Annotated in this window: 47 protein-coding genes, 3 tRNA genes and 1 riboswitch (2 of these 51 only partly in view); of the genes, 28 read left to right on the forward strand and 22 right to left on the reverse strand. The window is 61.7% G+C overall.

Features of this window, described 5'->3' with window-relative positions:
• The 5 genes from K8U54_RS06195 to K8U54_RS06215 form a co-directional block, all read left to right on the forward strand.
• Window positions 1-324, forward strand: partial view of a polyamine ABC transporter substrate-binding protein gene (locus K8U54_RS06195; protein ID WP_249909323.1) — the final stretch only. It extends 714 nt beyond the left edge of the window; the window shows 324 of its 1,038 coding nt (coding positions 715-1,038); its start codon lies off the left edge, out of view; the stop codon is at window positions 322-324.
• Window positions 325-408: 84 nt separating this feature from the next.
• The gene (locus K8U54_RS06200) at window positions 409-1,515 is read left to right on the forward strand and encodes an ABC transporter ATP-binding protein (protein WP_249909324.1); all 1,107 of its coding nucleotides are present in this window, start codon (window positions 409-411) and stop codon (window positions 1,513-1,515) included.
• Entirely contained in the window at window positions 1,515-2,402 is an 888-nt protein-coding gene (locus K8U54_RS06205) for an ABC transporter permease (RefSeq protein WP_249909325.1), read from the forward strand. The genes K8U54_RS06200 and K8U54_RS06205 overlap by 1 nt, the downstream gene beginning before the upstream one ends.
• Window positions 2,399-3,259: an ABC transporter permease gene (locus K8U54_RS06210; protein WP_249909326.1), complete on the forward strand. Its 861-nt coding sequence runs from the start codon at window positions 2,399-2,401 to the stop codon at window positions 3,257-3,259. Before K8U54_RS06205 ends, K8U54_RS06210 begins: the two co-directional genes overlap by 4 nt.
• Window positions 3,252-4,337 carry a P1 family peptidase gene (locus tag K8U54_RS06215; protein WP_249909327.1) on the forward strand — a complete coding sequence of 362 codons (1,086 nt, stop codon included), beginning with the start codon at window positions 3,252-3,254 and terminating at the stop codon, window positions 4,335-4,337. Before K8U54_RS06210 ends, K8U54_RS06215 begins: the two co-directional genes overlap by 8 nt.
• Window positions 4,338-4,399: 62 nt before the next feature.
• On the opposite strand, the gene K8U54_RS06220 is transcribed toward K8U54_RS06215, so the two are convergent.
• Window positions 4,400-5,305 (reverse strand): LysR family transcriptional regulator, encoded by a 906-nt coding sequence (locus K8U54_RS06220; protein WP_249909328.1) that lies wholly within the window; start codon window positions 5,303-5,305, stop codon window positions 4,400-4,402.
• A 289-nt stretch (window positions 5,306-5,594) separates the two neighbouring features.
• On the opposite strand from K8U54_RS06220, the gene K8U54_RS06225 reads away from it, so the two are divergent.
• The gene (locus K8U54_RS06225) at window positions 5,595-6,647 is read left to right on the forward strand and encodes an ABC transporter substrate-binding protein (protein ID WP_249909329.1); all 1,053 of its coding nucleotides are present in this window, start codon (window positions 5,595-5,597) and stop codon (window positions 6,645-6,647) included.
• Between the two features lie 59 nt (window positions 6,648-6,706).
• Here K8U54_RS06225 and K8U54_RS06230 read toward each other — a convergent pair whose 3' ends face one another.
• The 4 genes from K8U54_RS06230 to K8U54_RS06245 form a co-directional block, all read right to left on the reverse strand.
• Window positions 6,707-7,555 (reverse strand): ureidoglycolate lyase, encoded by an 849-nt coding sequence (locus K8U54_RS06230; RefSeq protein WP_249909330.1) that lies wholly within the window; start codon window positions 7,553-7,555, stop codon window positions 6,707-6,709.
• A 28-nt stretch (window positions 7,556-7,583) separates the two neighbouring features.
• The gene (locus tag K8U54_RS06235) at window positions 7,584-8,327 is read right to left on the reverse strand and encodes an SDR family oxidoreductase (RefSeq protein WP_249909331.1); all 744 of its coding nucleotides are present in this window, start codon (window positions 8,325-8,327) and stop codon (window positions 7,584-7,586) included.
• Entirely contained in the window at window positions 8,324-9,718 is a 1,395-nt protein-coding gene (locus K8U54_RS06240) for an MFS transporter (RefSeq protein ID WP_249909332.1), read from the reverse strand. The genes K8U54_RS06235 and K8U54_RS06240 overlap by 4 nt, the downstream gene beginning before the upstream one ends.
• A 279-nt stretch (window positions 9,719-9,997) precedes the next feature.
• The gene (locus tag K8U54_RS06245) at window positions 9,998-10,939 is read right to left on the reverse strand and encodes a LysR family transcriptional regulator (protein WP_249909333.1); all 942 of its coding nucleotides are present in this window, start codon (window positions 10,937-10,939) and stop codon (window positions 9,998-10,000) included.
• Window positions 10,940-11,054: 115 nt separating this feature from the next.
• Between K8U54_RS06245 and K8U54_RS06250 the strand changes: the two genes are divergently transcribed.
• Both K8U54_RS06250 and K8U54_RS06255 read left to right on the forward strand, forming a co-directional pair.
• Window positions 11,055-12,233, forward strand: a complete 1,179-nt coding sequence (locus tag K8U54_RS06250; protein ID WP_249909334.1) for a fumarylacetoacetate hydrolase family protein — start codon at window positions 11,055-11,057, stop codon at window positions 12,231-12,233.
• A gap of 53 nt (window positions 12,234-12,286) precedes the next feature.
• Window positions 12,287-14,071 (forward strand): IlvD/Edd family dehydratase, encoded by a 1,785-nt coding sequence (locus tag K8U54_RS06255; protein ID WP_249909335.1) that lies wholly within the window; start codon window positions 12,287-12,289, stop codon window positions 14,069-14,071.
• A gap of 869 nt (window positions 14,072-14,940) precedes the next feature.
• On the opposite strand, the gene K8U54_RS06260 is transcribed toward K8U54_RS06255, so the two are convergent.
• Together K8U54_RS06260 and K8U54_RS06265 are read right to left on the reverse strand one after the other, a co-directional pair.
• Complete coding sequence (locus K8U54_RS06260; protein WP_249909336.1) at window positions 14,941-16,353, reverse strand: amino acid permease; 1,413 nt, start codon at window positions 16,351-16,353, stop codon at window positions 14,941-14,943.
• 736 nt (window positions 16,354-17,089) lie between these two features.
• The gene (locus K8U54_RS06265; protein WP_249909337.1) at window positions 17,090-19,039 is read right to left on the reverse strand and encodes a DNA topoisomerase III; all 1,950 of its coding nucleotides are present in this window, start codon (window positions 19,037-19,039) and stop codon (window positions 17,090-17,092) included.
• Window positions 19,040-19,178: 139 nt separating this feature from the next.
• Between K8U54_RS06265 and K8U54_RS06270 the strand changes: the two genes are divergently transcribed.
• The 4 genes from K8U54_RS06270 to K8U54_RS06285 all read left to right on the forward strand — a co-directional run bounded on the left by K8U54_RS06270 (window position 19,179) and on the right by K8U54_RS06285 (window position 24,529).
• Window positions 19,179-19,421: an exodeoxyribonuclease VII small subunit gene (locus K8U54_RS06270; RefSeq protein WP_013792851.1), complete on the forward strand. Its 243-nt coding sequence runs from the start codon at window positions 19,179-19,181 to the stop codon at window positions 19,419-19,421.
• Window positions 19,418-20,305, forward strand: coding sequence for a (2E,6E)-farnesyl diphosphate synthase (gene ispA, locus K8U54_RS06275; RefSeq protein WP_249909338.1), 888 nt, complete (start codon window positions 19,418-19,420; stop codon window positions 20,303-20,305). The genes K8U54_RS06270 and ispA overlap by 4 nt, the downstream gene beginning before the upstream one ends.
• A gap of 117 nt (window positions 20,306-20,422) precedes the next feature.
• Complete coding sequence (gene dxs, locus K8U54_RS06280) at window positions 20,423-22,324, forward strand: 1-deoxy-D-xylulose-5-phosphate synthase (RefSeq protein ID WP_249909339.1); 1,902 nt, start codon at window positions 20,423-20,425, stop codon at window positions 22,322-22,324.
• A gap of 42 nt (window positions 22,325-22,366) precedes the next feature.
• A riboswitch (cobalamin riboswitch) is annotated at window positions 22,367-22,584 on the forward strand.
• A gap of 91 nt (window positions 22,585-22,675) precedes the next feature.
• Window positions 22,676-24,529, forward strand: a complete 1,854-nt coding sequence (locus K8U54_RS06285) for a TonB-dependent receptor domain-containing protein (protein WP_249909340.1) — start codon at window positions 22,676-22,678, stop codon at window positions 24,527-24,529.
• A 322-nt stretch (window positions 24,530-24,851) separates the two neighbouring features.
• Here the strand turns inward: K8U54_RS06285 and K8U54_RS06290 are convergent, their stop codons facing one another.
• The 5 genes from K8U54_RS06290 to K8U54_RS06310 form a co-directional block, all read right to left on the reverse strand.
• Window positions 24,852-25,862 (reverse strand): AI-2E family transporter, encoded by a 1,011-nt coding sequence (locus K8U54_RS06290; RefSeq protein ID WP_249909341.1) that lies wholly within the window; start codon window positions 25,860-25,862, stop codon window positions 24,852-24,854.
• Between the two features lie 95 nt (window positions 25,863-25,957).
• Window positions 25,958-26,755 carry a helical backbone metal receptor gene (locus K8U54_RS06295; RefSeq protein ID WP_249909342.1) on the reverse strand — a complete coding sequence of 266 codons (798 nt, stop codon included), beginning with the start codon at window positions 26,753-26,755 and terminating at the stop codon, window positions 25,958-25,960.
• A complete protein-coding gene (locus tag K8U54_RS06300; RefSeq protein WP_249909343.1) occupies window positions 26,755-27,168 on the reverse strand; it encodes an MFS transporter in 414 nt (137 codons plus the stop codon). The genes K8U54_RS06295 and K8U54_RS06300 overlap by 1 nt, the downstream gene beginning before the upstream one ends.
• On the reverse strand, window positions 27,165-27,782 hold the full coding sequence (ribA, locus tag K8U54_RS06305; RefSeq protein ID WP_249909344.1) for a GTP cyclohydrolase II: 618 nt from the start codon (window positions 27,780-27,782) through the stop codon (window positions 27,165-27,167). The genes K8U54_RS06300 and ribA overlap by 4 nt, the downstream gene beginning before the upstream one ends.
• Before the next feature lie 110 nt (window positions 27,783-27,892).
• Entirely contained in the window at window positions 27,893-28,306 is a 414-nt protein-coding gene (locus tag K8U54_RS06310; RefSeq protein ID WP_249909345.1) for a DUF192 domain-containing protein, read from the reverse strand.
• Between the two features lie 183 nt (window positions 28,307-28,489).
• On the opposite strand from K8U54_RS06310, the gene K8U54_RS06315 reads away from it, so the two are divergent.
• Window positions 28,490-30,073, forward strand: coding sequence for a peptide chain release factor 3 (locus K8U54_RS06315; protein ID WP_013792859.1), 1,584 nt, complete (start codon window positions 28,490-28,492; stop codon window positions 30,071-30,073).
• 107 nt (window positions 30,074-30,180) lie between these two features.
• On the opposite strand, the gene K8U54_RS06320 is transcribed toward K8U54_RS06315, so the two are convergent.
• The 4 genes from K8U54_RS06320 to K8U54_RS06335 all read right to left on the reverse strand — a co-directional run bounded on the left by K8U54_RS06320 (window position 30,181) and on the right by K8U54_RS06335 (window position 34,461).
• Window positions 30,181-30,450, reverse strand: coding sequence for a hypothetical protein (locus tag K8U54_RS06320; protein ID WP_249909346.1), 270 nt, complete (start codon window positions 30,448-30,450; stop codon window positions 30,181-30,183).
• A gap of 543 nt (window positions 30,451-30,993) precedes the next feature.
• Window positions 30,994-31,413: a type VII toxin-antitoxin system HepT family RNase toxin gene (gene hepT / locus K8U54_RS06325; RefSeq protein ID WP_249909347.1), complete on the reverse strand. Its 420-nt coding sequence runs from the start codon at window positions 31,411-31,413 to the stop codon at window positions 30,994-30,996.
• Window positions 31,403-31,798 carry a type VII toxin-antitoxin system MntA family adenylyltransferase antitoxin gene (gene mntA, locus K8U54_RS06330; RefSeq protein ID WP_249909348.1) on the reverse strand — a complete coding sequence of 132 codons (396 nt, stop codon included), beginning with the start codon at window positions 31,796-31,798 and terminating at the stop codon, window positions 31,403-31,405. The genes hepT and mntA overlap by 11 nt, the downstream gene beginning before the upstream one ends.
• 257 nt (window positions 31,799-32,055) lie before the next feature.
• Complete coding sequence (locus K8U54_RS06335) at window positions 32,056-34,461, reverse strand: membrane-bound PQQ-dependent dehydrogenase, glucose/quinate/shikimate family (RefSeq protein WP_249909349.1); 2,406 nt, start codon at window positions 34,459-34,461, stop codon at window positions 32,056-32,058.
• A 634-nt stretch (window positions 34,462-35,095) separates the two neighbouring features.
• Between K8U54_RS06335 and K8U54_RS06340 the strand changes: the two genes are divergently transcribed.
• The 4 genes from K8U54_RS06340 (at window position 35,096) to K8U54_RS06355 (ending at window position 39,520) form a co-directional block, all read left to right on the forward strand.
• The gene (locus K8U54_RS06340; RefSeq protein ID WP_249909350.1) at window positions 35,096-36,535 is read left to right on the forward strand and encodes a UbiA family prenyltransferase; all 1,440 of its coding nucleotides are present in this window, start codon (window positions 35,096-35,098) and stop codon (window positions 36,533-36,535) included.
• Window positions 36,532-37,842, forward strand: coding sequence for an FAD-binding oxidoreductase (locus K8U54_RS06345; protein ID WP_249909351.1), 1,311 nt, complete (start codon window positions 36,532-36,534; stop codon window positions 37,840-37,842). Before K8U54_RS06340 ends, K8U54_RS06345 begins: the two co-directional genes overlap by 4 nt.
• Window positions 37,839-38,579 (forward strand): SDR family oxidoreductase, encoded by a 741-nt coding sequence (locus K8U54_RS06350; protein WP_249909352.1) that lies wholly within the window; start codon window positions 37,839-37,841, stop codon window positions 38,577-38,579. Before K8U54_RS06345 ends, K8U54_RS06350 begins: the two co-directional genes overlap by 4 nt.
• A 62-nt stretch (window positions 38,580-38,641) precedes the next feature.
• A complete protein-coding gene (locus K8U54_RS06355) occupies window positions 38,642-39,520 on the forward strand; it encodes a lysylphosphatidylglycerol synthase transmembrane domain-containing protein (protein ID WP_249909353.1) in 879 nt (292 codons plus the stop codon).
• A gap of 2 nt (window positions 39,521-39,522) precedes the next feature.
• Here the strand turns inward: K8U54_RS06355 and K8U54_RS06360 are convergent, their stop codons facing one another.
• From K8U54_RS06360 to K8U54_RS06370, 3 genes are all read right to left on the reverse strand, one after another.
• Window positions 39,523-41,451, reverse strand: a complete 1,929-nt coding sequence (locus tag K8U54_RS06360; protein ID WP_249909354.1) for an ArnT family glycosyltransferase — start codon at window positions 41,449-41,451, stop codon at window positions 39,523-39,525.
• Window positions 41,452-41,504: 53 nt separating this feature from the next.
• A complete protein-coding gene (locus K8U54_RS06365) occupies window positions 41,505-43,391 on the reverse strand; it encodes a hypothetical protein (protein ID WP_249909355.1) in 1,887 nt (628 codons plus the stop codon).
• Between the two features lie 67 nt (window positions 43,392-43,458).
• Entirely contained in the window at window positions 43,459-43,938 is a 480-nt protein-coding gene (locus tag K8U54_RS06370) for a pilin (RefSeq protein ID WP_249909356.1), read from the reverse strand.
• A gap of 257 nt (window positions 43,939-44,195) precedes the next feature.
• On the opposite strand from K8U54_RS06370, the gene pilB reads away from it, so the two are divergent.
• From pilB to K8U54_RS06405, 7 genes are all read left to right on the forward strand, one after another.
• A complete protein-coding gene (gene pilB, locus K8U54_RS06375; RefSeq protein ID WP_249909357.1) occupies window positions 44,196-45,896 on the forward strand; it encodes a type IV-A pilus assembly ATPase PilB in 1,701 nt (566 codons plus the stop codon).
• 2 nt (window positions 45,897-45,898) lie between these two features.
• Complete coding sequence (locus tag K8U54_RS06380) at window positions 45,899-47,119, forward strand: type II secretion system F family protein (RefSeq protein WP_249909358.1); 1,221 nt, start codon at window positions 45,899-45,901, stop codon at window positions 47,117-47,119.
• A gap of 3 nt (window positions 47,120-47,122) precedes the next feature.
• Window positions 47,123-47,995 carry a prepilin peptidase gene (locus K8U54_RS06385; RefSeq protein ID WP_249909359.1) on the forward strand — a complete coding sequence of 291 codons (873 nt, stop codon included), beginning with the start codon at window positions 47,123-47,125 and terminating at the stop codon, window positions 47,993-47,995.
• Between the two features lie 108 nt (window positions 47,996-48,103).
• Complete coding sequence (gene coaE, locus K8U54_RS06390; RefSeq protein WP_074881499.1) at window positions 48,104-48,712, forward strand: dephospho-CoA kinase; 609 nt, start codon at window positions 48,104-48,106, stop codon at window positions 48,710-48,712.
• The gene (gene yacG / locus K8U54_RS06395; protein ID WP_070884463.1) at window positions 48,709-48,909 is read left to right on the forward strand and encodes a DNA gyrase inhibitor YacG; all 201 of its coding nucleotides are present in this window, start codon (window positions 48,709-48,711) and stop codon (window positions 48,907-48,909) included. The genes coaE and yacG overlap by 4 nt, the downstream gene beginning before the upstream one ends.
• A gap of 39 nt (window positions 48,910-48,948) precedes the next feature.
• Window positions 48,949-49,476 carry an MOSC domain-containing protein gene (locus K8U54_RS06400; RefSeq protein ID WP_249909360.1) on the forward strand — a complete coding sequence of 176 codons (528 nt, stop codon included), beginning with the start codon at window positions 48,949-48,951 and terminating at the stop codon, window positions 49,474-49,476.
• 242 nt (window positions 49,477-49,718) lie between these two features.
• On the forward strand, window positions 49,719-51,017 hold the full coding sequence (locus K8U54_RS06405; protein ID WP_074881501.1) for an NAD(P)/FAD-dependent oxidoreductase: 1,299 nt from the start codon (window positions 49,719-49,721) through the stop codon (window positions 51,015-51,017).
• A 346-nt stretch (window positions 51,018-51,363) separates the two neighbouring features.
• Here K8U54_RS06405 and K8U54_RS06410 read toward each other — a convergent pair.
• The 3 genes from K8U54_RS06410 to K8U54_RS06420 all read right to left on the reverse strand — a co-directional run bounded on the left by K8U54_RS06410 (window position 51,364) and on the right by K8U54_RS06420 (window position 51,606).
• A tRNA-Lys gene (locus K8U54_RS06410) sits at window positions 51,364-51,439 on the reverse strand.
• A gap of 5 nt (window positions 51,440-51,444) precedes the next feature.
• Window positions 51,445-51,521: transfer RNA gene (locus K8U54_RS06415), tRNA-Pro, on the reverse strand.
• A gap of 9 nt (window positions 51,522-51,530) precedes the next feature.
• Window positions 51,531-51,606 (reverse strand) — tRNA-Asn (locus K8U54_RS06420).
• 190 nt (window positions 51,607-51,796) lie between these two features.
• On the opposite strand from K8U54_RS06420, the gene K8U54_RS06425 reads away from it, so the two are divergent.
• The 4 genes from K8U54_RS06425 to K8U54_RS06440 form a co-directional block, all read left to right on the forward strand.
• The gene (locus tag K8U54_RS06425; RefSeq protein ID WP_249909361.1) at window positions 51,797-54,073 is read left to right on the forward strand and encodes a DUF1631 domain-containing protein; all 2,277 of its coding nucleotides are present in this window, start codon (window positions 51,797-51,799) and stop codon (window positions 54,071-54,073) included.
• Window positions 54,074-54,082: 9 nt separating this feature from the next.
• Entirely contained in the window at window positions 54,083-54,445 is a 363-nt protein-coding gene (locus tag K8U54_RS06430; RefSeq protein ID WP_249909362.1) for a PilZ domain-containing protein, read from the forward strand.
• 117 nt (window positions 54,446-54,562) lie between these two features.
• Window positions 54,563-55,414 (forward strand): formate dehydrogenase accessory sulfurtransferase FdhD, encoded by an 852-nt coding sequence (gene fdhD, locus K8U54_RS06435; protein WP_249909363.1) that lies wholly within the window; start codon window positions 54,563-54,565, stop codon window positions 55,412-55,414.
• Window positions 55,411-57,671: the 5' portion of an FdhF/YdeP family oxidoreductase gene (locus K8U54_RS06440; protein WP_249909364.1), read on the forward strand. Its footprint extends 61 nt past the window's final position; 2,261 of the gene's 2,322 nt are visible here — the first part of the coding sequence; its start codon is at window positions 55,411-55,413; the stop codon falls past the right edge of the window. Before fdhD ends, K8U54_RS06440 begins: the two co-directional genes overlap by 4 nt.

The raw sequence follows: 57,671 nt of genomic DNA on the forward strand, positions 1-57,671 counted from the left end.
AACCTCGCCTACGTCATTCCCAAGGAGGGCGCGACCCTGTACCAGGAGGACATGTGCGTGCTCAAGAGCGCGCCGAACAAGGCCAACGCCAAGCGCTTCATGAGCTTCTTCCTGCAGCCGGAGATCGCCGCGCTGAACACCGCGCAGCAGATGAACGGCACGCCGAACAAGGAGGCGCTGAAACTGCTGCCGGCCGAGTTGCGTGACAACCCGCAGGTCAACCCGCCGGCCGAGGTGATGGCCAAGCTGCAGATCTTCGAGGATCTCGGCAAGGGCCTGCGGCAATACGACCGGGTGTGGACGCGCGTGCGTACCGCCAACTGAGTCCGCCTATGTAGTTAGGTCGCGGCTGAAGCCCCTGTAGGAGCGGCTTCAGCCGCGATTACTCCGATATCAGTGGAGTCCTCCATGACCGCTTTCACCCACACCGCGCCGGTGGTCGAGATCCGTGGCGCGGTAAAGCACTACCGTGCCCCCGAGGGGCATCTGGTACGCGCCCTCGACGGGCTCGACCTGGCCGTTGGCGCCAACGAGTTCGTCACCCTGCTGGGGCCATCCGGCTGCGGCAAGACCACGCTGCTGCGCACCATCAGCGGCTTCGAGAGACTGGATGGCGGCGACTTGCTGATCCAGGGCCAGTCGATGAACCATGTACCACCGCACCGTCGCCCGGTGCACACGGTCTTCCAGAGCTATGCGTTGTTCCCGCACATGAGCATCGGCGACAACGTCGGCTATGCCCTGGACGTGCGCGGCGTGGCCAAGGCCGAGAAACGCCAGCGCGTGGGGCAGGCATTGGAGATGGTCGGCCTGGCCGGCATGGAGCGGCGCAAGCCCGGCCAGCTCTCCGGCGGCCAGCAGCAGCGCGTGGCGCTGGCCCGCGCCATCGTCGACCGCCCGGCGCTGCTGTTGCTCGACGAGCCGCTGTCGGCCCTCGACCGCCAGTTGCGCCAGGCCATGCAGCGCGAGTTGAAGAACCTGCAGCACGAGCTGGGCATCGCCTTCGTGTTCGTCACCCACGACCAGGAAGAAGCGCTGACCATGAGCGACCGCATCGTCGTGCTCAATGGCGGCCATATCCAGCAGATCGGCGCTCCGGCGGAGATCTACCATCGCCCGGCCAACGCCTTCGTCGCCGGTTTCATCGGCGAGAGCAACCTGTTCGACGTGCACGTCGGCTCGGTCGACGACGGCATCGCCTACCTGCTCGACAGCGGGGGCGACCTGTTGCAGGCGTGCCATCCCGACCTGCATGTCGGCCAGCACGCCCAGCTTATGCTGCGCCCCGAGCAGTTCCACCTGCACTGCCCCGGCGAGGGCTTCGCCGCGCTGGAAGGGTGCCTGGAGCAACTGCTGTTTATCGGCAAGGATTTCGAGCTGCTGCTGCGCACCAGCCACGGGCGCCTGGTCAAGGCGGTGTTGCGTGACGCCACGCCGCAACGCCTGCGCACCGGCGACAACGTGCAGCTCTGGTACGGCCTTCAGGCCGCGCACCTGATCCCCGGAGGTGCCTGATGCTAATACACGAGCGCCTGCGCCTGGTCGGCCTGCTGACCCCGGTAACGCTGATCATCGCCCTGTTCTTCCTTGCCCCGCTGGCCATCATGGCGGTCTACAGCCTGCTGGAACCGGGGCTCTACGGCGGCGTCGAGTGGAGCTTCTACCCGGACAACTTCGGCCGCGTGCTGGGCTGGGCCGATGGCACCAATGAGGACTTCGATCCGGTCTACCTGGAAATCATCCTGCGCTCGTTCAAGCTGGCCGCGCTGACCGTGCTGGCGACCCTGGCGCTGTGCTACCCGGCGGCCTTCTGGGTGGCCCGCCAGCCCGAGCGGATGCGCAACTTCTGCCTGTTCCTGATCACCCTGCCGTTCTTCACCAGCCTGATCGTGCGCCTCTACGCCTGGCTGCTGATCCTGCGTCCCAGTGGCGTGATCAACACCGCGCTGGCGGCGCTGGACCTCTACAACCCGGTGGAACTTATCTACACCGAGACCGCGGTGTTGATCGGCATGACCTACATCTTCATCCCGTTCATGTTCATGCCCGTCTACGCCAGCGTCGAGAAGCTCGACAAACGCCTGCTGGAAGCCTCGGCCGACCTCGGCGCGAGCCGCTGGCAGAGCTTCTGGAAGGTGATCTTCCCGCTGACCCTGCCGGGCATCGCCGCCGGCTCGATCATCGTGTTCATTCCCAGCCTGGGTAACTTCATCGTGCCGTCGCTGCTCGGTGGCGCGCGCGTGCTGATGATCGGCAGCCTGGTCGAGCAGCAGTTCCTCGCCGCGCGCAACTGGCCGTTCGGCGCCGCCCTGGCGATGCTGCTGATGGCCGCGGTGCTGGTGTGCCTGGTGCTCTACGTCCTGGCGCAGGGGCGCAACAGCGCACAGGAGGCCAGCCGATGAACGCCTTGCTCGCCAACCTTGGGCGCCGTCTGCTGGGCGGCTACAGCCTGGCCTTCTTCGTCTTCCTGTACCTGCCGATCGGCCTGATCGTCGCCTACTCGTTCAACAGCAACCCGATCAACATGATGATCTGGGACGGCTTCAGCCTGGACTGGTATCGCTCGCTGTTCGGCCTGTCCACCAACCTCAGCGAGAACGCGCTGTACGTCGAGTCCACCGACCAGTTGCTGGCTGCGCTGCGCACCAGCCTGGTGGTAGCGCTGACCACCACGGCGATCTCTACCGTGATCGGCACGCTCACCGCGCTGGCGATTGCGCGCTATCGCTTCCGCCTGCAGAAGTTCTACCGGGTGCTGTTGTTCATGCCGATGCTGATGCCCGATATCGTGCTCGGCATCGCCCTGCTGATCTTCTTCGTCGGCGTCGGCATGCCGCTGGGCAAGGGCTCGATCATCATCGGCCACTGCACCTTCCTGATCAGCTACGTGTTCCTGATCGTCAGCGCACGCCTGGCCGGCATGGACACGCGCCTGGAGGAAGCCTCGGCCGATCTCGGCGCCTCGCCCTGGACCACCTTCCGCCGCGTGACCCTGCCGCAGATCCTGCCCGGCGTTATCGGCGGCGCGCTGCTGGCGTTCATCATCTCGATGGACGACCTGGTGATCACCTACTTCATCGCCGGGGTCGATTCCACCACGCTGCCGGTGTTCATCTACGGCATGATCCGCCGCGGCATCAAGCCGGAGATCAACGCCATCGCCACCCTGCTGCTGATCGCCTCGCTGCTGATCGCCGCCCTCGGCCTGTACCTGCGCAACCGCAAGCCCGCCACTTCCAAGGATGACGCCCATGGCTAAACCGCGCGCCCGCGAACTCTGCCTGCCGCTGCCCGGCACGCCCGGCCCTTACAACGCCATCACCGACGTGCCCGGCGTGCTGGTCGGCTATCGCACGCTCAACGGCGTGGCCGCCAACGGCCGACGCATCCAGACCGGGGTCACCGCCATCCTGCCACGCGGCCGCGATAGCGAGCCGCAGCCGGTGTGGGCGGGCTTCCATGCGCTCAACGGCAATGGCGAGATGACCGGCACCCACTGGATCGAACACGGCGGCTACTTCGTCGGCCCGCTGTGCATCACCAACTCGCACAGCGTCGGCATCGTCCACCATGCCGCCGCGCGCTGGACCATCCAGCAGTACGCCGATGCCTGGCAACGCGAGCACCTGTGGGCCATGCCGGTGGTGGCCGAGACCTATGACGGGGTGATCAACGACATCAATGGCCAGCACGTCTGCGAGGCCGATGCACTGGCCGCGCTCGATGCGGCAACGGGCGGCGCCATCGCCGAGGGCAACGTCGGCGGCGGCAACGGCATGATCTGCTACGGCTACAAGGGCGGCACCGGCAGCGCCTCGCGCCTTGTCGAAGTCGACGGCCAGACCTACACCCTCGGTGCCCTGGTGCAGGCCAACCATGGCCAGCGCGCCTGGCTCAAGGTATGCGGCGTGCCCGTCGGCGAGCGTCTGGAAGACGAGCTACCAACCGGGCTGGAGCGCGAGCGCGGCTCGATCATCGTCATCCTCGCCACCGACGCGCCGCTGCTGCCGCACCAGCTCAAACGCCTGGCGCAGCGCGCCGGCCTCGGCATCGCCCTGGCCGGCACGCCGGGGGGCAACAACTCCGGCGATATCTTCCTGGCCTTCAGCGTGGCCAATCCACGGCCCTTGCCGCAGGTGTCGCAAACCCGCCTTAACCTCGACTACCTCAACGACGAATGTTTCGACGCCCTGTATCTGGCCGCCGTGCAGGCTACCGACGAGGCGGTGCTCAACGCCATGCTCGCCGCCGAGGACGCGCCGATGCAGAAGCCCGAAGGCATCTGCCGAGCCATCGATGGCAGGCGTTTGCAGGAGTTGGTACTCGCCAGTCATTGAATTTGGCCATCAGCGTTAGCGGACTGCCCGGCTCTGCCAGGCGCACAACGCCGCAACCGCGCTTACAGATGCGCCAGGTGCGCCTTGCAGAAATCCACGAACAGCTGCGCCGGTTTGGTCAACTGCCCACGCTTGAGCCGCGCCGCCACCAGCCCGGAGGTGGCGACGGGCTCGGCGATATCCAGGGTGACCACGCGCTTGCCATCGTAGGTGCATTCGGAGTGCGGCTTGGTGACCAGCAGGGAGAAGCCGAAGCCCTGGCCGACCATGCCGCGTACCATCTCGATCGACGGCGAGCTGAAGACGATATTGGGGGTCAGCCCCAGTTCGTGGAACAGGCTGACGAAGTAGGTGCGGCTGGGCGGCACGTCGAGCAGGATCATCGGTTCCAGGCACAGGTCGCGCAGCGACACCTGGGCCTGGCCGGCGAAGCGATGCTTCTCGGGCAACAGCACGTAAGGCTTCTGCGGCGGCATCAAGGGTTCGGTGGCGATGGTGCCATCGAGGTCATGCTCGTAGAGAAACGCCAGGTCGAACGCCCCGGCGGTGAGACCCTGCACCAGTTCCTGCTGCTCACCATCGCGGATGCGGATATCCACCCCCGGATAACGTTCGCGAAAGCCGGCGATCAGTTGCGGCAGGTAGAGCGGCGCCACGGTTTCGAAGCAGCCGATATCGATCTGCCCGGCAACGATGTCGTTGTCGGCCAGGGCGTTCTGCTCGAACTCGCGGGCCATGCGCAGCAGTTGCTGGGCCTTCTCGTAGAAGCGCGCGCCGCTGGGCGTCAGCGACACGCCCTGGGCATGATGACGGATGAACAACTGCACGCCAAAGCTCTCCTCCAGCCCCTTGATCGCCGTGGAGATGGACGGCTGGGCGATGTACAGCTGGCGCGAGGCCTCGGCCACGCTGCCCGCTTCCACCGTGGTGACGAAGTACTTGAGTTGCCGCAGGGTATAGGAAGCCACGTGTCGATCTCGCCGCAATTACTGCCTGTACCTTACTTCAACAACGCGCCTTGGCGTGGCATTGCCTTGCAAAGGTTTTTCGTAAGTCCCGAGCATATTTTTACTAATTTTCGTTCTGGCCCGACTGACGCACCATGGCCCTCAGCTGAACGACAGTTCCCGCCCGGCAAGCACACCGTGCGGCACAACAACAACGATCCCGCTGACGCGTGACACAACGCGCCGCTTCGCCGCTTCGGCCCTACTGCCCCTGTTCCGAATACAACGAAAAAACAGCGAGGGAGTTTTCATGTTCAAGCACTTGCGTCCATCCATCCACGCCGCCATCGGCCTGTCCCTGCTGGCCGGCGCCAGCAGCGCTGCACTGGCCGACGACAGCCTCACGGTGATTTCCTTCGGCGGTGCCACCAAGGTCGCGCAGACCGCCGCCTACTTCAAACCCTTCGAGCAGAGTGGCGCCGCCCGAGTGGTCGCCGGCGAATACAACGGCGAGCTGTCCAAGGTCAAAGCCATGGTCGATGTCGGCCAGGTGACCTGGGACGTGGTCGAGGTGGAAAGCCCGGAGCTGCAGCGCGGCTGTGAAGAGGGGCTGTTCGAGCGTATCGACCCGGCCATTCTCGGCGATGCCAGCCAGTACATTCCCGGCACCATCAGTGAATGCGGCGTGGCCACCTACGTGTGGTCGATGGTGATGGCCTACAACGGCGACAAGCTGAAAACCGCCCCCACCTCCTGGGCCGATTTCTGGGACCTGGAGAAATTCCCCGGCAAGCGTGGCCTGCGCAAGAGCGCCAAGTACAGCCTGGAAGCCGCCCTGCTGGCCGACGGCGTAAGCCGCGAGGAGCTGTACAAGGTGCTCGGCACACCGGAAGGCGTCGACCGCGCCTTCAAGAAGCTGGACGCCATCAAGGGTTCGATCCAGTGGTGGGAAGCCGGCGCCCAGCCGCCGCAATGGCTGCTGGCCGGCGACGTGACCCTGTCCGCCGCCTACAACGGGCGCATCGGCGTGGCCCAGAAGGAAGGCGCCAACCTGAAGATTTCCTGGAACGGCAGCCTGTACGACCCCGAGCACTGGGCCATCGTCAAGGGCAGCCCGAACAAGGCACTGGCCGAGCGCTTCATCAAGTTCGCCAGCCAGGCGGACACCCAAAAGGTGTTCTCCAGCCAGATCCCCTACGGCCCGGTGCACAAGGAGACGCTGCCGCAACTGCCCGCCGATGTGCAGGCGCAACTGCCGACCGCCGAGGCCAACATGGCCGGCGCGCAACTGGTCAACGCCGAGTTCTGGATCGACCATGGCGAGGAACTGGAGGAACGCTTCAATGGCTGGGCCGCGCGCTAAGCCTCAGCCTGAGGAGCCAAAAAGAAAGGGGCCTCGCGGCCCCTTTTTTGGTCTCTGACTCAGTCAGCCTGCACCGTGACCTGCTGCTGTTCACCGAGCCCGGCAATGCCCAGCCTGATGGTCTGCCCGGCGCGCAGGAATACCGGGTTGGGCTTGATGCCCAGGCCCACTCCCGGCGGCGTGCCGGTGGAGATCACGTCGCCCGGCTGCAGGCTCATGCAGCGGCTCAGGTAGGCGATCAGTTGCGGCACGTTGAAGATCAGCGTGCGCGTGTTGCCCTGCTGGTAGCGGTGGCCGTCGACCTCCAGCCACATGTCCAGATTGTGCGGGTCGGCGATTTCGTCGCGGGTCACCAGCCAGGGGCCGAGCGGGCCGAAGGTGTCGAAGCCCTTGCCCTTGTCCCAGCTGCCGCCGCGCTCGAGCTGCCACTCACGCTCGGACACGTCGTTGATCACGCAGTAACCGGCGACGTGGTCCATGGCGTTGGCTTCGTCGATGTAGCGCCCTCCCTTGCCGATCACTACGCCCAACTCGACCTCCCAGTCGGTCTTGGTCGACCCGCGGGGAATCTCGACGGCGTCGTTGGGGCCGCAGATGGCGCTGGTCCATTTGTTGAAGATGATCGGCTCCTCTGGCACGTCCATCCCCGACTCGGCGGCGTGGTCGGCGTAGTTGAGGCCGATGCACACGAACTTGCCGACCTGGCCGACGCAGGCGCCGATCCGCGGGTTGCCGGCCACGACCGGCAGGCTGGCCGGGTCGATCTGCGCCAGCGCGGCGAGGCCCGCCGGCGTCAGCACGTCGCCGGCGATGTCGGCCACATGCCCGGAGAGGTCACGAATCTGATTGTCGGCGTCCAGCAGGCCTGGCTTTTCCGCGCCCTTGGCGCCGTAACGTAGCAGTTTCATGTGGGGTCCTTGTTCAGGTTCAAGACGATCAGATGCTCATGCCGCCATCGATCACATGCAGCGCACCGGTAGTGTATGAAGACGCGTCGGAGCCGAGGTAAAGCACCAGCCGGGCGATTTCCTCGGCGCTGCCGATGCGCCCCATGGGCTGGCGGGCGACGAACTGGCCGTACACCTGCTCCTCGGCCACGCCCTGCTGCGCCGCCTGTTCGGCGATGCGCGCGCGCAGCGAGGGCGAGTCGACGGTGCCCGGGCAGATGGCATTGCAGCGAATGCCCTGGGCGATGTAGTCGGCGGCCACCGACTTGGTCAGGCCGACCACCGCGGCCTTGCTGGCGGTATAGGCGCAGCGGTTGGGCACGCCCTTGATGCTCGACGCCACCGAGGCCATGTTGATGATCGAACCGCCGCCGTGGGCCAGCATGCCCGGCAGCGTGGCGCGAATCATCCGGTACATGGCGGTGACGTTGAGCTGCAGGGAGCGCTCCCAGGCCGCTTCGTCGCAGTCCAGAATGCTGCCGGCGTGCACGTAGCCCGCGCAGTTGAACAGCACGTCCACCGCGCCGATCTGTTCACTGAGGGCGGCGATGGCCTGGGCCGAGGTGACGTCCAGTTGCAGGGCGGTGAGGCCCGGCTCATCCTGCAATGCGCCAATCGCGATATCGGTGGCGATCACCTCGGCACCCGCGGCCGCGAAGGCCCGGGCGCTGGCCAGGCCGATGCCCTGGCCGGCGGCGGTGATCAGCACACGTTTGCCGTGCATCTCGCTCATGCTTTCTCCAGGGTCAGGCTGCCGGGAGGCGTGGCGACCGGCGTGCGGCTGGGCGTGCCGAGCATGCTGCGCGGGATGGCCATGATCAGCGCGCCGCTGACGAACAGGCAGGCGGCCAGCACGTAGGTGCCGTTGTTGATGTCGCCGGTCATGGTTTCCGCCATGGCGGTGATCATCGAGCCGGTGAAGCCGGACAGGTTGCCGAACGAGTTGATGATGCCGATGCCGGCCGCTGCGGCGATGCCGGACAGCACGGTGCCGGGCAGCGTCCAGTAGATCGGCATCAGGCTGAGAATGCCGGAGGCGGCGACGCTCAGGAACAGTACCGAGAGCACGATGTTGTGGGCGAAGTAGGCGCTGAGCATCAGCCCGACGCCGCCGATGAAGGCCGGAATCGCCGCATGCAGACGGCGCTCGCCGGTGCGGTTGGAATGCCGTGCGTTGAGCAGCATCGCCACCGCGGCCACGCCGTAGGGAATGGCGGTCAGCAGGCCGATGTGCAGGCTGCTGGTGATACCGGCGCTCTTGATGATCGACGGCATCCAGAACGCCAGCCCGTAGAAGCCGGTGTTGAAGGTCAGCAGGATCAGCACCAGCAGCCACACGCGCGGGTTGAGGAAGGCTTCACTGAGGCGCGAGGCCTTGCCACTGTTGTCCTGCTGCAGGTTGGCCTTGAGCAGGGTCTTCTCGGCGGCGGACAGCCACTTGGCCTTGTCGATGTTGTCGCACAGGCAGACGATCACCACCACCGCCATGACGATCGACGGCAGGCCTTCGATCAGCAGCATCCACTGCCAGCCGGACAGCCCGTGCACGCCCTGCATGGCGGTCATCAGCCAACCGGACAGCATGCCGCCGATGACCAGGCTGATCGGCAGCGCCAGCAGGAAGCCGGACATCACGCGGCTCTGTCGGTGGGTCGGGAACCAGTAGTTGAGGTACAGAATCACGCCCGGGAAGAAACCGGCTTCACAGATGCCGAGCAGGAAACGCAGGGTGTAGAACATGGTGCTCGACTGGATGCCGAAGAACTGCGCCAGCGGTACGGTGAAGGCCACGGCCATCGACACCAGCGCCCAGGTGAGCATGATGCGGGCGATCCAGAAGCGCGCGCCGAGGCGGTGCAGCAGCAGGTTGCTCGGCACCTCGAACAGGAAGTAGCCCCAGAAGAACATGCTCGCGCCCAGGGCATAGACGGTGTTGCTGAACTGCAGGTCTTCGAGCATATCCAGCTTGGCGAAGCCGATATTGACCCGGTCGAGGTAGGCCGCCATGTAGCACAGCAGCAGGATGGGCAGGATGCGCAGGATCACCTTGCGGTAGGTGCGATCCTCGAAGGTCCTGTCGTGGTCGCGCGCCGGCGCGGCCGATGGCTCGATACGTGGTTGCATGGTGATGACCCTTGGGCATGCGTGCATGCCTGATTGTTTTTATTGAGTTGGGCTTCGCCGGGCGGCGCCTGGCGACACTGCGGTTACGGCAGATAAAGCTCCCTGGCTGGTAAGTGGGCCGCCCCGGCAGGCAGTCGTGCGCCCTATGGCGCAGCGCTTCGGGGAATCAACGGCCATGGCGCTTACCCGACCGTGGTGACGATGGCCGGTAATCTATGCCGCAGATCGATTCAATCCCAATGGCATTTGCTGATTAATCGATAACGTTGCGTTATCGAATCAGTCACGCTCGCGCTGCGCATTGGCGAGCAGGATGTCGGCGAACTCCCGGGCCGGGCCCAGCAGCTGATCGCCCTTGCGGGTGAGAATCCCGTAGTCCTGGGGCAGCAGGTAGAACGGTGTGTCGAGCTTCTTCAACAGGCCGCTTTCCAGGTGCTCGAGCACCATGGCTTCGGGCAGCATGCCGATCATCGAGCCGCCCTGCAGCACCTTGAGAAACGTCTGCATGGAGATGGTGTCGATGGTGTTGCGCGGCACCTCCACCCGCGCCTTGGCGAACACCTCTTCCATGCGCCCACGGATCGGCGTGCCCTTGGGATAGAGAATCCACGGCCAGGTCACCAGTTGCTCCAGGGTCATGGGCCCGGCCTCGCACAGCGGGTGACGGCTGTTCACCACGATGCAGAACGGCTCCGGCGCCAGAGGCTGGAAGTCATAGCGCTGCTGCTGGCTCTGCTCGGTGAAACGGCCGATGGCCAGGTCCAGGTTGCGCTCCTCGAGCATTTCCATCAGGTGGTCGCTGGTCTGCTCGACCACTTCGATGGCCAGCAGCGGCCAGCGCTGCTTGATCTGCACGATGGCCTCGGGCAGCGCCACCGCCGTGGCCGCGAAGATGCCGCCGACCTTGAGGTGACCATGGCCGCCGGCGCTGAGGTTGTTGATCTGCTCGACGAAGGTGCGCGCGTCGTTGAGCGCCAGGTGCGCATAGCGCAGCACCTGGGCGCCCAGCGGCGTGGGTTGCATGCTGCGCGGCAGGCGCTCGAACACGGCGAAGCCGAGCAGGCTCTCGATCTCCTTGAGCATCTTGCTCAGTGCCGGCTGGCTGAGGTTCATCTGCTGCGCCGCCAGGTGCATGTTGCGGGTGCGACCCAGGGTGTCGAGGAGCGTCAGGTGACGGAATTTCAGCCAGTTGCAGAAGCTCGAGAACGACAGATCCGACATGGGCAGCTCCAGGCATTCAATAACGCCAGGTTATTGATAATTGAAAATATGCCATTGGAGTTTATCCACATTGCCGCCTAGCTTGCAGCTTTCATGCACCCCGGAATTCATCGCCATGTCGATCCGCCTGACCCCTGAAAACACCCTGCCCGCCGACGCGGCCACGGCCACGCTGATCGGCCGCGCCTGGGTTCCCGGCGCCATCGCCGGCCCCTCGCCCATCGTGCTGCGCGCCGACGGCGTGTTCGATCTGTCCGCCCGCTTCGCCACCCTCAGCCAGTTGCTGGAACTCGATGATCCGCTGCAGGCGGTGCGCGAAACGCCCGGCACCTTCGTCGGCAGCATCGAGGCGCTGCTGGCCAACACCGGCGCCCACGCCGACCAGAGCCAGGCGTATCTGCTGGCGCCCGCCGACCTGCAGGTGATCAAGGCCGCCGGGGTGACCTTCGCCGCCAGCATGATCGAGCGGGTGATCGAGGAAAAAGCCGCCGGCGACGCCGCCAAGGCGCAGAGCGTGCGGGCCATCGTGCGCGAAGCCATCGGCGACAACCTGCGCGCCGTGCAGCCCGGCTCGCCCCAGGCGATGCGCCTCAAGGAGCTGCTGATCGAGCAGAACATGTGGTCGCAATACCTGGAAGTCGGCATCGGCCCGGACGCGGAGATCTTCACCAAGGCGCCGATTCTGGCCGCGGTGGGCAGCGCCAGCGAGATCGGCATCCACCCGATCTCGCAGTGGAACAACCCGGAGCCGGAAGTGGTACTGGCGGTCAACAGCCGCGGGCAGATCCATGGCGCGGCCCTGGGCAACGACGTCAACCTGCGCGACGTGGAAGGCCGCAGTGCTCTGCTGCTCAGCAAGGCCAAGGACAACAACGCCTCCTGCGCCATCGGCCCGTTCATCCGCCTGTTCGACGAACATTTCGACCTCGATGCGGTGCGCAACTGCGTGGTCGAGCTGCAGGTGGAAGGCAGCGACGGCTACCGGCTCACCGGCTCCAGCTCCATGGATCAGATCAGCCGCGACCCGCAGAACCTGGCGAGCCAGACGCTCAACGCCTCGCACCAGTATCCGGACGGTTTCCTGCTGTTCCTCGGCACCCTGTTCGCGCCCACCGAGGACCGCGACCACCCCGGTAGCGGCTTCACCCATAAAATCGGCGACCGCGTGAGCATCAGCAGCCCGCGCCTCGGCGCCCTGCACAACCAGGTCACCACCAGCGACAAGGCCGCCCCCTGGACCTTTGGCATTACGGCGCTGCTGAAGAACCTCAGCGCCCGCGGCCTGCTGGACTGATCATCGCTGTATCCAGCGCCACGCGATTCATTCAAGAACAAGAGAAACGAATCATGACCGACCCCAAACGCCCCCTGCGCAGCCAGCAGTGGTTCGATGATCCCGACCACGCCGACATGACCGCCATCTACGTCGAGCGCTACATGAACTACGGGCTGACCCGCGCCGAGCTGCAGTCGGGCCGGCCGATCATCGGCATCGCCCAGACCGGCAGCGACCTGACGCCCTGCAACCGCCATCACCTGGAGCTGGCCCAGCGGGTCAAGGCCGGCATCCGCGATGCCGGCGGCATTCCCATGGAATTTCCGGTGCACCCCATCGCCGAGCAGAGCCGCCGCCCCACCGCCGCCCTGGATCGCAACCTGGCCTACCTGGGCCTGGTGGAAATCCTCCACGGCTACCCGCTGGACGGCGTGGTGCTGACCACCGGCTGCGACAAGACCACGCCGGCCTGCCTGATGGCCGCGGCCACCACCGACCTGCCGGCCATCGTGCTGTCCGGCGGGCCGATGCTCGACGGCCACCACAAGGGCGAGCTGATCGGCTCGGGCACCGTGCTCTGGCACGCGCGCAAGCTGATGGCCGCCGGCGAGATCGACTACGAAGGCTTTATGGAGATGACCACCGCCGCCTCGCCGTCGGTGGGCCACTGCAACACCATGGGCACCGCCCTGTCGATGAACGCCCTGGCCGAAGCACTGGGCATGTCGCTGACCGGCTGCGCGAGCATTCCTGCGCCCTACCGCGAGCGCGGGCAGATGGCCTATGCCACCGGCAAGCGCATCTGCGAACTGGTGATGCAGGACGTGCGCCCCTCGCAAATCATGACCCGCGAAGCCTTCGAGAACGCCATCGCGGTGGCCTCGGCCCTCGGCGCGTCGAGCAACTGCCCGCCGCACCTGATCGCCATCGCCCGGCACATGGGCATCGAGCTGAGCCTGGAAGACTGGCAACGCATCGGCGAGAGCGTACCGCTGCTGGTCAACTGCATGCCGGCCGGCAAATACCTGGGCGAAGGCTTCCACCACGCCGGTGGCGTGCCGGCGGTGATGCACGAGCTGCAAAAGGCCGGGCGCCTGCACGAAGACTGCATGACGGTCAGCGGCCGGCGCATCGGTGAGATCGTTGCAGGCCAAGTGACCGGTAACCGCGAGGTGATCCTGCCCTACGACGAGCCACTCAAGCACAGCGCCGGTTTCATCGTGCTCAGCGGCAACTTCTTCGACAGCGCGATCATGAAGATGTCGGTGGTCGGCGAAGCCTTCCGCAAGACCTATCTGGCCGAGCCCGGCAAGGAGAATTGCTTCGAAGCGCGGGCCATCGTCTTCGAGGGCCCGGAGGATTACCACGCGCGCATCAACGACCCGGCCCTGGACATCGACGAGCGCTGCATCCTGGTGGTGCGTGGCGCCGGCCCGGTGGGTTATCCGGGCAGCGCGGAAGTGGTCAACATGGACCCGCCGGCGGCGCTGATCAAACAGGGCGTGACCTCCCTGCCGTGCCTGGGCGATGGCCGGCAGAGCGGCACCTCGGCCAGCCCGTCGATTCTCAACATGTCGCCGGAAGCGGCGGTGGGCGGTGGCCTGGCGCTGCTGCAGACCAACGACGTGCTGCGCGTCGACCTCAACGCCCGTTCGGTGAACCTGCTGATCGACGACGAGGAGATGCAGCGTCGCCGCGCCGCCTGGAAGCCCAGCTACCCGGCCTCGCAAACCCCTTGGCAGGAGCTGTACCGCCAGCTGGTCGGCCAGCTCTCCACCGGCGGCTGTCTGGAGCCGGCCACCCTGCACATGCGCATCATCGCGCGCAGCGGCGGCATGCCTCGGCACTCGCACTGAGGGGCCTGTCGACAGGCATTAAAAAGCTTGTTCCCATTGTAGAGGGAATGTTTGGTTGACACCGGACTGGCAACTTAATGTGTTGGCTTGCTTGATGTTGTAGACGCCGCTGCGGTGTGTGCAGATGCTCCCTGTTTCGCCCCCTCGGGCGACTCACTTTTCTTTGAAGTGCGCAAAGAAAAGTAAGCAAAAGAAAGCGCACCCCATCATCCGGCCCCGGCTGCGCCGGGGTTCGTTCGCTCCATCGTTGCTCCGAGGGTCGGCTTACAAGGGCCGTCCCTGGCCCTTTAAGCCTCTCGCGGCATCCATGCCGCTCGCCCCTCTACACAACGATTCCACTCACCCTCCTGAAGGGGATATTCGCGCGCCTGCACGACCGGGCATGCTTTTTGGGATGCGGGATAGCATCCAGGTCAGCCCAAGGCTGACCCCATGTTCAAGCACCCAAAGCTCCGTGAATTGCCTCCGGTTCAGGGGGGCGGGCAGAGCCCGTCCAGGAGGGCGAATGGAATCGTTGTGGAAGAGGTTGAGCGGCATGGATGCCGCGAGAGCCGCGATGGGCCATGGATGGCCCTTCGCGGCGGGCCTCTGGAACGGCGATGGAGTGAGCGAACCCCGGCGTAGCCGGGGCCGGATGATCGGGCGGAGGGTTTTGGTTACTTTTGCCCTCAAAAGTGACTCGCCCGACAGGGCGAAACGGGAGATGTCAGCAAACCGACGTAAGCAGCTTGAGCGCCGAAAGCACCCACGCACTCACACAAACTTGCCAGTCCGGCGCCAAGACTGACCTTCCCGAGACTCTGCGAAGAACCATTAAAAAGGGGCGCACCTCTGCAGGTGTGCCCCTTTTTTCGATCACGGATTTGCGATCAGCGTGCGAGCTTCTTCGCTGCGCGCTTGTGCACCAGCCCACCCAGCGCCACCACCACAGCCGCGGCCGCGCCGGTGGAGATGACCAGCACCTGGTATTCCTCGACGAACGCCATGGTCACCAGGGAGCCAACGATGAACAGGATCACCAGGTAGGTCAGCCAGGGGAACAGCCACATTTTCAGGCGGATGTCCTTGCCCTCGGCTTCCAGCTTGCGGCGCATCTTCAGTTGCGAGAAGGCGATCACCAGGTACACCAAGAGGGCGATCATGCCGGTGGTGTTCATCAGGGTGTCGAGCACGTCCTTGGGGCGCAGGGTTTCGCTGAAGTTGATCAGCGCCACGAAGATGGCCACCGAGCAGGAGGCGATGATCGCGAACACCGGCACGCCGGTCCCGGTACGGGTGATCTTCAGGAAGCGCGGCGCGTCGCCACGGGTGGACAGCGAGAACAGCATGCGCGAGGCGGTGTAGTGCGCCGAGATCATGCAGCTGCTCACCGAGGTCAGCACCACGAAGTTCATCACCAGCTCGGCGTAGGGAATGCCCAGCAGCTCCAGGGTACGGCGGTAGGAGCCGTAGCCGGACTGCGCCATCAGCGGGTCGTTCCAGGGCACCAGGCAGACGATCAGGAAGATCGAGCCGATATAGAACAGGCACACCCGCCAGACCACCGAGTTGGTCGCCTTGACGATCTGGTTGGCCGGATCCTTGGCTTCCGAGGCGGCGATGGTGACGATCTCGGCGCCCAGGAAGGCGAACATCACGCCGAGGATGGCCACCACCACCGACTCGATACCGTTGGGCATGAAGCCCTGGGCGGTGAGGTTGCTGAAGCCGCGCGTCTCGCCGGTCGGCCACAGGCTGAGCACGGCCAGGGTACAGACCGCCAGGAAGCAGATGATCGCCACCACCTTGATCAGCGCGAACCAGAACTCGAACTCGCCGTAGTGCCTGACGTTGAAGAAGTTGATGCTGATCAGCACCAGGGTGGCGGCCAGCACGAAGACGTTGACGCTGACCTCCGGGAACCAGCCATTGAGGATGGTGCCCGCCACGTAGGCTTCCCAGGCCATGAGGATGACCCAGAACCACCAGTACAACCAGCCGATGGTGAAACCGGCCCAGCGGCCGATGGCGCGCTCGGCGTAGGTGGAAAACGAGCCGGTGTCCGGCGACGAGGTGGCCATCTCACCGAGCATGCGCATGATCAGCACCACCAGGATGCCGCCCGCTAGATAGGCCAGTACCGCTGCCGGCCCGGCGCTGTGGATCACGCTGCCGGAGCCGACGAACAATGCCCCGCCGATCACCCCGGCAATGGACATCATGGTGAGGTGCCGGGGCTTCAATGACGCACTGAGCTTGCTCTCAGGCTCCTGCTTTGCCTGTTCGGCTGATACCGCATCCATAGAAGGACTACCTCTTATTGATTTTGCTGGAAACAGTTGAAGCCGGGCCGCTGCGCACGACGCCAGGCGGCGCGCCAGCAGGCTTCGCTGTGTGATCGCTTTCCATGTGAGCGTTTCCGGATCCGGCGAACCGGTCTCGGGCAACAGTTCCTTGCCGAAATCCATCCGGTTGAAGCTGAGAAAGGCCCCGTCACCACCGTGACCGCCAAGCCGATTACCGCAGCGGTGCTACCTGAAATCGCCGGTACACCGATTTGAATGTTCGTTTTACTCCACAACTCGCTGGAAACCAGGCCCTCTTCAGCTCGGCTTTCGCTGCTGAAACCAGCGCCACCAACAGGTGGCAATCCCAGTCGAGACAGCCACTAAGCGCATTAGATCCACCGCCACACAGGCGAATGAAACCCGTTCGTTAAATTCAACGGGGCCGGATGGTAACGGAAAATTTACATTTGGGAATACTCTGCGCGTGCGACGAGCAGATGGGTGGCATGGCGAACATTGGCCTGCCGATGCCAAAGAACGGCTTAGTTGTAAGGGCGAATGGCATTTCATCTACCACTGCCTGGCGATGGCAGCTGGAGATACGGACAGAGCAGTAGGATGGGTGAAACCCATCCTACGAGGCTATGCGTCCCCGCCCGCCCCCATATTCAGCGCCATCCGTAGGGTGGACGACGCTTCATCCGTCCACCGCCTGGCGGCGAGGGAGATCCTCTAATCAGAAGTAATTGGCCTACTTCGACCTGGCCTTTGCGGCGCTAGCACCTGCACGCTTGGCCGGTGCAGCCTTCTTGCGCGAGGCCCCCTTGCGCTTGCCCTTCCAGGCCGGCTTGCCACCCGGCGGCGGGCCGCTGATGGTCAGTTGCAGCTCGCGGCAGCGCTCGATCTGCCGGCCCATCCAGGCCGACTGCTTGGCGACGAACTCCTCCAGCGGCATCTCGCCGCTCTGCACCATGTCCAGTGCCTGCTCCCAGATCGCCGTGGTGCCGGGGTCGGCAATCGCCCGCGGTACCGCATCGATCAGGCCGAAGGCTGCCGAGGTGGCCGCCAGGGTCTTGCCCTGCTTGCTCAGGTAACCGCGGTCGATCAGCCCCTGGATGATCCCGGCGCGGGTGGCTTCGGTGCCGATGCCGGTGGTGTCCTTGAGCTTCTGCTTCAGGCGCGGGTTCTCGACCAGCCGCGCCACGTTCTTCATCGCCTGGATCAGGTCGCCTTCGGTGAACGGCTTGGGCGGCTGGGTGAATTGATCCTTGAGGGTCACCTCACGTACCGCGCACTGCTGCCCTTCATGCAACATGGGCAAGGCCTGGGGCGCAGGCGCCTCACGGGCCTTGCCGGGCGCCAGGGCTTCGGGCAACGCGCGCTTCCAGCCAGGCTCGACGATCTGCTTGCCGACCGCGCGCAGGCTGTGGCCGGCGCAGTCGAAGTCGGCCTGGGTGCGGTCGTATTCGTGGTTGGCCAGAAACTGCGCCAGGTAGCGGGCGCGGATCAGTTCATAGACGGCGCGTGGACGGCCGCTCAGTCGGGCCAGAGCACCCGCTGCCAGGGTCGGGATGATGCCGTGGTGCGCGCTGACCTTGGCATCGTTCCAGGCCCGCGAGCGGCGCTGCGCCTGGGTATGGGCCAGCACTTCACGCAATGCAGGATCGGCCTGCCCCAGCGCGGCCAGAATGGCCGGCGCTTCGGCGTGCTGGCTCAGCGGCAGGTAGCCGCAATCGCTGCGCGGGTAGGTGATCAGCTTGTCGGTCTCGTAAAGTTTCTGGGCGATATCCAGGGTTTCCTGGGCGCCCAGGCCAAGCTTCTTCGAGCACACCTGCTGCAGCGTGCCGAGATCGAACAGCAACGGCGGCGCCTCGCGCATGCGCTCGGTCTTCAACCGTTCGAGCACGGCATGCTCGGCGCCCTGCATGGCTTCGGCGGCGCGCTGCGCCACTTGCTGTTTCAGGCAGCGGCCCTGCTCGTCGCAATCGTCCTGGGGCGCGCGCCACCCGGCGGTGAACGGCGTGTCATTGCCATCGAGCGTCACCTCGATGGCCCAGAACGGCACCGGCACGAAATCGGCGATGCTGCGATCCCGGTCCACCACCAGGCGCAGGGTCGGCGTCTGCACGCGACCGACCGGCAGCACGCCCTGATAACCGGACTTGCGCCCCAGCAAGGTGAACAGTCGGCTCATGTTCATGCCGATCAGCCAGTCGGCCCGCGAGCGGCCGAGCGCCGACTGATAGAGGTTGTAGGTGCTGGCGCCCGGCTTGAGCGCCGCCAGGGCCTTGCGGATCGAGGCGTCATCCAGCGCCGATAGCCACAACCGCTGGATCGGCCCGCGGTAGCGGCAGTGGTCGAGCAACTCGCGGGCGATCATTTCGCCCTCGCGGTCGGCGTCGGTGGCGATCACCAGTTCGCTGGCTTCGCCGAGCAGGCGCTTGACCGCCTTGAACTGCGCGGCGGTCTTGGGCTTGATGCGCATCTTCCACTGCTGCGGGACGATCGGCAGGTCATCCAGCACCCAGCGTTTGTAGCGCGCATCGTAGGCATCCGGCGGCGCCGTCTCGAGCAGATGGCCGATGCACCAGGTCACCGTCACGCCGTTGCCCAGCCAGCAGCCGTCACCGCGCCGCGTGGCACCGAGCACGCTGGCGATGTCTTTGGCTTGGGACGGCTTTTCACAGAGAAACAGGCGCATCGGCTAAGGCCAGCAGGAAATGAATAGCGGCAAGAATACTGTATACCCATCCAAATCGCCCACTCGCGCTGATTTGCTCACGAAAGAGCCCTCTGCTAGTGTCGCGGCGACCGCGAACCCCGCCTGAGACCTGCTGACCATGGCCCGCAAGAAAGCCGCGCTCGACTTCGAGCAATCCCTCACCGAACTGCAAACCATTGTCGAGCGCCTGGAAAACGGCGAGCTGTCGCTGGAGGAGTCGCTGAGCGCCTTCGAGCAGGGCATCGGCCTGACCCGCGAATGCCAGGCCGCCTTGACCCAGGCCGAGCAGAAGGTACAGATCCTCCTGGAGCGCGACGGCGCCCTGGAAGCGGCGCCCTTCGAAACGGACGAGCCGCTATGATCGCCGCCTACCAGGCGCGCTGCCAGAAACAGGTCGACGCCGCCCTCGAACCGCTGTTCACCGCGCCACGTGCCGAGCTCGAGCGCCTGTATGCGGCCATGCGCTACAGCGTGTTCAACGGTGGCAAGCGGGTGCGCCCGCTGCTCGCCTATGCCGCCTGCGAAGCCCTCGGCGGCAGCGCGCAGCAGGCCGATGGCGCCGCCTGCGCGGTGGAGCTGATCCATGCCTATTCCCTGGTGCACGACGACCTGCCGGCCATGGACGACGACGACCTGCGTCGCGGCCAACCGACCACCCATATCGCCTTCGACGAAGCCACCGCGATTCTTGCCGGCGATGGCTTGCAGAGCCTGGCCTTCGCCGTGCTCGCCAGCACAGCGCACAACCCGCAGAGCGCCGAGATTCGCCTGAGCATGTTCCAGGCCCTGGCCGATGCGGCAGGCCCGGCCGGCATGGTCGGTGGCCAGGCCATCGACCTCGGCTCGGTGGGCCAGCAATTGCAGCAACCGGCACTGGAAACCATGCATCGCCACAAGACCGGTGCGCTGATCGAAGCCAGCGTGCGCCTCGGCGCCCTGGCCAGCGGTCGTGCCGATGAACAAGCCCTGGCGGCGCTTAGCACCTACGCCCGTGCCGTTGGCCTGGCCTTCCAGGTGCAGGACGACATCCTCGACGTGGAAAGCGATACCGCGACCCTGGGCAAGACCCAGGGCAAGGACCAGGCGAACGACAAGCCCACCTACCCCGCTCTGCTCGGCATGGCCGCGGCCAAGGCCTACGCCCTGGAACTGCGCGACCAGGCGCTGCAAGCGCTGCAGCCGTTCAGTGATGCCGCCGAACCGTTGCGCGAGCTGGCGCGTTATATCGTCGAACGGCGCAACTGAACCGCTGTCTATCTGACATCGCTGCTGCGGCAACCACGCCCAAGTCCTCCCTTGGGCTAGGGTCATCGCATCAGGTAGACTGCCCCACTATTTTGAATTCCTATAACGACTCGCCTGATGCCGACGACTTTCCACGAGATTCCCCGCGAACGCCCGCTGACGCCGCTGCTCGACCGCGCCAACACGCCGGATGAGTTGCGCCGCCTTGGCGAAGCCGAGCTGGAAACCCTGGCGGATGAACTGCGCCAGTACCTGCTCTACACGGTCGGCCAGACCGGCGGGCATTTCGGTGCCGGCCTCGGGGTGATCGAGCTGACCGTCGCCCTGCACTACGTCTTCGATACGCCCGACGACCGCCTGGTGTGGGACGTCGGCCATCAGGCCTACCCGCACAAGATCCTCACCGGCCGCCGCGAGCGCATGGGCACCCTGCGCCAGAAGGACGGCATCGCTGCCTTCCCGCGTCGCTCGGAAAGCGAGTACGACACCTTTGGCGTCGGTCATTCCAGCACCTCGATCAGCGCCGCACTGGGCATGGCCATCGCCGCCCAGCGCCAGGGCAGCAAGCGCAAGTCGGTGGCGGTGATCGGCGACGGCGCGCTGACCGCCGGCATGGCCTTCGAAGCGCTCAACCACGCTGCCGACGTGAAGGCCAACATGCTGGTGGTACTCAACGACAACGACATGTCGATCTCCAAGAACGTCGGCGGTCTGTCCAACTACCTGGCCAAGATTCTCTCCAGCCGCACCTACGCCAACGTGCGCGAAGGCAGCAAGAAGGTGCTGTCCAAGCTGCCCGGCGCCTGGGAAATCGCCCGCAAGACCGAAGAGCACGCCAAGGGCATGCTGGTCTCCGGCACCCTGTTCGAAGAGCTGGGCTGGAACTACATCGGCCCCATCGACGGCCACGACCTGCCGACCCTGCTGGCCACCCTGCGCAACATGCGCGACCTGGAGGGCCTGCAGTTCCTCCACGTGGTCACCAAGAAGGGCAAGGGCTTCGCGCCAGCCGAGGTCGACCCGATCGTCTACCACGCCATTACCAAGCTGGAGCCGATCAACGCGCCGGCCAAGGTGAAGGCGCCGTCCGGCCCGAAATACTCCAGCGTGTTCGGCCAGTGGCTGTGCGAGATGGCCGCCCATGACGAACGCCTGATGGCGGTCACCCCGGCCATGAAGGAAGGCTCGGACCTGGTGGCCTTCAGCGAACGCCACCCGGATCGATACTTCGACGTGGCCATCGCCGAGCAGCACGCGGTGACGCTGGCCGCCGGCATGGCCTGTGAAGGCGCCAAGCCGGTGGTGGCGATCTACTCGACCTTCCTGCAGCGCGCCTACGACCAGCTGATCCACGATGTCGCGGTGCAGAACCTCGACGTGCTGTTCGCCATCGACCGCGCCGGCCTGGTCGGCGAAGACGGCCCGACCCACGCGGGCAGCTTCGACCTCTCTTACCTGCGCTGCATCCCCGGCATGCTGATCATGACGCCGAGCGATGAGAACGAGCTGCACCACATGCTCACCACCGGCTACCAGTTCACTGGCCCGGCGGCGGTGCGTTACCCCCGCGGCAGCGGCCCGAACGCCACCATCGACCGCGAACTCACGCCGCTGCCGATCGGCAAGGGCGTGGTGCGTCGCCAGGGCGCCGGCGTGGCCCTGCTGGTGTTCGGTGTGCAGCTGAGTGAGGCCCTGCGCGTCGGCGAAACCCTGGACGCCACGGTGGTCGACATGCGCTTCGTCAAACCCCTCGACGAAGCGCTGGTCAGCGAACTGGCCGCCAGCCACGACCTGCTGGTGACCATCGAGGAAAACAGCGTGATGGGCGGCGCCGGCAGCGCCGTCAGCGAATTCCTCGCCAGCCAGGGCACGCTCAAGCCGATGCTGCACCTGGGCCTGCCCGACAGCTATGTCGAGCACGCCCGTCCCGACCAGATGCTCGCCGAGTGCGGCCTGGACGAAGCCGGCATCGAAGCGGCCGTGCGTCAGCGTCTTGAGAAAGGCTCAAGCAGAGCCTGACCGACTTGCTTGTATTTCATGCAGTCACCTTCTAAGGTACGCCTCGTTCACCTCCTGCCAGGTGCCCGCGGCGCTGCCACGCCGCGCGTTAAACGGGAAGTCGGTGCGCTCGCTACGCGCGCCAAGCCGATGCTGCCCCCGCAACGGTAATCGACCGCAATCAGCCGATTGCACAGCCGCTCAACCGCCACTGGGCCTACCGGGAAGGCGAGCGGTTGCCGGTCGAAAGCCCGGATACCGGCCTTGCAGGACGAGACGCGTGTTGCGGAGGGCACCACCGTCAGGCGTCAGCGTGCGCTGCGCTTGCGCTCGCCCTCCTCGAAAGTCTGCCGACCTGCGAGGACACCCACCATGAAACAGCTTCACCTGATGCTCGCCTGCGCCCTGTCGCCAGGCCTGGCACTCGCGGCCACCACGAGCTACGACGAGGCGCTCAAGCTCTCGGAGACCGTGGTAACCGGCAACCGAGACGTGCAGCCGCGCGAACAGAGCAGCACGCCCACCACGGTATTCACCCGCGCCGACATCGAGCGCCTGCAGCCCGGCAGCGTGCTCGACCTGCTGAGCCGGGTGCCGGGGGTGCAGGTGACCCGCGCCGGTGGCCGCGGCAGCACCAGTGGCCTGTACATTCGCGGCACCAAGACCGCACAGAGCCTGGTGCTGGTCGACGGCCAGCGCATCGGCTCGGCCTCTGCTGGTGGCGCGCCGCTGGAATACCTGAATGTCGAGCAGATCGAACGTGTCGAGGTGTTGCGCGGCTCACGCTCGGCCATTCACGGTGCCGATGCGATTGGCGGTGTGGTGCAGATTTTCACCCGTCGGGCTACGGGCGAAGGGCTCAACCCGCGCCTGCGCGTCGGCTATGGGTCGAACCACAGCTGGGAACGCAGCCTGGGCCTGTCCGGTGGCGATGCCGACACTCGTTTCAACCTCGGCCTGAGCGCCGACGACACCCGCGGCATCAATCGCACCCATGCCCCCGTGGCGCCGGACAGCGACCGCGACGCCTACCGCAACAACGCCTTGAGCGCCAACCTCAGCCACCGTTTCAGCGAAACGCTGGAAGCCGGCTTCAGCGTGCTCGACCAGCGCGGCGAGAGCGAATACGACGGTGGCTGGGAAGGCGCCTACCCGTACGCCGACTATCAGCTGACCAGCTACTCCGGGTTCCTCGACGCCCAGTTGCTGCCTGACTGGAAAAGCCGCCTGGAAGTCGGCCACAGCGAGAACCGCTCCGTCGAGCGTTTCGATGACGTGCCCGCCAGCAGCCCCTTCAACACCTACCGCGACAGCCTGGCCTGGCTCAACACCCTCGACCTGGGCAACGGCCACAGCCTGCTGCTCGGCGCCGATGGCTACCAGGAACGGCTCAACAGCAATACCGCCTACGCCGAGGACAGCCGCTGGAACCACGCCCTGCTCGCGCAGCACCGTTACCGCGGCGAGCGCTTCAATACCGAACTGGGCCTGCGCCACGAGAAGAACCAACAGTTCGGCAGCGCCAACACGGTAAGCGCGGCCCTGGGTTACCAGCTCGATGCGCGCAACGAGCTGATCTTCTCCTACGCAGAGGGCTTCCGCGCGCCGACTTTCAACGACCTCTACTGGCCAGGTGGCGGCAACCCGGACCTGCAGCCGGAGACCTCCAAATCCTACGAGTTGCAGTGGCGCAGCCAGGTAGCCGAGCGCACGGCGCTGCAAGCCTCGGTGTACCGTACCGACCTGCGTGATGCGATCAGCGGCTGGCCCGCCGAGAACCTCGACAAGGCGCGCATCAACGGCTTCGAAGGCAGCCTGCAGCATGAACTGCTGGGCTGGCAGGCCGCCCTCGGCCTGAGCCTGATCGATCCGCGCGACCGCAGCACCGGCAAGCTATTGAATCGCCGCGCCAAGCGCACCCTGAGCCTGGACATGGATCGCCAGTTCGGCGACTGGTCATTCGGCGCCACCTGGCAGGCGGTCAGCCGTACCTACGACGACGTCGACAATCAGCGCGGGATCGCCGGCCATGGGCTGCTTGGCCTGCGCGGCAACTGGCAGGCGACACCGGAGCTGGCGCTGGGCCTGAAGGTGGACAACGTGCTGGACAAAGGTTACGGCCGCGCCCAGTACAGTCATGGAAGCTGGCCCGTGACGAACTACAGCGAATACCGCGAGGAAGGCCGCACGGCCCTGCTGTCACTGACCTGGGCCCCGGCCCTCTGAGGACCGTTCACGCACTTGTCCACTGGCAAACCCGAATCCGTATCCCGATGAATTGGCGGCAGAGTGGCGGAAGCGGCCGTTCCCCTATCCTGTGGGAACGGGCCATGCCCGTGATTTTTCGCGGGCATGGACTGGGCGCCCCCGCCCGCTCCCACAGGTACCGCATCGATTGCCGCTTTTGCCTTTCTGCCATCACTGCTCGTGGCGCCTCGTCGAAGAGCATGGAGGCCTGAGTCAGTAAGTGGCCCGCAAGCGGCACCTACCCGGTCGATGGATCACCCCGATCCGTTTAGACGCTGCGGGGGCGATCCAGCCGACATGATCACACCCAGCCCTGTGCCTTGAGCTCGCTCTTCACGTAGGCGTAGTAGACCGGCGCGGCCACCAGCCCGGCGATGCCGAAGGCGGCCTCGAACACCAGCATCACCAGCAACAGCTCCCAGGCCCGCGCCTTGATCTGCCCACCGACGATGCGTGCGTTGAGGAAGTATTCGACCTTGTGGATGACGATCAGATAGGCCAGTGCGCCCAGCGCCACCCAGATGGACAGCGACAGGCCGACCACGAAGATCGCGGTGTTGGAGATCAGGTTGCCGACCACCGGCAACAGGCCGGCCACGAAGGTGATCGCGATCAGCGTCTTGGTCAGCGGCAGGTGCACGTCGAACAGCGGCAGCACGCCCATCAGGAAGATGCCGGTGAAGGTGGTGTTGAGCAGGGAAATCTTGATCTGCGCGAAGACGATATTGCGAAACGCCTCGACGAAGCGCTGCACGCGGGTCAGCAGCGCGCCGGCCAGGGGCTTGAGCTGATCAGGCTCGGGCACGCTCTGCAGGGCGATCACCGCGCCGAGGATCATGCCGATCAGCACGGTGACGAACATGTGCACGGCGCCCTTGCCGAGCAGTTGCAGCTCGCTGATGTGCCCGCGCAGCCAGTCGTGCAGCGCGACGCGGATATCGTCGACGTTGGCCGGCAAATAGGCCACCAGCGCTTCGGGCAACTGCTCGCGGGCGCGGTCGACCACGCCGAGCAGCTTGCCCATCATCCGCCCCGGGTTGTTGAGCTCGTGCATCAGCAATGAGAAGGCGCCGGCGAAGAGCAGCCCGAGCACGGCGATCACCAGCACGCTGAGCACGCCAACCGCCAGCACACGGCCCATATGACCCGCCAGCAGACGCTGCATCGGCCGCGCCAGGCGGTTGACCAGTTCGAACACCAGCAGACCGGCCAGCAGGCTGGGCAGCAGTTTCAGGGGAAAGACCAGCAGGAGCGCGGCACCAACGATCAAGGCGCTGGCAGGGGAAAACCAGGGGGATACGGGGGCTTTCATAACGTCTGCAATGAACCGGAAGGCGTCCAATCTGCCAGTTGGCGGCGCGCTTTACCAGTGTCATCGCACACCCCGAGTGCAAGCCTTGACGGCGATCACCTGGCCGTCGCCAGCACCTCGCAAAGCCGGGCCGTGGCGGCGAGCATCTGGAAGCTTGGCCGCTCCAGGCCCTTGTCCGGCAGTACGCGCAGTTGCGCGAGACGCACGGCGCGCAGCTGCGGCCAGCGCGTCCAGGCCTGCAGCTGGCGCGCATCACCGGCAAGGATCAGCGCCGGGTCACGCTGCAGCACCGCCTCCACACTGACCTGCGGCGCGGGCAGCCGGAGGTCGGCAAACACATTGCGCGCCCCGCATACCTGCAGGGCATCACTGATGATCTGCCCGCCGCCGACGGTATAGAGCGGTGCGTCCCACACCTGATAGAACACTGGCAACGGTTCATCACGCCTATAACGCGCCCGTAACGCCTCGAGCCCTGCGACGAAGCGATCATGCAGGCGACGCCCCGCCTGCGGCCGACCGAGCCGCTCGCCGATCAGCAGGAACTGCCCGGCCAGTTCGTCCAGCGAATGGGGCTCGAGCACCAGCATGGGAATACCGAAGGCCTGCAATTGCTCGCGCTGGGCAGCGCTGACGCTGCCCGGCCACACCAGCAGCAGATCCGGCTGCAGGGCCAGCAGGGTTTCCATTTCCAGCTTCCCGTAGCGCCCCACGGACGGCACATGCGCCAGCGCAGCAGGACGCTCGCCGCCATCGAGCACGCCGACCAGCGTGTCGCCGGCCCCCAGCTCGAGGACGATCTCGCTCAGCGACGGCGCCAGGCTGACCACCCGCTCGGCGGCCGACAGCGAGGTCGCCTGCAGCAACAGCAGCACCAGCAGCACGCCGCGCATCAGAGCTGCCGAGGAAGGCGGTAGAGGTAGAGCACCACGACGCTGGCCAGCGCCAGCAGTATCTGCGGCACCGCTTCCAGCCCGGCGAACACCGCCAGGGCGGCGATCCAGGCCGGCAGCCCGGCGCCAAGCAACGCCGGCCGGCGGCGCGCGGCCAGGGTCAGCCAGGCGGCAGGTTCGTCAGCGGTATTCAGGGCTTTCACGGTGGCGAACAGGGCACGCTTGTAGCCACTGAACAGCGGCAGGCTGACGAACAGCGAAGCCAGCCCGGCGATGAACAGCGGCATGGCCAGCACGCCCGGTTGGCGCCCGGCACCGAACAGCAGATTGATCAGCAGCAGTGGGGCCAGGGTCAGTGCCAGTTGCCGCCACCAGAGCAGGGCCAACCGGCGCTTTACCGCGGCGCGGGTCAAGGCCGCTCGACCTCACCCTGATGCAGCTTGCCGAGCATGTGCCCGAGCTTGCCGGCCTTGGTGGCCAGGTACTTGCTGTTGTGCGGGTTGTGACCCAGTTGCAGCGGCACGCGGTTGGCCACCGGAATGCCCATGTCGCCGAGCGCCTTGACCTTGCGCGGGTTGTTGGTCATCAGCTTGAGCGAGGTGATGCCCAGGTGCTCCAGCATCGGCAGGCAGATCGCGTAGTCGCGCATGTCGGCACCGAAGCCCAGGCGTTCGTTGGCTTCCACGGTATCGGCGCCACCGTCCTGCAGCTCGTAGGCGCGGATCTTGTTGAGCAGGCCGATACCACGGCCTTCCTGACGCAGGTACAGCAGCACGCCGCGGCCTTCCTCGGCGATGGCACGCAGGGCACCCTCGAGCTGGAAGCCACAATCGCAGCGCAGGCTGAACAGCGCGTCACCGGTCAGGCACTCGGAATGCAGGCGCCCCAGCACCGGCTCACCGTCGGCGACATTGCCGAAGGTCAGCGCGACATGCTCCTTGCCCGTGGCCTCTTCGAGAAAGCCATGCATGGTGAACACACCGAACGGCGTCGGCAGTTGGGAGGCGGCGACGAACACGACAGGCACCGGATGCTCCTGGTAGCGGAAAGGGATGCGAATTTGCGAGGGGTGATAGTGTAACAGCAGCGTCAGGAGCCGCGTCAGCCGAATTACCGATCAAAAGGATCGAGGCCGACTCAGCCGTCGGCGGGTTTACAGTCGATGCTCACGCGGCTGCCGACCACCACCCCAAGGGCCGCGAACTCGCCCTGAGCGACCTCGATGATATAGCGCACCGGCTCATCGGCGCCATGACGCTGCAGGCTGAAGGGACGCATGTCGACCACCTTGCGCACCCTGCCGGCGCTGTCGATGAAGGCCGCCGACAGCGCGACGCGAGTGTCCTTCATCCACAGCTCGCGCAGCCCCTCCTGGGGCCAGGCGAAGAGCATGCCGCCACCGACCTCGTCACGCCCGGACAGCCCCAGGGTGCGCGCCTCGGGGGTGGCGGCAAGCGGCAGGTCGCGAGCCTGCCCCGCCGGGAAGCCAACCCGGCATTCAGGCAGCTGTGCCAGCGCCGCATTCGAGGCAAGCCCCAGGACGAGGCACAAAAGAGCGCAATGCTTCATGACGATCCCCAGCATGAGCGAGGGGTCAATCCTACGCCATTCGCCGCCGCGGCAACGCGACGGACGTGCGCAGCGGATGCCCCAGCGCCTGTGCATTTCCCGCTATAATCGCGCATTTTTCCGGGCCGACCTGGCCCGCCCACGCTTTCAAGCAGGCACGCATCCATGACCACTCAGGCCGCCGAAGTCGCCAAGCGCCGTACCTTCGCGATCATTTCCCACCCCGACGCCGGTAAGACCACCATCACCGAAAAGCTCCTGCTGATGGGCAAGGCGATCGAAGTGGCCGGTACGGTGAAGTCGCGTAAATCCGACCGCCACGCGACATCCGACTGGATGGAAATGGAGAAGCAGCGCGGCATCTCCATCACCACCTCGGTGATGCAGTTCCCCTACCGCGAGCACATGATCAACCTGCTCGACACCCCGGGCCACGAAGACTTCTCGGAAGACACCTACCGCACCCTGACCGCGGTGGACAGCGCGCTGATGGTGCTCGATGGCGGTAAGGGCGTCGAGCCACGCACCATCGCCCTGATGGACGTGTGCCGCCTGCGCGACACGCCGATCGTCAGCTTCGTCAACAAGCTCGACCGCGACATCCGCGACCCCATCGAATTGCTCGACGAAATCGAGGCGGTGCTGAAGATCAAGGCCGCGCCGATCACCTGGCCGATCGGCTGCTACCGCGACTTCAAGGGCGTGTATCACCTCGAAGGCGATTACATCATCGTCTACACCGCTGGCCACGGCCACGAGCGCACTGAAGCCAAGATCATCCACAAGCTGGACTCCGACGAGGCCCGCGCTCACCTGGGCGACGAGTACGAGCGCTTCGTCGAGCAGCTGGAGCTGGTGCAGGTCGCCTGCCACCCGTTCGATCAGGACGAATTCGACAATGGCCAGCTGACCCCGGTGTTCTTCGGCACCGCACTGGGCAACTTCGGCGTCGACCATGTGCTCGACGCCGTGGTCGACTGGGCGCCGCGCCCGCTGGCCCGCGTGGCCCACGAGCGTCCGGTGGAGCCGACCGAGGAGAAGTTCACCGGCTTCGTGTTCAAGATCCAGGCGAACATGGACCCCAAGCACCGCGACCGCGTGGCCTTCATGCGCATCTGTTCGGGCAAGTACGAGAAGGGCATGAAGATGCGCCACGTGCGCACCGGCAAGGACGTACGCATCGGCGACGCCCTGACCTTCTTCTCCAGCGAGCGGGAAATGCTCGAGGAAGCCTGGGCCGGCGACATCATCGGCCTGCACAACCACGGCACCATCCAGATCGGCGACACCTTCACCGAGGGCGAAGCGCTGGGCTTCACCGGCATCCCGCACTTCGCCCCGGAGCTGTTCCGCCGCGTGCGCCTGAAGGACCCGCTGAAATCCAAGCAGCTGCGCCAGGGCCTGCAGCAGCTCGCCGAGGAAGGGGCCACCCAGGTGTTCTTCCCCGAGCGCAGCAACGACATCATCCTCGGCGCCGTCGGTGTGCTGCAGTTCGACGTGGTCGCCAGCCGCCTGAAGGAGGAATACAAGGTCGAGTGCGGCTACGAGCCGATCACCGTGTGGTCGGCACGCTGGATCGAGTGCGACGACAAGAAGAAGCTCGAGGAATTTTCCAATAAGGCCGTGGAAAACCTCGCGGTCGATGGCGGTGGTCACCTCACCTACCTGGCGCCGACCCGCGTCAACCTGAGCCTGATGGAAGAGCGCTGGCCGGACGTGAAATTCCGCGCCACCCGCGAACACCACTGATCCGCCCCGACAAACCTTCGGCTAATACGCCAAAGCGTAGGGCGGATTAGCCGAAGGCGTAACCCGCCGAATGATCGGCGCCACCACGCCCGCCGCTTACCAGGCGCTCAGGGGCGGCTGCACAGTGGCTTGCCGCTCGGGTCGGTGAGTGGCACGTTTCGCCGTTGGCCGTCGGGAGCAACGCCCTGGTACACGGCGCAGTCGTTGTTGTCATATTCGATGCGCGCATCCTGGTAATTGAATCGGGCGTCCACCGCTTCAAAGGCAGTCACTTCGGCGCTGGGTAACGCATCGTTTCCGTAGTGCCTGACCTCCTGCTCGTTATGAGCACAACCAACGAGCAAGGCGCCAAATGCCAGGGTGACAATCAATTTCATTCTGCGACTCCGGTAAGGATCCAATTCAAGCTAGTCCATGGCTACATGGCATCAAGAGGATGCCGACGAATGTTGAGACCGTAAATGGCACCAGAACGCCAACGAATCGTGAGACAAGATGATGCGAGATGGCCAGCGGATACTTGAGCAAAGCCGTGGTAGGTGTTAGCCGAAGGCGTAATCCTTCACGATTGGCAGCAACCCAAAATCCACACAGCAAAACGCCCCCGCACGAAGGCGGGGCGTTCGACTGCAGCGGGGGCATCGCTAATTCGTGGTTGAAGAGCAATCACCCTCCTCGGGCTTGGCCCGCGGATAAGAACCGTGCGGCGCATCAGCCGAAGGCATGATGCGCCGCACGATGCAAAGCCGCCCTGAAAATCAAAACGCCCCGCGCGAGGCAGGGCGTTCAGTACCGCAGCGGGTATCGTGGTTCGCGGTAAACGACGGATTACGCCTTCGGCTAATCCATCCTACGGGTTATCCGTCATACCTTGATCAGGCTAGAAGTCAGGCATTGCGCGATACCTATGAGGTTCCAGATCAGCGAGCGGCATCGCGCAGAAGAATTGCCTGGGAGTAGTCCAGAAACTCATCCAGATGACCGGTGATCACCGCAATGGTGATTGGCAACTGCAACGCCTGATATTCATGCACCGCAATGTTGCGATATCCGACCATCCTCTTCAGCGCATCGGCGAGCGCCAGAGCAATCCATCCATGCTCCGCCAATAAGCCGAACACATCTCGGGCGCTCTGCGGTATGCCCAAGCGCTCACGACGAATCAGATGCTGGCCCATGTCCAGCGCAGCCTCACAGGCACGCTGAATATTCAGAATGGCAGCATCCTGACGGGTAAAGTCCGTGCCGAAAGTAGAAGGGTCACGTTCGTACTCCTCGCGTGCCCGCCTGACACATCGCTCGATACTTGCCGCCTTGTTGAGCAAAACATCATCGGCCATATACCCGCCCCTCCTGCTCGATAATGCGCAACAGCGGCGCTCTGGCTGCATCCAAATCCAGCTTCTCGCTGAGCATGGCACACTCGAACAAACCTGCCCGCTCGTCCCTGGCCCACCAACGCTCGCCATGCACGATCACCTGCTGCTGCATCACCGTCGAAGCATTGCGTAAATCCAACAGGTCCACGGGGCAACCCACAACGTCCTCAAGCTCCCCAGCCAGGCGCCATAGCGCCACAGGCTCTGCGTATCCTTCTACCAATACGGCGAGATCCAGATCGCTATGCTCATTCGCCTCGCCTCGAATGCGGCTGCCGAACGCATAAATAGCCAATACGCCCTTGAGTCGTGCACATAGCAAATCAATCACGGCCTGTTGGTTCATATGCCCTCCTGCTGAGCAAGCAAGTGTAACCCAGCCACGTAGGGCGTATTGGCCGAAGGCGTAATACGCCACATCATTCGCAACACCGCCAAAGCCAGGCAGCAATACGCCCCGCGCGAGGCGGGGCGTTCAGTTGTGACACTCGATACAACGGGCTTGCGGTAAATGGCGGATTACGGGCTTTGCCCCGGATTACGCCTCCGGCTAGTCCAAGCTATAGGTCGAATCGAATCCGCCCTAGCGCGCCCTGCCTTCACTTACGGCTTTTCCTCCGGCAGCGCCCATGCGGTCACCGAATCGCCGACCTTGGTACCGAACGAGCCGTGCCCGCCGGCCATCTGCACCACGTATTGCTTGCCGGTCTTCTCGGACACATAGGTCATCGGCGTGGCCTGGCCGCCCGCCGGCAGGCGCCCTTTCCACAGTTCCTTGCCGGTCTTCAGGTCGTAGGCGCGCAGGTAGTAGTCCAGCGTACCGCTCATAAAGGCCACGCCGCCGGCGGTGATGATCGGCCCGCCGAGCGCCGGCGTACCCACCGGGAACGGCAGGCCCAGGGGCGCGCTGTCGCGACTGGTGCCGTTCTTGTGCATCCACACCTTCTTCATGGTGCGCAGATCGACGGCCGTCACATAGCCCCAAGGCGGCGACTGGCATGGCAAACCGAGCACCGACAGGAACGGCTGCAAGCGCACCATATACGGCGCGCCCAGGTTGGGCTGCAGACCGGTTTCCCCACCGCCCATTTGCTCGTCGGGGTCGACCTCACTGCGCTTGACCATCTGCGAGATGAACGCCAGGTAGTTCGGCGCGCCGAACAGCAATTGGCGGTTCGGATCCACCGCCACCGACGGCCAGTTGAACACGCCGACGTTGCCTGGATAGATCAGCGAGCCCTGCTGCGACGGCGGGGTGAAATCGCCCTCATAGCGCAGCTTGCGGAACTGGATGCGGCAGAGCATCTGGTCAATCGGCGTACCACCCCACATGTCGCGCTCGCGCAACGGCTCCTGCGGCGCATAGCTCAGGGCCGAGGCTGGCTGCGTGGCGGCGGTGGTGTCACCGTAGTCGGTGCCCTGGGGCACCGGCATCTCGTTGACCGGCACGATGGGCTCGCCGGTACGCCGGTCGAGCACGTAGAGATCACCACGCTTGGTCGCCTGGATGATCGCCGGTACCTTGCCTTGCGCACCGTCGATATCCACCAGGGTCGGCTGCGAAGGCAGATCGCGGTCCCAGAGATCGTGGTGCACGGTCTGAAACTCCCAGCGCACCTTGCCGGTCGCCAGATCCAGCGCCACCAGCGTGGCCGTGAACCGTTCGGCCAGCTCGTCACGGGGAGTCGACCACTGATCGGGGGTCTGGTTGCCCATCGGCAGATAGACCAGTCCCAGCGCCTCATCGGCGGTGGGAATCGTCCAGACGTTGGGCGTGCTGCGCACATAGGTTTCGCCCGGTGCCAGCGGCTCGGTGGCGTCGGGATTGCCCGGATCGAAATTCCACACCAGCGCGCCGGTCTTCACGTCATAGGCGCGAATCACGCCGCCGGGTGAGTCTACCGAACCGTTATCGGTGATCGAACCGCCCTGAATTACCAGCTTGCTGGTCACCACGGGCGGCGAGGTCGGCAGGTAGACGCCCAGCGCGCCCTCTCCCAGCCCCGCCTTCAGGTCGACCGTGCCGGCATCGCCGAAGTCTTCGCACGGCTGACCGTCCTCGACATCCAGCGCCATCAGGGTGCCGTCGTTGGTCGGCAGGAACAGGCGCTTTTCACAACGCGCAGCGGGCTGGTTGGGCTGCTCGGCTACATTGGCGGTGACCGCAGCAGCGGTGCCATCGTGATAGGCCAAGCCACGGCAGGTCATATGCTGGTAGTACTCGGCATCCCGGTTGATGCTCGGGTCGAACCGCCAACGCTCCTCGCCGGTGTCCGCATCCAGCGCGATGGCCACGCTGTGGGGCGTGCAGATAAACAGGGTATTACCGACTTTCAGCGGCGTGACCTGATTGGTCAGCTCATGGGGATCGCCATCGCCGGGCAAATCCCCGGTATGAAACTCCCAGGCTTTCTCAAGCTTGCCTGCATTTTCCGGGGTGATCAGATCAGCGCTCGAGTAACGATCACTCTGCTTCGAACCACCATAGGCCGGCCACTCACTCGGGGATCGCTGAGCAAAATCGCCAGCCGCCTCACCCTGCATCTGCGCATCGCTGAATTCGCCATCGATGGAATGGTAATCCTGGGTCAGCGAATAACCGGCCATCACCGCACCGGCCAAGAGGCCTAGGCCCAGAACGCCGGTGGCGCCGTCACGCCAGACACCGTAACAGCCAACATGCCGATTGACGAACGGCAGGAACAGCCAGAGACCTAGGATGCACCACAGGTCGATCCGTGGCGCCAACTGCCACCAGTCGAAGCGGACTTCGTAGAGGGTCCAGGCTAGGGTGCCTAGGAGCAGCAGGCCATAAAGCGCGATGGCGGAGCGGCGTTGGGCGAACAACAAGCCGGCCACAATTAACAACCCGAAACCGGCTATCAGGTAATACCACGAGCCGCCCAAGCTCCCCAGGTAACCGCCGCCAGCCGTCATGACTGCACCCAGCAGTAAAATCACAAAAGCGGTAAGGCTGACCCACAACGGGCGACGGTATCCGATACTCATGGCACACTCCCCTCCGATTCATCACACCTGACGCAACGAAATCTTTGGCAATAAAGGCTAGGTAAGAGAGCAGTGGAGGCAAGGGCGGCCTAGTTGGTTCAGGTTTTCGAAGGTTAGCGCTCGACCAGAGTGCTGAAGCCGCGTAGCACCTCGCTTAACCGGTGGCGAACCTTGGACAGTCTAAGCGACAGGAGCGGCCATTGACCCTTGGTTGCGACCAGATACCATTTCATGAGTACCCAGAGAGCGTCAAACCTCCGTAAATGACTAGGCTGGCTGTTCGATCACCGATACGAAAAATGGCTTGCCATACGACAGCGCGTTCCCTTGCCCGTGCGAGCGGCTACCCGGACAGATGCAGACTGCGGCTCCTGTGGCCGCGCTATTAGTCCCAGGAGGTTTTTGGAAAATAGCAAAGGACTTGACTCATCAGATCCAGATTTAAAGACTTCGATGAGTTGATGGATATCAAGGCCTGTCATTGACACACTACCAACCTGGTAAAAATGCTATCTAATGCCAACTCCACACAAGATCATGAACAGGTTGTCAGTATAAAATCCTATTTTTTGATTTCCGTAGCAAAACCGCTGCCCACCTTAATTCCTTAACAATATAAACTGACAGGCTGACCATGGAAAACTGTAAGGATCACGAAACACCACTGGTGATAGACCTGGACGGAACATTATTGAGATCTGACATTTTGATTGAGTCAGCATTATGCCTGATCCACAGCAAGCCGTTACATACGCCAATTCTTTTGAGGTGGCTAGGCAAGGGAAAGTCGGTATTAAAGGCCCGACTAGCAGAGCTTAGCACAATTGATGTAACGACCCTCCCTTATGATCCTGATGTTGTCATGCTCATCCGAGAGGCGAAATCTGAAGGACGTGAAATAGTGCTGGCCACGGCCTCACATCAGAGCATTGCAGAAAAAATTGCCGCCCACCTGGGGTTGTTTGATAAGGTAATCGCAAGCGATGAAGACACCAACCTCTCAGCGGAAAAAAAGAAAACCCGTTTGATTGAGATCTACGGGCTAGCGGGCTTTGATTATGTCGGTAATTCTCAGGACGACTTGACCGTATGGCAAGCGTGTCGAAAAGCCTACATTGTTAACCCGCAGTTTGGCGTGAGCTTCCAAGCGAAAAAATTAAAAAACATCGAGACAATTCTACACTCAAACCCATTCAAGCCGAACAGTTGGATCAAAGCCCTACGCTTGCACCAATGGTTAAAAAATCTATTGATATTTGTTCCACTACTCGCAGCTCATCGCCTAACCGATTTTACCTTATTACTCGAAGGAATCACTGCATTCTTCTGTTTCGGGCTATGCGCGTCGAGCGTTTATTTACTGAACGATCTTTTAGACTTGCAAGATGATCGTCGACATACGCGCAAAAGAAATCGCCCCCTGGCCGCAGGAATAATTCCTATTCGGCTGGCCATCATTGCAACCCCCTTACTACTGGGTAGCGCTTTTTTTATAGCCATCCGATGGATCTCAATACCCTTCCTGTACGCGTTAGTAACTTACTACTTACTCACATTGGCTTACTCGTTCAATCTTAAACGTCATATGACAATGGATGTCATCGCTCTTGCCCTCCTCTATACCCTGAGGATCATCGCAGGAGCGGCTGCCTTTACACTTCCACTGACATTCTGGATACTCGCGTTTTCGATGTTCATATTTCTCAGCCTGGCAATGGTTAAACGGTATGCCGAACTGCATGACGCGCTAGCACAAGGCAAGACTGAAAAAACTCACGGTCGAGGCTACTATCCCGGGGATCTTTCTATAATTGCGTCTCTGGGATCATCTGCCGGCTATCTATCTGTAATGGTGCTAGCTCTTTATATCCATGATCAAAGCACTGCTCATCTCTACCACTATCCCGAACTGATATGGCTAGCATGTCCTATTCTGATGTTCTGGATCACGCGCATATGGATACTGACGCACAGGGGAGAAATGAACGATGACCCTATCATCTTTGCAATGCGCGACAGTATCAGTTTGGTAGTAGGCGTTCTGTTCTGCCTCGTCTTCTGGGGAGCGTCATGAGTAAGGTCTTACGTTCATGGGGAGGCGTTCCCCGGCATAGCCAGCAAGGTCATGCCTGTGACTGGTCGGCCAATCTAAAGACACTCCTTGCCGAGGCAAAACACGGGGAAAGAACGACCCTGCCGTTTGGCAACGGAAGAAGCTATGGTGACAGCTGCCTTGCTGAAAGCGGGCATGTCATCCACATGCGCCCTCTTGACCATTTCTTGTCGGTTGATTGGCAGAAGGGTATCGTCAAGGCAGAGGCAGGGATTACGCTCGGTGAAATCATTGATCTCACGATACCTCAAGGTTGGTTCCTGCCCGTGACGCCCGGCACTCGATACGTGACATTAGGCGGGGCAATTGCCAACGATGTGCATGGCAAAAACCACCACTGCCAAGGGACCTTTGGCAAGCATCTGATTCGAATGGCGCTTTATCGTAACGGTCAAACACTCATATGTTCTCAGGACGAGAATCCCGAACTCTACAGGGCAACCATATCCGGACTCGGCCTGACCGGTATCATCATCTGGGCAGAGATAGCGCTGAGGCCTATACGCACCAGTCAAATCGACACACATCATCAACGTTTTGGCAGTTTGAGTGAGTTTTTCTCGCTGTCCAAGGAACTGGATCCTGTAAACGAATACAGCGTGGCATGGATCGACTGCACTGCACGCGGCCACAATCTAGGTAGAGGCATCTTTAGTGCAGGAAACCACTCGGAATATGGTGCTCTCGAGAACCCGCCTCTGAGAAAGATCAGCGTCGCGGCTACGCCTCCAATATCACTTGTAAACTCATTATCTGTTCGAGCATTTAACAGCCTATATTGGCATCGGCTGCCACCAAACCGTTCGAAACAGCGCGAAAGCTACTCAACCTTCTTTTATCCACTCGACAACCTCCTGCATTGGAACAGGCTTTATGGTGCCCTGGGCTTTCAGCAGCACCAGTGTGTAATACCTGAAACCCATGCAGAATCGGCTATAAGAGAAATGCTGAAGATCATCGCTACCGCCAAGCAAGGCTCTTTTCTGGCGGTACTTAAACGCTGCGGAGATGCGGTCTCACCCGGCCTACTTTCCTTTCCAATGCAGGGAATTTCCTTAGCGCTCGATTTTGCCCAGAATAATTCGCTGGAAGCGCTCTTTAAAAGACTTGACGCTATTGTTTATGAGGCGGGAGGCAGGCTCTACCCTGCGAAAGATGCACACATGAGCGCTGTACATTTTCGCCACGCATATCCGGCCTGGGAAAAACTAGAAAAACTTAGAGACCCCTTAATGATGTCTGCATTTTGGAAAAGAGTCACAGCATGAAACGTATTCTTATTATTGGAGCCACATCCGCAATAGCCACAGCGTGCGCGCGTCGATGGACGGCAGAGCCGGCATTTTTCTTTTTAGTAGGCCGAAATAAAGAGAAGTTACAGCTATTAAGCTCAGACTTGACGGCACGAGGCGCGCACAAAGTTTCTATCTACGAGCTAGACGCTCTCGACTATGCAATGCACGCTTCAATGCTGGAGCACAGCATTGAGGCGCTTGGCCAAATCGATATAGCTTTAATCGCTCACGGCACTCTCCCAAACCAAGCAGTTTGCGAACAGGACGTCGATCTGGCATTGCGGGAAATCGATAGCAATGCGATTTCAGTCATCGCCATTATTACTCGTATTGCGAACCGCCTGGAGGAACAAGGTTGTGGAACACTGGCAGTGTTATCTTCAGTCGCTGGAGACCGTGGACGCCCGTCCAACTACGTGTACGGTGCTGCCAAGGCAGCAGTTTCTTCTTTCCTTGAGGGGCTCAGGGCGAGGCTGTACAAAAAACGTGTTCATGTGGCAGATATACGCCCTGGCTTTGTCGACACCCCCATGACGCGCGAATTGAATCTACCCGCGATTCTTCTCGCCACGCCTGACCAGGTTGCGCAACGTATACTCCAAGGTATCGAACGCAAGCAAGACGTGATCTACGCTCCCAGGTTTTGGGCATTCATTATGTTGGCCATTCGTCATATTCCAAGCTGGCTATTCAAGAGACTCGATCTGTGAACATAGCTCCTCAACTCCCTCCATGGCAGCTCAAGGCACTCATACTGTCAATAGGGGTTACGTTGGTAGCTTATCTGCTGTTTTCGATGTGGGGAGGCTGGCAACAGGTTATCGATACAGTGGGTCGAATCGGAATCTGGGGTGTCTTAGCCGCACTGCTCATGTCAATTCTGAATTACGCCATGCGCTTCTTCAGATGGCAGTGGTATCTGAAAATTCTGGGGCATCGCTTACCCTGGCAGCAGCACTTGAAAATTTACCTTGCAGGTTTTGCCTTTACGACAACGCCGGGCAAAGCAGGAGAGGCTTTGAGGAGTCTTCTTCTTAAGCCTCTGGGCATTCCCCATGCCAGCAGTCTCGCAGCCTTTCTGAGCGAAAGATTGTCAGATCTGCTTGCCGTCGTACTGCTTGCGCTGTTCGGCCTTTATAGATATCCAGCTGCACAACCATTGATATTGATCGGACTGGGGCTTGTAGCCACGTGCTACACCCCACTCATTTACCCAAGACTGCTGAAACGCCTGCAGGTTGCAACAAGCCGGTTAAAGGGTAAAGCGGCTCTCATCAATAAAGCGGTTGGCGTAATGTTTCTGGCACAGCGTTGCCACCGCCCTCTATCAATCGCTTTCTGTACCGCTCTCGGTCTATTCGCGTGGCTGGCCGAGGCAGTCGCCTTTTTCTGGATTCTGCAATGGGCCGGGATAGATACAAGCCTAAACTTCGCTGTTTTCGTCTATGCAGTTGCGATGCTCGCAGGAGCCATAAGCTTTATGCCGGGAGGACTCGGGGGTTCCGAAGCAGCCATGGTCGCCTTGCTCGTCTGGCAAGGCGCCTCAACTGCTGACGCAATCGCAACGACACTGATTATTCGTTTGACTACTTTGTGGTTCGCGACCTTTCTTGGCCTCTGCGCTCTAATGAAGACCAAATACAGCCTCTGAAATCAGCGCTGCATTCCCTCGTTCAGAACGACTACCCTGACGAAATGTTCACCCGGTGTAACTGCTTTCAACATCATCCTGGATGCCTTGATCGGCGTTTCCATCTCGACTCGGAAACTTCGGATGCCTGTTACACCAGTCTCCCCCGCGGGAATATTGAGGCTCTTTACATACGTACCATTAACAAGCAGATAAATATCATAGCTCTGCATGTCTAAGGACAAGTCCATCCAAAAAAGACCAGCACCAGGCTCAAAAGCGATTTCCAGCGCATTATGAAATAGAAAGCCCTCAGCACGAGCCAGCTCATCGATTCCGACTATCGGGACGAGGGAGCTGGCAGGAACGTTCCCGTAGCGAAATGCGGAGTACCAGGGTTCGTCTACGGAAGCGGAATTCAGCTTCCATATCAACCGCCAGCGATCTGCAGAAAAAATATCCCCTCGCACCACAACACGAAGTTCATCATAAAACTTCCGTAGTTCTGGATCGGCGAGCATATTTACACCGCGCTCTAAACCCAGCACATAATCCGTTGGCAGCTGCCTATAAAGATGCCCCACACGCCAAGTAGGATCATATTGCGCAGGCAATCTTGCCAAAAGTGGATCAACAAGACCACAGGGGTCAATAACGTAAGTTCCTGGACCCGACTTTATGCTCTCGAAGCCCATCTCCCCGCATTGGGAAATAACTTTTGGATTACCTAGATCCCAACGAGGAAGTGGCAACTCTTCGCTACCCTGCCGTATGAGGCCGGTTCTCTGGAAATAGTAGCCTCGCTCATCAGCGATACCGTTAGAACCGATAACCTTGTTTTCATATCCCGAGCCACTGAACAGCGTGTGATCACTACCCCATATCGCCAAGGCAGACACGAACAAAGCAATAGCAAAAAGCCACTGCCTACCAATGTCTACAAATATAAAGGCCAGCGCAGCCATCACCAAAGGAACGGTAAAAAACCGGCCAGACATAAAATCGCCGCCAATAGAAAGCACGTAGAACAAATAGAGAGCAATACCAGCAGCAGACAACCTGTTAAAGACTCCGCCACGCATAGCGATACTTAAGAAGATGCCGATAAAACCCAGCGTTAACGGGTCTCGCTGCAGGGAATCTCCAAAATAGGCCAGCCCCTGCGGCAATCGTTGACCGAGAGATATACCCGCCCCCAGCTTGGCGTAGGCTGTATTGGGGAATGCAAACCCATAGTAAACCAGCGAAAATGTGGTCCAAATGAGTACAGGCACCGCACAGCAAGCCAGACCGGCACACAGCACCGGCAGACTATTCAGTGCGCGCCAAAATAAATGTAAAGAGAACGGCAGCAGCAATAGGGCCAAGTCGGGACGTGTTAGAAAGGCCAATGCACATAGAAAGAAAAAGCAGCAGTAATCTGAACGCCGAACCGCTTCAACCGCTCGCAAGTATACAACCACTGCGGCGACAATAATCAAGTGTGCCAAGGGATTTTCCAGGCCTGAACTGCTGTAGTCCACAAAGGCTTTGGAAAAAACAAGGGCGGCCACTGCAATCAATCCAAACACAAGACGCTGACGAGCGCAGTATAGAATGATGCTCAGTGTTGCCAATGAACAAAGCAGAGAAAGTAAATGAGCGGATAAATATGGATTACCCAGCCCCTTGGTCAACAGCGACAGCAAAATAAACCACGACGGATGAGTATAACCCTGCACCCGTTCCCCAACATTAAAAACCGGGCCATAACCATTAACGAAATTCAATACCGTTCGAATAGTAATTGCCGCGTCATCACTGATCCAGGCCGTTCTAAAAAAAATCAGTAGAAACAATAAAACTACCGAAGCAACTGAATATCTGAAAATAGATTCCCTTACCAAGAAAACTGCTCCCAACAACATATATGTTTGCGGCTCGCCATGGCGCCGCACAATCGCGGCCAGCATGCACAGCTGCATGAGGCATATAACAAGCCATGAAAAAAAACCCGCCCTCAACCTTACTTCAGCAAGGAACGCTCTTTCAGGATCTGGCATGTATCGGCGCTGCCACGCTTACCAGTACAGAACCCGGTCAATAGACCTGCGACCATATCCTTCATCTGATCCTTGCGATAAAAGCCCAGCCTATCCAGCTCACTCAAAAGCTTTTCCGCGGATGAAAAGTCGCCCATGGCATAATAGATAGCAACACGCTGGTATTTAAGGGGAATTTTCTCACTCTCACGCAGGTACCACATGGAGATGTCGTTATATTTGAGAGCCTCGCTAGCATTGCCCTCGAACAAAAGCAGGCCATTGGCATAATCTGAATAGGCGCCACCCATTTGTGTCGCCGTGAGCAAAAAGCGGTCGGCATAGTAATGCCCCGAGGCCTGTTCGTGAAACTTGGGCAGTGCCACCATCACACCCTGCAAATAATTGAGCGCTTCTTTATTGTTCTGCCTGATTAGCAGATTGGCGTAAAGAATCTGATCACCGACCTCCAGCCCACCCTTCTCTTTCTGGATGCGCTGAATTTCCTTGACAACCAGATACGAGCGCTTTTCCTGCAAGGCTCCATAAAGATAGTTATAGCGCGCCATATCGTTATCAGGATAGGAGCTGTACGCCCAGTTCCACAGCTGCAGCTCATTTTCCCAAAAAGGAAGAATAGCGTTTACCGTCCATACGCTTAGCGTAAACCAGCCGATAAACAGCACCCCCAAAATTCTGCGTATTGAATTTATGGGAAGATCGATAACCGCCAGCAGACGCTCGTAGGGGATAAAGACAATGGACAAAGAAAAGAAAGCAAGCGCCGTCGTCATGAAACGCTCGTGACCAATATTACCTGCAATGTCCAGAGGAATCAGATGAATGACTGGCAACAGACATATGATACCCGCAAGTGCCAGCCAGGAAGAAGCGGTGCGCCTTACCCAGCAGTGCACCAGAAGAGCAATAAGGCCAAGCAACAGGCCGGCACTAGCGAGCAGGCTAACTCCCCGCCAAGGTTCAAGCTCACTTTGGGGATGCAAGATATGCACATGATGAAAAGGAATAAACAGCTGTTGAAAATAGAATTTCAGCGCCTCTAAAGGACGCAGATTTTCAAACCATACCGTCTGGATGTAATCCATGCCGATTCTCGAATGGTATACCCCTCCCACGCTATGTGCACGAATAAAGAAATAGGCGACCAGAACCGCGGCCATCGCCGCAAAAACCCGGGCATTACTGACAATAGCTCGTCTGAATGCCTGGGAAGGCGTTTCTGCTTTACGTAAATTGCAGGGCACCCATATGCAGAACAAGATAGCCGGTAATATAACACCTAGTTCTTTTGAGAGAAGCGCCAAGAAGAACACCAGCGCAATCAGTGATACACGATGGACCTCTCGCATGGGAGAAAGAAAAATTATGACCGCGGCCAAGATGAAGGTGGTCACCATTTGATCAAAGCGACCAGATGCCCAGGCAGTGGATTCGACAAGCGCTGGATGCACCAGATAAAGCAGCGCTGCCAGCAGAGCAATCGGCTCGACAGTCCGGCGGCCATTTACGCGCCCCATCTTGCAAGCGATAAAATAAATCAGCGTGACATTTAGAATAAAAATACCAAGATTAACACCGTGGGAAATTGCCGGAGACTGTCCAAATAGATGAAATTCGGCGAAGAAGGTAAGGAAAACCAATGGCCTTAAATAGGATGTTCCGGGCAATACAGGCTCACTCAATAGCGCCCAGCTCAACGGCTCATTCAACAATGCCGTTTTGTCGAGGAACAGCAGACTGTCGTCCCACACATAACCGAACCCCAGCACACGGCCGTATAGCGTGACAGCTACCACTAGAAGGATAAAAAAAGCAGCCCAACCAGAATAAAGAATACGCCGCATATTCAACTTGCCCCTCCCTATGCACAAAAAAAACAAGCTCCCGAAGGAGCTTGTTAGTAAGCATATCTAAATATTACGGTTTGCAAGCATTGGGCAGATAACGCGCATCAATAGTGGTGTTGGCACCAGTAGCACCGCCCACCGTCGTATTACCACATGCCCAGGTACTGCCGCCGTTAGCAGTGGTCAGAGTCAGAACACTACCCGAGGCCTTGCCGGTGGTCATGGTTACGGTGATGACACCGGCAGGGTAGGTACCGGAAATGGCAGTCGAAGTAAGAGTGGAGTATTTGCCAATCAGCGTTGCATTCAACTGGCCAGTGCTCGGAGTAGCCGTTGGCGATACCAGAGCGGTCGGCCATGCGTTCTTGTCTGCGCCGTACTCAGCCAACGGAGACTTCAGGCCAGCACCCAGGCTCACCGCTTCGGTAACCTGGCCACGAGTGATGTAGTCCTGATAAGCAGGGATCGCCACAGCGGCGAGGATACCGATGATCGCGACGACGATCATCAATTCGATCAGGGTAAAACCCTTCTGCAGTTGCGCTTTCATGTAAATCTCCAATTGATTAGGTAGGCAGACAAGCCTAACCAAACATGAGCAGAATCCGTGCCAACAAATGCCAAGTGATTAAATCTGAAAACTTCGGTGAATTGCGTCACAGGCAAGCCTCCCACACGGCTTTGACTCAGCCTTCACCTCGCGCCTTCATGCGCACCTTATGACATTTTTCGTCACTCTGAAGCTTGCAGTTTGGCAGCCCCAATCATCTGCGCTATAACGCACCCATTCGAAGACGTGAGGTGCCCATGAGCGAAAATATTCCCCTTTCCGGCTTGGCCAAGCAGGTAGTGCTGGCTGAATTGCTGGATGAGAAGGCCGCTCAACAGGCGCAGTTGCAAGCCAAACGCAACAAGTTGTCGCTGGTGCACTATCTGGCGCAAAACAAGCTTGTTAAAAGTCGTGCGCTGGCGGAGCTGACGGCGGATCAATTCGGTATCGCCTATTTCGACCTCAGCGCCTTGGATAAGGATAGCCAACCCAAGGATTTGGTTAGCGAAAAACTCGTTCGTCAGCATAGAGCCCTTCCGCTATGGCGCCGCGGCAACAAGTTGTTTGTTGGAATCTCAGATCCCTCCAATCACCAGGCAGTAACCGACATCCAGTTCAGCACGGGGCTTTCCACAGAAGCACTCCTGGTCGAAGACGATAAGCTTGGCGATGCCATAGACAAGTTTTTCGATACGGGCCACAGCGGCCTGGAAGACCTTGGCGACGTTGATCTCGACGGCCTCGAAACCGAATCTGTCGATGACGACAAGAGGCCAGACGGCGGCCAGGATGCCGACGATGCACCTGTCGTGCGCTTCGTCAACAAGATGCTGCTGGATGCCATAAAAGGCGGCTCATCCGATCTTCACTTCGAACCCTACGAAAAAGCCTATCGCGTACGTTTTCGTACCGACGGCATCCTGCATGAAACGGCACGTCCTCCCATTCAACTGGCACCCCGTATCGCCGCACGCCTGAAGGTCATGGCTGGCCTGGACATTTCCGAGCGGCGCAAACCGCAGGATGGCCGTATCAAGATGAGGATATCCAAGAGCAAATCAATCGACTTTCGCGTCAACACTCTACCCACGCTTTGGGGCGAAAAAATCGTGATGCGGATCCTCGACTCTGCCAGCGCCCAGATGGGGATTGATGCACTTGGCTACGAAGAAAGCCAGAAGGATCTGTACCTGACAGCCTTGAAGCAGCCACAAGGAATGATTCTGGTGACAGGCCCAACCGGCTCAGGCAAAACCGTGTCCCTTTACACCGGCCTGAACATTCTCAACACGCCGGACGTGAACATCTCTACAGCTGAAGACCCCGTTGAAATCAATCTGGAAGGCATCAACCAGGTCAACGTGAACCCCAAGCAGGGCATGGACTTTACCCAGGCATTACGCGCTTTTCTGCGCCAGGACCCAGACATCATCATGGTGGGCGAGATTCGTGACTTGGACACCGCCTCGATTGCCATCAAGGCGGCGCAAACAGGCCATATGGTCATGTCGACCCTGCACACCAACAGCGCCGCGGAAACCCTCACACGCTTGCGCAACATGGGCGTGCCGTCGTTCAACATTGCGACATCCGTCAACCTGATCATTGCTCAACGGCTGGCGCGCAAGCTATGCGCATCCTGCAAAAAGGAAGTCGATATTCCGCCAGAAGCACTTCTGGAGGAAGGCTTTCCCGAAAACAAGATCGGCACTTTCAAGCTTTACGGACCGGTAGGCTGTGAAAACTGCAAGAACGGCTATAAAGGCCGTGTCGGTATTTATGAAGTGGTTAAAAACACGCCTAGTCTGCAGCGGATTATCATGGAGGAAGGCAACTCCATCGACATTGCCACGCAAATGCGTAAAGACGGCTTTAACGACCTGCGTACCTCGGCCCTGCTAAAGGCCATGCAAGGCGTGACCAGCCTTGAGGAAGTCAACCGCGTGACCAAGGATTAACCATGGCAGCAGCAAAGGCAGCGAAGACCAGCACATTTGTCTGGGAGGGCAAGGACCGTAAGGGATCGGTCGTCAAAGGAGAGCTCAGCGGGCAAAATCCTGCCTTGATCAAGGCCCACCTGCGCAAACAGGGTATCAATCCTACCAAAGTGCGCAAGAAAGGCATGTCACTGCTCGGTGGCGGCAAAAAAATCAAACCCATGGATATAGCCCTCTTCGCTCGACAGATGGCAACCATGATGAAAGCGGGCGTGCCGCTATTGCAGTCCTTTGACATCATTGCTGACGGTGTTGAAAAACCGAGCATGCGTAAGCTAGTGGATGAGCTCAAACAGCATGTAGCTGCGGGTAATAGTTTCGCGGACGCATTGCGCACAAAACCTGAATACTTCGACAACCTTTTTTGTAATCTTGTGGAAGCAGGTGAACAAGCAGGTGCCCTGGAGAATCTCCTGGATCGTGTAGCAACTTATAAAGAAAAGACAGAGGCGCTCAAGGCCAAAATCAAGAAAGCGATGAACTATCCAATCGCAGTGGTTGCGGTTGCAATCATTGTTACTTGTATTCTACTCATCAAAGTAGTGCCTCAATTCCAAGAGTTATTTTCTGGCTTCGGCGCAGAATTACCTGCATTTACATTATTTGTGATCGGGATCTCTGAGGGGCTACAAGAGTGGTGGTTTATCGTACTGATAGCACTGATTGCTGCTGGGTACGCATTCACTCAAGCTAAGCGTCGCTCCGAAAAATTCCGAGACTGGCTGGACAGAACAGTCCTAAAAGCCCCAATTATTGGCAATATTATCTATAAATCCTCTATCGCTCGATATGCGCGCACGCTGTCCACGACCTTTTCCGCTGGCGTGCCTTTGGTGGAAGCTTTGGATTCGGTGGCTGGTGCTACTGGTAACGTCGTTTTTAGAAATGCAGTTTTCAAGATCAAGCAAGACGTAACCAGCGGTATGCAGCTGAATTTCTCGATGCGCTCTACGAATGTCTTTCCCTCGATGGCAATTCAGATGACAGCTATTGGCGAGGAGTCCGGCGCGCTGGACTCAATGCTCGACAAGGTTGCCAGCTACTACGAAGCAGAGGTGGACAACGCTGTGGATGGCCTTACAGCGCTGATGGAGCCCCTGATCATGTCAGTACTTGGCGTCCTCGTCGGCGGCCTGATCATCGCCATGTACCTTCCGATCTTCCAGCTCGGCTCCGTTGTCTAGCTCATGACCATATACGATTTCCTGGCCGGCAATACGCCGGCCCTTGTTTTCTGCGCGCTGATCATCGGCCTGCTGGTCGGCAGCTTCCTCAATGTGGTGATCCACCGCCTGCCAAAGATGATGCTGCGCGACTGGCGAATCCAGGCGCGCGAAGTACTAGAGTTCCCCCCTGAGCCTGCCGAGGAAACCTACAACCTGGTACTCCCCCACTCCAGCTGCCCCCATTGCCAGCATGAAATCCGCCCTTGGGAAAACATCCCGGTCATCAGCTATCTGTTTCTGCGCGGCAAATGCGCCGGTTGCAAGGCGAAGATCAGCCTACGCTATCCACTGGTCGAGCTGAGCTGCGGCCTGATCTCAGCCTACGTCGCTTGGCACTTCGGCTTCGGCTGGCAAGCGGCGGGCATGCTGGTGCTGGCCTGGGGCCTACTGGCGATGAGCCTGATCGATGCCGATCACCAATTGCTGCCGGACGCGCTGGTATTACCGCTGCTGTGGCTGGGTTTGATCGGCAATAATTTTGGGCTGTTTACCAGCCTGGAAGATGCTCTATGGGGCGCTGTGGCGGGCTACCTAAGTCTGTGGTCGGTGTTCTGGCTGTTCAAGCTTGTGACCGGCAAGGAAGGCATGGGTTATGGCGACTTCAAGCTGCTCGCCATGCTCGGCGCCTGGGGTGGCTGGCAGATTCTGCCGCTGACCATTCTGCTGTCTTCGGTGGTCGGCGCCGTGCTCGGGGTGATCATGCTGCGCCTGCGTGACGCCAGCACCAGCACGCCGATTCCTTTTGGCCCGTACCTGGCCATTGCCGGATTTATCGCGCTGCTCTGGGGCAAGCAGATTACCGAAGGTTATCTGCGCTTCGCGGGTTTCAACTGACACGTCCCAGTGGCCCTGACGTTTAATCCTGTCTACGGTCGCCCTGATTCGCCACACATGCCCGACTCCCTTACAATCCGCCCCTGATTTTCTGAGGGGCAGTTGACCATGAAACCCTGGACGCTCGGGCTTACCGGCGGTATCGGCAGTGGCAAAAGTGCCGTGGCCGCGCAATTCGCCGCGCTGGGCGTCGACGTGATCGACTCGGACCAGGCCGCTCGCTGGGTCGTGGAACCTGGTCGCCCGGCACTGGCAGCGATAGCCGAGCACTTCGGCGATCAGGTCCTGCAAGCAGACGGGCATTTGAACCGCCCAGCACTGCGCGAACTGATCTTCCAATCGCCTGCAGAACGCAGCTGGCTGGAGGGACTGCTGCATCCGCTGATCGCCGCGGAAACCGCGCAGTTTCTGGCCAATGCCAAGTCGCCCTACGCCATCACGGTCTCGCCCCTGCTGATCGAGTCCGGCCAGTACAAGCTGGCGCAGCGCATCCTGGTGGTCGATGTACCCGAGCAGCTGCAGATCGAGCGCACCATGCAGCGTGATCGGTTGTCTGCCGAACAGGTGCACGCGATCATGGCCGCCCAGGCCACCCGCGCGGCCCGCCTGAGCCATGCCGACGACGTACTGGTAAACGACCGTGACCTGGCCTGGGTCAAACAGGAGGTCGAACGCCTGCATGCCTTTTACCTGACCTTGAACGGAGGCCAACCATGACCACACCTACTCTCGTCGCCTGCCCAACCTGTGCAGCGCCCGTGGAATGGGGCCCGCAGAGCCCGAGCCGGCCGTTCTGCTCCGAGCGCTGCAAGCTGATCGACCTGGGCGCCTGGGCCTCGGAAGAACATGCGATCCCGGGCAACCCGCTCGAGGACGATCTGTTCTCCGACGACCTGCCGCCCAGCCGGCACTGAGCCACAGTTCCTTGTCCCCGGTGACGGCGGAACCACGCCTTGAGGCCTGACACCTATCCGGCCAGCCCTTTCCAGGCACTTATCGCCGCTGTGCCGCAGCAGGGCCAAGTGCGCTGGATCGGCGTGCGACCTGAAAGGCTTGGCGAAATGCTGATCCTCGATGCGGTCGAGGCTCGCCGTGAAGCGGGCCTGACCGGCGACCATGCTCGCCCCGGCCCGCGCAATGCACGCCAGGTCACGCTGATCCAGTGGGAGCACCTGGCCGTGATCAGCGCCCTGCTTGGCCGCGACCCCGCGCATGGGATAACGCCTGAGGATCTCAGGCGCAATATCGCCATCAGCGGCATCAATCTGTTCAGCCTCAAGGGCCGGCGCTTCCGCATCGGCCAGGCGATCCTGGAAACCACCGGCTGGTGCCAGCCCTGTGCCAAGCTCGAACAGCGCCTGGGCCTGGGCACGTTCCAGGCCGTTCGCGGCCATGGCGGGATTACCGCGCGGGTGATTCACAGCGGAATCATCCGCCTGGGCGACTCGCTCGAGGTCGAGCCGCTGGAGCAGCTGCAATAGCCACGCCCTCGCTCCCGGTGCGCGCCACACTGTTAGAATGGGCGAACGCATTGCTGACGAATTGAACCCAGGCGGCCGGCTTTCTGTCGATGAGTTGACGCAACGCACGCAGCCTCGATGCAGCACCACCCGATTTCTGACGCGCAGGCACCCGCCTGCGCCGATTGGCACATGAGTCGCCCGGCGCTGGAGCTTGGCTCGCCCGGACTCGCCACCGATTTCCTAGCCTTGTGAGACTCACCATGACCCATCGAATCGTTATTGTCGGCGGTGGCGCCGGCGGCCTGGAGCTGGCTACCCGCCTGGGCCAGAAACTCGGCAAGCGCGGCAAGGCGCACATCACCCTCGCCGACGCCAACCTCACCCATATCTGGAAGCCGCTGCTCCACGAAGTAGCCGCCGGCTCGCTGAACTCCACGGAGAACGAGCTGAATTACGTGGCCCAGGCGAAATGGAACCACTTCGAATTCCAGCTCGGCCGCATGAGCGGGCTGGATCGCGAACGCAAGACCATTCAGTTGGCCGCCACCCTGGACGAAGAGAACCGCGAACTGGTGCCCGCCCGCGAACTGCCCTACGACACGCTGGTGATCGCGGTGGGCAGCACCACCAACGATTTCGGCACCGAAGGCGCGGCCAACCACTGCATCTTCCTCGACACCCGGGAGCAGGCCGAGCGCTTCCATCGCAAGCTGCTCAGCCACTACCTACGCGCCCACGCAGGCAACGGTGACAATGACCAGATCAGCGTCGCCATCGTCGGCGCCGGCGCCACTGGGGTCGAGCTGGCTGCCGAGCTGCACCACGCCGCGCGGGAACTGGCGGCCTACGGCCTGGACCGCATTCGCCCGGAGAACATGCGCATCAGCCTGGTCGAAGCCGGGCCGCGGGTGCTGCCTGCCCTGCCGGAGCGCATCAGCGCGCCCGTGCACAGGACCCTGGAAAAACTCGGCGTGAACGTCATGACCGGCGCCGCGGTGAAAGAGGTCACCGCCGAGGGGCTGGTGCTGGCCAACGGCGAAACCATTCCCGCCAGCCTCAAGGTCTGGGCGGCCGGCATTCGCGCGCCGGCCTTTCTCAAGGAGCTGGACGGCCTGGAAAGCAACCGCATCAACCAGTTGGTCGTCACCAGTACCCTACAGACCACGCGCGACGAAAACATCTTCGCCTTTGGCGACTGCGCTGCCTGCCCGATGGGTGACGGCAGCGAGCGTAACGTGCCACCGCGCGCCCAGGCCGCCCACCAGCAGGCTTCGCTGCTGGTCAAATCGCTCGCCCTGCGGCTGCAGAACCAGCCACTGCCGAGCTACACCTACAAGGATTACGGCTCGCTGATCTCGCTGTCGAGCTTCAGCGCCGTCGGCAATCTGATGGGCAACCTGATGGGCAGTGTGAAGCTGGAGGGCTGGTTGGCGCGGATGTTCTACGTCTCGTTGTATCGCATGCACCAGATGGCGCTGTACGGCCCCTTCCGCACGCTGCTGCTGATGCTCAGCGACCGTATTGGACGCAGTACCGATCCGCGCCTGAAGCTGCATTAACTCTGGAGGCTGCCGAGGAGCATGCTCGGCGCTCTGACGGGAGAATGGCACGCTGCTGATCGAGCCACGCGGCGAAGGCGTCGGTGATTGATGGGTTTCACCTGCGCCGCCCGCCCCATCCTACAACTGCAAACATGTGGGAGCGGGCCACGCCCGCGATTTCGCGCGCATGGCGCGCTCCCACAAAGGGCGCGCCGATCCCCTGACCACGCAGGGTTTGTCAGGCCGCGCGGGTGAAAACCACCGCCAGCCAAGCTCCGCAGTGCTGCGCGTAACATACAAACCAGAACCCAGAAAGCAAAAAACCCGCCTTTTGGCGGGTTCTTTACTCAAGCAGTGCTTGAAATGGTGGGTCGTGTAGGATTCGAACCTACGACCAATTGGTTAAAAGCCAACTGCTCTACCAACTGAGCTAACGACCCAAATATGGTCGGGGTGAGGGGATTCGAACTCCTGACATCCTGCTCCCAAAGCAGGCGCGCTACCGGACTGCGCTACACCCCGAGGAAAGATTGGCTCCGCGACCTGGACTCGAACCAGGGACCCAATGATTAACAGTCATTTGCTCTACCGACTGAGCTATCGCGGAACTATGCTCTTTCTTTTCTCTGTTTGCGTTGCCGCTGCAGAGGCGCGCCATTTTACGGTTTCGCAAACTGCTGTCAACCCCCTAAATTGCTTTTATGACAATGCTTTGCGAACGGGGGGTCATTTGATTTAACTTCGAGGCATACCTGCACAGCCTGGCGCACCGCTCCAGGCCTTAATCAGGATCACCGATGAGCACTCAGGGCACGCCGCCGTCATCCGCCAGCAGCTCCAGCACGCTGGCCAGCAGAGGCATCCAGCCGCGCTTCAGCGCGCTGGGGCAGAGCTGCCGCAAGCTGGTGCTCAATCACCTGGCCGATCACTTGACGCGCACCTTTGCGCAGGTCGACGACACCCTCTTTCAATGCGCCGAGCAGGCGGAGAACAACCAGGTTCAGGCCATGTTCTTCGACAGCATGCGCGAAGTGCGCCGATTGCGGCCGCAGATCGAACGCCGCTATCACCTGAGCATTTCCCGAGGCATCGCCGATTTCCTCGACGGCAAGCTGCTTGCCAGCCAGGCGATGGATGCTCCGGCCGAAGACCTGGCGTTGGTCGATAACGAAGCGTACGAGGAAGCGCTGCAGGTCACCAACATGGCCCAGCAGGTACAGACGCGCTGTGCGCAGGCCCTGTTCGCGCTGGACAAGCGCCTGGCCTTGCTCAACAACGGCCAGCCCGTGCCGGCCGAGGTCAACCCGTTCTCCCCGAAAACCATTGCCCACGCCCTGCTGACGGCGATGCAACCGAGCGAGCTGCCGCTGCGAATCAAGCTGGTGCTCTACGGCCTGTTCGACAAGCAATTGATGCAGGGGCTGGATGCACTCTATGAGGCCCTCAACGCCCGCCTGATCGAAGCGGGCGTGCTGCCCAATCTCAAATTCGCACCCGCACGCGCCCAGGAGCCGTCATCACCTGGCGCCAGCAGTCCCTCGGCCAACAGCGCGGAAACCCGCCCCACGCCTGCAGCTGTCGACCTGGACGCAAGCCCGCCCGCCGACGCCGAGCACCTGGCCGCCGGGCTCGACAGGTTGCTGGCCGAATACCGTAAGCAGCAGCACGCCATCGGCCTGCTCAACGGCTCGCCGAGCATGGCCAGCTTCGCGCCGCCAGGCGCCAGGCGCACCTATGAAGCAGGCGAACTGCTCGAAGCCCTCGAGCGGCTGCAGCGAGCGTCCGCCGCCGAACTGACGCAGCACCCGGATCGTCCGCTGCGCGTGAACGATCTGAAGAGCGACCTGCACCGCCAGCTGGCCGGTCATAGCGACGCGCCCCAGCAGCACCGGGTGGGTCCCCATGAAACCGATGTCATTGATCTGGTGGGGATGATCTTCGATTTCATTCTCGATGACGAGAACCTGCCGCAACCTTACAAGGTCGCCCTCTCCCACCTGCATACGCCCTGCCTGAAAGTGGCGCTACTGGATCGGGCGCTGTTCAGCCAGCCTCATCACCCGGCGCGCCGGCTGATCAACTCCATGTCCCAGGCCGGTGTGATGTACGGCGCCCAGGAGGACACCTACGGCTTGTTGGCCAAGGTGCAGTGGGTGGTCCGTCGGGTGGTGCAGCATTTCAGTGGCGACCTGCGCCTGTTCGAGCTGCTGCTCGGCGAGTTCGAGGAGTTCACGCGCGGGATAAGGCAGCGGGTGGAGCTTCAAGAGCGCCGCGCCGTGGAAACGGCCAAGGGCCGTGACAAGCTGCTCGCCGCCCGTCAAGACGCCGCACAGGCGATCGCCCAATCGCTGGCCAAGCGCTCGCCACCGCCGCTCATCCGGCAGTTCCTCGAACGCACCTGGATCGACGTGCTGGTGTTCATCCAGCTGCGCCATGGCGCTGCCAGCCAGCAATGGCAGCGCGCCTGCGAAACGGCCGGGCACCTGGCCTGGAGTGGTACCGCGCTCGATGCCGCGCAGCGCGATCGCCTGCAGGGCCTGCGCGTCGATATGCTCGATGAGCTGCGCAATGGTCTGATGCTGCTCGGCGGTTATCACCAGGACGATATTCGTCGCCTGCTGCAGGACCTGGTTGCCTGCCAGCACGCCGTACAGGCCGGCCAGCCGCAACTCGCCTCGAAGCTGAGCCTGCCACCGAGCCCCAGCCCGCTAGGCGCCATGCTGGATGATGAGGCGGCACTTCTCGCCACATCACGCAAAGGGCAGCGCCAGCCAGGCGACAGAAGCCTGGTTCGCGAACTGGAGAAACTCGAATTCGGCACCTGGTTCGACTTCATCCTGGGCGGCAAGCGGCGAACCCTGAAGCTGTCCTGGTACAGCCCCACGACCCACAACTACCTGTTCGTCGACCGTAACGGCCAGCGCGCCGCAGTCAAATCGGCGGACCAACTGGCCGAGGAGATGCAGCAGGGCACCGCACGCCGCAGCAGGCCCGACCGCTCGGCGCCGATGGTCGATCGTGCACTGCACGCCGTCTATCGTGTGCTTCAACAACTGACCGGACGAACCACCTGAGGATCGGCCATGGATGATCGTCGCCAGCATCCGCGTTATCAGGCCGACTCGCTGCTCGAACTCTACGAGCAGCACAGCGAAACCTATCTGGGCCGGATCGTCGACCTGTCCAGCGAAGGCTTCATGCTGTGCAGCACCACGGCCCGCGCTGCCGATACGCTGGTGGAGTGCCGACTGGCAGGAGACGGCGTGGATGACGTGCGGTTCACCGCCGACTGTTTATGGAGCCGCGAGGGCGCCATTGGCCAGCAGTCCTGGGCGGGCTATCACATCATTGACATAGACGCGCTCAATACCCGCAAATTGCAAGCGATTCTCGAGCATTTGCAGGCCATAACCAGACCGGAAATGGGAACTCAGGCCTTGCCATAGAGCATTTCAGCCCCCACCGATAGACAACATCGATCAATGCATCGGCAACAGCGATTAGACGCCCGCCAGGCAAACGCCTAGGCTTCTCTGTGTCAATCCGTCGCAGGGGAGCTTGCCGTGCCCCGGTCAGCCGAGATTTCCGCCGTTTCCAGCCATACCGAACCTGCCGCCGGGCAGGCGGAAGGCTATGCCTATGCCGAGCTGGGCAACGCTGTAGCCGAGGGTTCAGCCGTGCTGGCCCAGGAGAGCGCACTGGCCATCGCCTACAACGGCATCAGCCATGCCGTGATGATGGTGTCGCCCACTGCCGTGGAAGACTTCATCACCGGGTTCAGCCTCAGTAGCGCGGTCGTCGATTCCATCGACGATATTTATGACATTCGCCTGCACCAGCTTGGCCCGGCCATCAGCGCCGAGGTCGAGATCAGCAGCCGCGCCTTCTGGGCGATGAAACAGCAGCGCAGGCAACTGGCCGGCACCAGCGGTTGTGGCCTGTGCGGCGTGGAAGCGCTCGACCAGGCATTGCCGCAGTTGGCGACCCTGGATAAGGCCGAGCTACCAGATGCCGCGCATCTTGTAGACCTGCGTGAACGGATCGCCGCCGTACAGGACCTCGCCCGCCGCAGCGGCGCCCTGCACGCCGCCCTGTATGTCGACGCCAGCGGAGCGATTCGCGCCTGCCGTGAAGACATCGGCCGGCACAACGCGCTGGACAAGCTGATCGGCGCCCTGCTGCGCGAGAAACACGATGTGCGCCAGGGCTTCGCGGTGGTCACCAGCCGCTGCAGCCTGGAACTGATTCACAAGGCGGTCAGAGCCGGCATCGGCAATCTGGTCAGCCTCTCGGCCCCGACCGCCCTCACCGTGCAATGGGCGCGCCGGCACAACCTCAATCTGATCCATTTGCCCCACCACAGTGCGCCACGGGTCTACAGCCCCGCGCCGCCTGCAAGAGAAGAACAGCCATGAGCCTGCAACCCGTTAACCCGCGTTACAAACCCTACAAAGGCGCTGCCGCCGGTTGGGGTGCGCTGATCAGCGTCACCCAGTTCTGGCTGGACAGCAAACAGCCGTTCAAGAACCTGCGTGCACTGCTCAAGACCAACCAGAACGGTGGTTTCGACTGCCCGGGCTGCGCATGGGGCGACTCGCCGGAAGACGGCCGCATCAAGTTCTGCGAGAACGGTGCCAAGGCCGTCAACTGGGAAGCCACCAAGCGCCGGGTCGACGCCAAGTTCTTCGCCAAGTATTCCGTCAGCCAGCTGCGTGAGCAGAGCGACTACTGGCTGGAGTATCAGGGCCGCCTGACCGAGCCGATGCGCTATGACGCGGCCACCGACCGCTACGTGCCGACTTCCTGGGACGACGCCTTCAGCCTGATCGCCAAGCACCTGAAGAACCTCGCAAGCCCCAACCAGGCCGAGTTCTACACCTCGGGTCGCGCCAGCAACGAAGCGGCGTTTCTCTATCAGCTGTTCGTGCGCGCCTATGGCACCAACAACTTCCCCGACTGCTCGAACATGTGCCACGAGGCCAGTGGCGTCGCACTGATCCAGAGCGTCGGCATCGGCAAGGGCAGCGTGACCTTCGCCGACTTCGAGCACGCCGACGCCATCTTCGTGCTTGGCCAGAACCCGGGCACCAACCACCCGCGCATGCTCGAGCCGCTGCGTGAGGCGGTCAAACGGGGTGCCCAGGTCGTCGCCTTCAACCCGCTCAAGGAGCGTGGCCTGGAGCGCTTCCAGCATCCGCAGCACGCCCTGGAGATGCTCACCAACGGTTCCGAGCCGCTCAACACCGCGTTCTTCCGCCCGGCGCTGGGTGGTGACATGGCCGCGCTGCGTGGTATCGCCAAGTTCCTGCTGCAATGGGAGCGCGAGGCCGTCGCCAAGGGCGAGAAGCCGGTCTTCGACCATGCCTTCATCGCCGAGCACACCGACGGTGTGGATGCGTACCTCGCCGTGCTCGACGCCACCACCTGGGAATCGCTGGTCGAGCAGTCCGGCCTGAGCCTCGAGGAAATCGAGCAGGCGGCCCTGATGTACCGCCGCGCCGAGAAAGTCATCATGTGCTGGGCGATGGGCATTACCCAGCACGTCCACTCGGTGGCCACCATCCAGGAAATCGTCAACCTGCAGCTGCTGCGCGGCAACCTCGGCCGCCCCGGCGCCGGCCTGTGCCCGGTGCGTGGTCACAGCAACGTGCAGGGCGACCGCACCATGGGCATCAATGATCGCCCGCCGGTGGTGCTGCTCGACAACCTCGAGAAGCGCTTCCAGTTCAAGGTACCGCGCGACAATGGCCACAACACCGTGGAGGCGATCAATGCCATGGTCGACGGCCAGGCCAAGGTATTCATCGCCCTGGGTGGCAACTTCGCCCAGGCCACGCCGGACAGCCCGCGCACTCACCAGGCCCTGCAGAACTGCGACCTGACCGTGCAGATCAGCACCAAGCTCAACCGCAGCCACCTGACCACCGGAAAGGACGCGCTGATCCTGCCGTGCCTGGGCCGTACCGATATCGACATCCAGGCCACCGGCCCGCAAGCGATCACCGTGGAAGATTCGTTCAGCATGATCCACGCCTCCAACGGCCAGCTGGAGCCGCTGTCCAAGGAGATGCGTTCCGAGCCGGCCATCGTCGCCGGTATCGCCAAGGCGACGCTGGGTAATCACCCGGTCGACTGGGACGCGATGATTGCCGACTACAGCCGCATCCGCGAACTGATTGCCGACACCATCCCCGGTTTCCAGGACTTCAACACCCGCGTGCAGCACCCGGGAGGTTTCTACCTGGGCAACTCGGCTGGCGCGCGCCAATGGAAAACCACCACGGGCAAGGCCAATTTCAAATCCAACGCGCTGCTCGCCGACCTGCTGCCACCCCAGGTGCGCAACAGCGGCCAGACGCCGGACCTGATCCTGCAGACCATGCGCTCCCACGATCAGTACAACACCACCATCTATGGCCTCGACGACCGCTACCGTGGCGTTCGCGGCCAGCGTGACGTGCTGTTCGTCAACGAAGCCGATATCACTCGCCTGGGCTACAAGCCTGGGCAGAAGGTGGATATCACCTCGCTGTGGGACGACGGTGTCGAACGCAAGGTGGTGGGCTTCACGCTGCTGGCTTTCGACATCCCGGCGGGTCAGGCAGCCGCCTACTACCCGGAAGCCAACCCGCTGGTGCCGTTGCAGAGCGTCGGCATCGGTAGCCACACGCC

Origin of the sequence: Pseudomonas fulva (assembly GCF_023517795.1) — a bacterium.
GTDB classification, from domain to species: domain Bacteria; phylum Pseudomonadota; class Gammaproteobacteria; order Pseudomonadales; family Pseudomonadaceae; genus Aquipseudomonas; species Aquipseudomonas fulva_D.

Coding starts and splice junctions, on each gene's coding strand:
- mntA (WP_249909348.1), bottom strand. CDS start 31,798: ATGAACCAACAGGCCGTGATTGATTTGCTATGTGCACGACTCAAGGGC.
- K8U54_RS06315 (WP_013792859.1), top strand. CDS start 28,490: ATGACCACTCAGGCCGCCGAAGTCGCCAAGCGCCGTACCTTCGCGATC.
- dxs (WP_249909339.1), top strand. CDS start 20,423: ATGCCGACGACTTTCCACGAGATTCCCCGCGAACGCCCGCTGACGCCG.
- coaE (WP_074881499.1), top strand. CDS start 48,104: ATGAAACCCTGGACGCTCGGGCTTACCGGCGGTATCGGCAGTGGCAAA.
- K8U54_RS06295 (WP_249909342.1), bottom strand. CDS start 26,755: ATGCGCGGCGTGCTGCTGGTGCTGCTGTTGCTGCAGGCGACCTCGCTG.
- K8U54_RS06210 (WP_249909326.1), top strand. CDS start 2,399: ATGAACGCCTTGCTCGCCAACCTTGGGCGCCGTCTGCTGGGCGGCTAC.
- K8U54_RS06240 (WP_249909332.1), bottom strand. CDS start 9,718: ATGCAACCACGTATCGAGCCATCGGCCGCGCCGGCGCGCGACCACGAC.
- K8U54_RS06430 (WP_249909362.1), top strand. CDS start 54,083: ATGGATGATCGTCGCCAGCATCCGCGTTATCAGGCCGACTCGCTGCTC.
- hepT (WP_249909347.1), bottom strand. CDS start 31,413: ATGGCCGATGATGTTTTGCTCAACAAGGCGGCAAGTATCGAGCGATGT.
- K8U54_RS06235 (WP_249909331.1), bottom strand. CDS start 8,327: ATGAGCGAGATGCACGGCAAACGTGTGCTGATCACCGCCGCCGGCCAG.
- K8U54_RS06380 (WP_249909358.1), top strand. CDS start 45,899: ATGGCAGCAGCAAAGGCAGCGAAGACCAGCACATTTGTCTGGGAGGGC.
- K8U54_RS06340 (WP_249909350.1), top strand. CDS start 35,096: ATGGAAAACTGTAAGGATCACGAAACACCACTGGTGATAGACCTGGAC.
- K8U54_RS06350 (WP_249909352.1), top strand. CDS start 37,839: ATGAAACGTATTCTTATTATTGGAGCCACATCCGCAATAGCCACAGCG.
- K8U54_RS06405 (WP_074881501.1), top strand. CDS start 49,719: ATGACCCATCGAATCGTTATTGTCGGCGGTGGCGCCGGCGGCCTGGAG.
- K8U54_RS06250 (WP_249909334.1), top strand. CDS start 11,055: ATGTCGATCCGCCTGACCCCTGAAAACACCCTGCCCGCCGACGCGGCC.
- K8U54_RS06370 (WP_249909356.1), bottom strand. CDS start 43,938: ATGAAAGCGCAACTGCAGAAGGGTTTTACCCTGATCGAATTGATGATC.
- K8U54_RS06225 (WP_249909329.1), top strand. CDS start 5,595: ATGTTCAAGCACTTGCGTCCATCCATCCACGCCGCCATCGGCCTGTCC.
- K8U54_RS06260 (WP_249909336.1), bottom strand. CDS start 16,353: ATGGATGCGGTATCAGCCGAACAGGCAAAGCAGGAGCCTGAGAGCAAG.
- K8U54_RS06265 (WP_249909337.1), bottom strand. CDS start 19,039: ATGCGCCTGTTTCTCTGTGAAAAGCCGTCCCAAGCCAAAGACATCGCC.
- K8U54_RS06245 (WP_249909333.1), bottom strand. CDS start 10,939: ATGTCGGATCTGTCGTTCTCGAGCTTCTGCAACTGGCTGAAATTCCGT.
- K8U54_RS06345 (WP_249909351.1), top strand. CDS start 36,532: ATGAGTAAGGTCTTACGTTCATGGGGAGGCGTTCCCCGGCATAGCCAG.
- pilB (WP_249909357.1), top strand. CDS start 44,196: ATGAGCGAAAATATTCCCCTTTCCGGCTTGGCCAAGCAGGTAGTGCTG.
- K8U54_RS06270 (WP_013792851.1), top strand. CDS start 19,179: ATGGCCCGCAAGAAAGCCGCGCTCGACTTCGAGCAATCCCTCACCGAA.
- K8U54_RS06425 (WP_249909361.1), top strand. CDS start 51,797: ATGAGCACTCAGGGCACGCCGCCGTCATCCGCCAGCAGCTCCAGCACG.
- K8U54_RS06290 (WP_249909341.1), bottom strand. CDS start 25,862: ATGAAAGCCCCCGTATCCCCCTGGTTTTCCCCTGCCAGCGCCTTGATC.
- K8U54_RS06335 (WP_249909349.1), bottom strand. CDS start 34,461: ATGAGTATCGGATACCGTCGCCCGTTGTGGGTCAGCCTTACCGCTTTT.
- K8U54_RS06200 (WP_249909324.1), top strand. CDS start 409: ATGACCGCTTTCACCCACACCGCGCCGGTGGTCGAGATCCGTGGCGCG.
- K8U54_RS06285 (WP_249909340.1), top strand. CDS start 22,676: ATGAAACAGCTTCACCTGATGCTCGCCTGCGCCCTGTCGCCAGGCCTG.
- K8U54_RS06255 (WP_249909335.1), top strand. CDS start 12,287: ATGACCGACCCCAAACGCCCCCTGCGCAGCCAGCAGTGGTTCGATGAT.
- K8U54_RS06230 (WP_249909330.1), bottom strand. CDS start 7,555: ATGAAACTGCTACGTTACGGCGCCAAGGGCGCGGAAAAGCCAGGCCTG.
- yacG (WP_070884463.1), top strand. CDS start 48,709: ATGACCACACCTACTCTCGTCGCCTGCCCAACCTGTGCAGCGCCCGTG.
- K8U54_RS06320 (WP_249909346.1), bottom strand. CDS start 30,450: ATGAAATTGATTGTCACCCTGGCATTTGGCGCCTTGCTCGTTGGTTGT.
- K8U54_RS06385 (WP_249909359.1), top strand. CDS start 47,123: ATGACCATATACGATTTCCTGGCCGGCAATACGCCGGCCCTTGTTTTC.
- K8U54_RS06215 (WP_249909327.1), top strand. CDS start 3,252: ATGGCTAAACCGCGCGCCCGCGAACTCTGCCTGCCGCTGCCCGGCACG.
- K8U54_RS06205 (WP_249909325.1), top strand. CDS start 1,515: ATGCTAATACACGAGCGCCTGCGCCTGGTCGGCCTGCTGACCCCGGTA.
- K8U54_RS06360 (WP_249909354.1), bottom strand. CDS start 41,451: ATGCTGGCCGCGATTGTGCGGCGCCATGGCGAGCCGCAAACATATATG.
- ispA (WP_249909338.1), top strand. CDS start 19,418: ATGATCGCCGCCTACCAGGCGCGCTGCCAGAAACAGGTCGACGCCGCC.